This is a genomic window from Oribacterium sp. C9, assembly GCF_002007235.1.
Taxonomy (GTDB): domain Bacteria; phylum Bacillota; class Clostridia; order Lachnospirales; family Lachnospiraceae; genus Oribacterium.
Window position 1 is genome coordinate 115,343 of the sequence record NZ_MUHW01000002.1, and the last position, 57,671, is coordinate 173,013.

General features: G+C 45.1%; 47 protein-coding genes (2 of these 47 running past the window's edge). 7 read left to right on the forward strand and 40 right to left on the reverse strand.

Translation table 11 applies throughout. The features are described from left to right. The 16 genes from BXO88_RS01885 to BXO88_RS01960 form a co-directional block, all read right to left on the reverse strand. Positions 1 to 1,351, reverse strand: partial view of a sugar phosphate nucleotidyltransferase gene (locus BXO88_RS01885; protein WP_078036222.1) — the 5' portion only. 524 nt of this gene lie to the left of the window's left edge; 1,351 of the gene's 1,875 nt are visible here — the first part of the coding sequence; the start codon lies at positions 1,349 to 1,351; its stop codon lies beyond the left edge, outside the window. Between the two features lie 213 nt (positions 1,352 to 1,564). Next, the gene (locus BXO88_RS01890; protein WP_078036088.1) at positions 1,565 to 3,700 is read right to left on the reverse strand and encodes a glutamine synthetase III family protein; all 2,136 of its coding nucleotides are present in this window, start codon (positions 3,698 to 3,700) and stop codon (positions 1,565 to 1,567) included. A gap of 215 nt (positions 3,701 to 3,915) precedes the next feature. After that, on the reverse strand, positions 3,916 to 4,779 hold the full coding sequence (gene fba, locus BXO88_RS01895; protein WP_044996648.1) for a class II fructose-1,6-bisphosphate aldolase: 864 nt from the start codon (positions 4,777 to 4,779) through the stop codon (positions 3,916 to 3,918). A 360-nt stretch (positions 4,780 to 5,139) separates the two neighbouring features. Beyond that, positions 5,140 to 6,627: a threonine synthase gene (thrC, locus tag BXO88_RS01900; RefSeq protein ID WP_078036089.1), complete on the reverse strand. Its 1,488-nt coding sequence runs from the start codon at positions 6,625 to 6,627 to the stop codon at positions 5,140 to 5,142. Then, complete coding sequence (gene udk, locus BXO88_RS01905; RefSeq protein WP_078036090.1) at positions 6,611 to 7,246, reverse strand: uridine kinase; 636 nt, start codon at positions 7,244 to 7,246, stop codon at positions 6,611 to 6,613. Before udk ends, thrC begins: the two co-directional genes overlap by 17 nt. A gap of 137 nt (positions 7,247 to 7,383) precedes the next feature. Continuing rightward, the gene (locus tag BXO88_RS01910) at positions 7,384 to 7,899 is read right to left on the reverse strand and encodes a VanZ family protein (protein ID WP_078036091.1); all 516 of its coding nucleotides are present in this window, start codon (positions 7,897 to 7,899) and stop codon (positions 7,384 to 7,386) included. 111 nt (positions 7,900 to 8,010) lie between these two features. Next, positions 8,011 to 8,733: an ABC transporter permease subunit gene (locus BXO88_RS01915; protein WP_078036092.1), complete on the reverse strand. Its 723-nt coding sequence runs from the start codon at positions 8,731 to 8,733 to the stop codon at positions 8,011 to 8,013. Next, positions 8,702 to 9,673: an ABC transporter ATP-binding protein gene (locus BXO88_RS01920; RefSeq protein ID WP_078036093.1), complete on the reverse strand. Its 972-nt coding sequence runs from the start codon at positions 9,671 to 9,673 to the stop codon at positions 8,702 to 8,704. Before BXO88_RS01920 ends, BXO88_RS01915 begins: the two co-directional genes overlap by 32 nt. Next, entirely contained in the window at positions 9,660 to 12,287 is a 2,628-nt protein-coding gene (locus BXO88_RS01925) for a hypothetical protein (RefSeq protein ID WP_078036094.1), read from the reverse strand. Before BXO88_RS01925 ends, BXO88_RS01920 begins: the two co-directional genes overlap by 14 nt. Then, positions 12,250 to 13,470 (reverse strand): sensor histidine kinase, encoded by a 1,221-nt coding sequence (locus tag BXO88_RS01930; RefSeq protein ID WP_330395054.1) that lies wholly within the window; start codon positions 13,468 to 13,470, stop codon positions 12,250 to 12,252. Before BXO88_RS01930 ends, BXO88_RS01925 begins: the two co-directional genes overlap by 38 nt. Positions 13,471 to 13,542: 72 nt before the next feature. Continuing rightward, entirely contained in the window at positions 13,543 to 14,244 is a 702-nt protein-coding gene (locus BXO88_RS01935) for a response regulator transcription factor (RefSeq protein ID WP_036607019.1), read from the reverse strand. 83 nt (positions 14,245 to 14,327) lie between these two features. After that, entirely contained in the window at positions 14,328 to 16,547 is a 2,220-nt protein-coding gene (locus BXO88_RS01940; protein ID WP_078036095.1) for an RNA degradosome polyphosphate kinase, read from the reverse strand. A gap of 114 nt (positions 16,548 to 16,661) precedes the next feature. Further along, positions 16,662 to 17,804 carry a prephenate dehydratase gene (gene pheA, locus BXO88_RS01945; RefSeq protein WP_078036096.1) on the reverse strand — a complete coding sequence of 381 codons (1,143 nt, stop codon included), beginning with the start codon at positions 17,802 to 17,804 and terminating at the stop codon, positions 16,662 to 16,664. Positions 17,805 to 17,828: 24 nt separating this feature from the next. Then, positions 17,829 to 18,593 carry a lysophospholipid acyltransferase family protein gene (locus BXO88_RS01950; protein ID WP_078036097.1) on the reverse strand — a complete coding sequence of 255 codons (765 nt, stop codon included), beginning with the start codon at positions 18,591 to 18,593 and terminating at the stop codon, positions 17,829 to 17,831. An 18-nt stretch (positions 18,594 to 18,611) separates the two neighbouring features. Next, entirely contained in the window at positions 18,612 to 19,427 is an 816-nt protein-coding gene (locus BXO88_RS01955) for an ABC transporter permease (RefSeq protein WP_078036098.1), read from the reverse strand. A 140-nt stretch (positions 19,428 to 19,567) separates the two neighbouring features. Further along, positions 19,568 to 21,139, reverse strand: coding sequence for a DUF2142 domain-containing protein (locus BXO88_RS01960; protein ID WP_078036099.1), 1,572 nt, complete (start codon positions 21,137 to 21,139; stop codon positions 19,568 to 19,570). Positions 21,140 to 21,293: 154 nt separating this feature from the next. On the opposite strand from BXO88_RS01960, the gene BXO88_RS01965 reads away from it, so the two are divergent. Next, a complete protein-coding gene (locus BXO88_RS01965; RefSeq protein WP_078036100.1) occupies positions 21,294 to 22,499 on the forward strand; it encodes an acyltransferase family protein in 1,206 nt (401 codons plus the stop codon). Here the strand turns inward: BXO88_RS01965 and BXO88_RS01970 are convergent. The 7 genes from BXO88_RS01970 to BXO88_RS02000 are packed head-to-tail and all read right to left on the reverse strand — an operon-like array spanning position 22,477 to position 29,266. Continuing rightward, positions 22,477 to 23,616 carry an acyltransferase family protein gene (locus BXO88_RS01970; RefSeq protein WP_242945135.1) on the reverse strand — a complete coding sequence of 380 codons (1,140 nt, stop codon included), beginning with the start codon at positions 23,614 to 23,616 and terminating at the stop codon, positions 22,477 to 22,479. The genes BXO88_RS01965 and BXO88_RS01970 overlap by 23 nt on opposite strands. A gap of 1 nt (position 23,617) precedes the next feature. Next, complete coding sequence (locus BXO88_RS01975) at positions 23,618 to 24,052, reverse strand: DUF2304 domain-containing protein (protein WP_242945126.1); 435 nt, start codon at positions 24,050 to 24,052, stop codon at positions 23,618 to 23,620. 32 nt (positions 24,053 to 24,084) lie between these two features. Next, positions 24,085 to 25,095 (reverse strand): glycosyltransferase family 2 protein, encoded by a 1,011-nt coding sequence (locus tag BXO88_RS01980; protein ID WP_078036102.1) that lies wholly within the window; start codon positions 25,093 to 25,095, stop codon positions 24,085 to 24,087. Between the two features lie 32 nt (positions 25,096 to 25,127). Then, entirely contained in the window at positions 25,128 to 26,396 is a 1,269-nt protein-coding gene (locus BXO88_RS01985) for a lipopolysaccharide biosynthesis protein (RefSeq protein WP_078036103.1), read from the reverse strand. Between the two features lies 1 nt (position 26,397). Beyond that, positions 26,398 to 27,120 carry a glycosyltransferase family 2 protein gene (locus tag BXO88_RS01990; protein WP_078036104.1) on the reverse strand — a complete coding sequence of 241 codons (723 nt, stop codon included), beginning with the start codon at positions 27,118 to 27,120 and terminating at the stop codon, positions 26,398 to 26,400. A gap of 1 nt (position 27,121) precedes the next feature. Further along, positions 27,122 to 28,141 carry an ATP-grasp domain-containing protein gene (locus tag BXO88_RS01995; RefSeq protein ID WP_078036105.1) on the reverse strand — a complete coding sequence of 340 codons (1,020 nt, stop codon included), beginning with the start codon at positions 28,139 to 28,141 and terminating at the stop codon, positions 27,122 to 27,124. A gap of 12 nt (positions 28,142 to 28,153) precedes the next feature. Further along, positions 28,154 to 29,266, reverse strand: a complete 1,113-nt coding sequence (locus tag BXO88_RS02000) for a DegT/DnrJ/EryC1/StrS family aminotransferase (protein ID WP_078036106.1) — start codon at positions 29,264 to 29,266, stop codon at positions 28,154 to 28,156. Positions 29,267 to 29,427: 161 nt separating this feature from the next. Between BXO88_RS02000 and BXO88_RS02005 the strand changes: the two genes are divergently transcribed. From BXO88_RS02005 to BXO88_RS02015, 3 genes are all read left to right on the forward strand, one after another. Further along, positions 29,428 to 31,110 carry a L,D-transpeptidase gene (locus BXO88_RS02005; protein ID WP_078036107.1) on the forward strand — a complete coding sequence of 561 codons (1,683 nt, stop codon included), beginning with the start codon at positions 29,428 to 29,430 and terminating at the stop codon, positions 31,108 to 31,110. 175 nt (positions 31,111 to 31,285) lie between these two features. Beyond that, on the forward strand, positions 31,286 to 32,494 hold the full coding sequence (locus tag BXO88_RS02010; RefSeq protein ID WP_078036108.1) for an acyltransferase: 1,209 nt from the start codon (positions 31,286 to 31,288) through the stop codon (positions 32,492 to 32,494). A gap of 2 nt (positions 32,495 to 32,496) precedes the next feature. Beyond that, positions 32,497 to 33,606 carry a glycosyltransferase family 2 protein gene (locus BXO88_RS02015; RefSeq protein WP_242945127.1) on the forward strand — a complete coding sequence of 370 codons (1,110 nt, stop codon included), beginning with the start codon at positions 32,497 to 32,499 and terminating at the stop codon, positions 33,604 to 33,606. On the opposite strand, the gene BXO88_RS02020 is transcribed toward BXO88_RS02015, so the two are convergent. The 11 genes from BXO88_RS02020 to rfbA all read right to left on the reverse strand — a co-directional run bounded on the left by BXO88_RS02020 (position 33,548) and on the right by rfbA (position 46,482). After that, a complete protein-coding gene (locus BXO88_RS02020; RefSeq protein WP_078036109.1) occupies positions 33,548 to 34,996 on the reverse strand; it encodes a lipopolysaccharide biosynthesis protein in 1,449 nt (482 codons plus the stop codon). The two genes, BXO88_RS02015 and BXO88_RS02020, sit on opposite strands and share 59 nt — an antisense overlap. Continuing rightward, a complete protein-coding gene (locus BXO88_RS02025) occupies positions 34,983 to 35,984 on the reverse strand; it encodes a glycosyltransferase (protein ID WP_206099947.1) in 1,002 nt (333 codons plus the stop codon). Before BXO88_RS02025 ends, BXO88_RS02020 begins: the two co-directional genes overlap by 14 nt. A 93-nt stretch (positions 35,985 to 36,077) precedes the next feature. Next, positions 36,078 to 37,049 carry a glycosyltransferase family 2 protein gene (locus BXO88_RS02030; RefSeq protein ID WP_078036110.1) on the reverse strand — a complete coding sequence of 324 codons (972 nt, stop codon included), beginning with the start codon at positions 37,047 to 37,049 and terminating at the stop codon, positions 36,078 to 36,080. Then, positions 37,049 to 37,882 (reverse strand): NAD-dependent epimerase/dehydratase family protein, encoded by an 834-nt coding sequence (locus BXO88_RS02035; RefSeq protein ID WP_078036111.1) that lies wholly within the window; start codon positions 37,880 to 37,882, stop codon positions 37,049 to 37,051. Before BXO88_RS02035 ends, BXO88_RS02030 begins: the two co-directional genes overlap by 1 nt. 144 nt (positions 37,883 to 38,026) lie before the next feature. Beyond that, positions 38,027 to 39,013: a hypothetical protein gene (locus tag BXO88_RS02040; RefSeq protein WP_078036112.1), complete on the reverse strand. Its 987-nt coding sequence runs from the start codon at positions 39,011 to 39,013 to the stop codon at positions 38,027 to 38,029. After that, positions 38,994 to 39,968, reverse strand: a complete 975-nt coding sequence (locus tag BXO88_RS02045; protein ID WP_078036113.1) for a glycosyltransferase family 8 protein — start codon at positions 39,966 to 39,968, stop codon at positions 38,994 to 38,996. The genes BXO88_RS02040 and BXO88_RS02045 overlap by 20 nt, the downstream gene beginning before the upstream one ends. Positions 39,969 to 40,088: 120 nt before the next feature. Then, on the reverse strand, positions 40,089 to 41,840 hold the full coding sequence (leuA, locus tag BXO88_RS02050; protein WP_078036114.1) for a 2-isopropylmalate synthase: 1,752 nt from the start codon (positions 41,838 to 41,840) through the stop codon (positions 40,089 to 40,091). Between the two features lie 151 nt (positions 41,841 to 41,991). Beyond that, positions 41,992 to 43,356 carry a phosphoglucosamine mutase gene (glmM, locus tag BXO88_RS02055; RefSeq protein WP_078036115.1) on the reverse strand — a complete coding sequence of 455 codons (1,365 nt, stop codon included), beginning with the start codon at positions 43,354 to 43,356 and terminating at the stop codon, positions 41,992 to 41,994. 74 nt (positions 43,357 to 43,430) lie between these two features. After that, entirely contained in the window at positions 43,431 to 44,354 is a 924-nt protein-coding gene (gene rfbD / locus BXO88_RS02060; protein WP_078036116.1) for a dTDP-4-dehydrorhamnose reductase, read from the reverse strand. Positions 44,355 to 44,524: 170 nt separating this feature from the next. Then, positions 44,525 to 45,559, reverse strand: coding sequence for a dTDP-glucose 4,6-dehydratase (gene rfbB / locus BXO88_RS02065; RefSeq protein WP_078036117.1), 1,035 nt, complete (start codon positions 45,557 to 45,559; stop codon positions 44,525 to 44,527). Positions 45,560 to 45,591: 32 nt separating this feature from the next. Further along, positions 45,592 to 46,482 carry a glucose-1-phosphate thymidylyltransferase RfbA gene (rfbA, locus tag BXO88_RS02070; RefSeq protein WP_044994820.1) on the reverse strand — a complete coding sequence of 297 codons (891 nt, stop codon included), beginning with the start codon at positions 46,480 to 46,482 and terminating at the stop codon, positions 45,592 to 45,594. Between the two features lie 291 nt (positions 46,483 to 46,773). On the opposite strand from rfbA, the gene mnmA reads away from it, so the two are divergent. Further along, complete coding sequence (gene mnmA / locus BXO88_RS02075) at positions 46,774 to 47,916, forward strand: tRNA 2-thiouridine(34) synthase MnmA (RefSeq protein ID WP_442944898.1); 1,143 nt, start codon at positions 46,774 to 46,776, stop codon at positions 47,914 to 47,916. 129 nt (positions 47,917 to 48,045) lie between these two features. Here mnmA and BXO88_RS02080 read toward each other — a convergent pair whose 3' ends face one another. Both BXO88_RS02080 and BXO88_RS02085 read right to left on the reverse strand, forming a co-directional pair. Beyond that, complete coding sequence (locus BXO88_RS02080; protein WP_078036119.1) at positions 48,046 to 49,209, reverse strand: DUF4317 domain-containing protein; 1,164 nt, start codon at positions 49,207 to 49,209, stop codon at positions 48,046 to 48,048. 15 nt (positions 49,210 to 49,224) lie between these two features. Further along, positions 49,225 to 50,091, reverse strand: a complete 867-nt coding sequence (locus BXO88_RS02085) for a pseudouridine synthase (RefSeq protein WP_078036120.1) — start codon at positions 50,089 to 50,091, stop codon at positions 49,225 to 49,227. 189 nt (positions 50,092 to 50,280) lie between these two features. Here BXO88_RS02085 and BXO88_RS02090 point away from each other — a divergent pair, with 189 nt between their 5' ends. After that, positions 50,281 to 51,768: a polysaccharide deacetylase family protein gene (locus BXO88_RS02090; RefSeq protein ID WP_078036121.1), complete on the forward strand. Its 1,488-nt coding sequence runs from the start codon at positions 50,281 to 50,283 to the stop codon at positions 51,766 to 51,768. A 135-nt stretch (positions 51,769 to 51,903) separates the two neighbouring features. Further along, on the forward strand, positions 51,904 to 53,574 hold the full coding sequence (locus BXO88_RS02095) for a M3 family oligoendopeptidase (RefSeq protein ID WP_078036122.1): 1,671 nt from the start codon (positions 51,904 to 51,906) through the stop codon (positions 53,572 to 53,574). A 180-nt stretch (positions 53,575 to 53,754) separates the two neighbouring features. Here the strand turns inward: BXO88_RS02095 and BXO88_RS02100 are convergent, their stop codons facing one another. The 4 genes from BXO88_RS02100 to BXO88_RS02115 form a co-directional block, all read right to left on the reverse strand. Continuing rightward, positions 53,755 to 54,966 (reverse strand): DHHW family protein, encoded by a 1,212-nt coding sequence (locus BXO88_RS02100; protein WP_242945128.1) that lies wholly within the window; start codon positions 54,964 to 54,966, stop codon positions 53,755 to 53,757. A 10-nt stretch (positions 54,967 to 54,976) separates the two neighbouring features. Further along, a complete protein-coding gene (locus BXO88_RS02105; RefSeq protein ID WP_078036123.1) occupies positions 54,977 to 56,428 on the reverse strand; it encodes an MBOAT family O-acyltransferase in 1,452 nt (483 codons plus the stop codon). Between the two features lie 264 nt (positions 56,429 to 56,692). Continuing rightward, positions 56,693 to 57,409: a DUF4358 domain-containing protein gene (locus BXO88_RS02110; RefSeq protein WP_078036124.1), complete on the reverse strand. Its 717-nt coding sequence runs from the start codon at positions 57,407 to 57,409 to the stop codon at positions 56,693 to 56,695. A 99-nt stretch (positions 57,410 to 57,508) separates the two neighbouring features. Next, positions 57,509 to 57,671 carry the end of a GDSL-type esterase/lipase family protein gene (locus tag BXO88_RS02115; protein ID WP_078036125.1) on the reverse strand. The gene runs 749 nt beyond the window's last position, so only the last 163 of its 912 coding nucleotides appear in the window; its start codon lies beyond the right edge, outside the window — the gene reads right to left on this strand; it ends in the stop codon at positions 57,509 to 57,511.

Here is a 57,671-nt window from a genome sequence, read left to right on the forward strand (position 1 = left end):
GCTCTTTTCGGAAATCAAACTCGTGATCCAGCTTAAGCCCGGAATTGTGGAGCCTTTTCAGAAGTGACATACATGCCGAAAGCTCCTCCTGCTTTCCATAGTCAGCATTTCTTGCCCCATTATAGTATCTGGAGATCTTATAGCCGTTTTCAGCATTGAAATACATAAGCTCCTCGGTTATTCCAAGTCCTGTAACAGCCTTATATACATCTCCCTCCTGCTTTCTGTTTATGAGCTTTTCAGTACCGGGTCCCGGAATTCGGCAGATATATGCCTTTCCTCTGTACTGCTCCGGAGAATCCGCAGAATCGGAAACAGAGAAATACCATGACTTATTGGTCATGCCAGCCTTGAGGCATCTGATGTTAACTATCTCAGACTCAGGAATTCCGAAGACTCCTGACACAAGCTGCATAGCCTTAGAGCCGGAATCATTGACATACTTTTCATCAAAGCGTCGAAGCTCCTCCAGATTTTCGAACTCATAGACCTCTCCATCCGGGCGCTTATTCACATACATCTCAGGGAGATTTCTCAGATTTCTGATAAGCACATCCTCCCAGTAGAACTGCTCAGTTCCCGGCATCTTATAGTAAGCCTCTATAAGAGGCAGAAATTTCTCTGAGAACTCTCTTGTGAAATATACCGGACCGTACATGCACCATTTGTCAGTGCCTCCTACAGAAACACTCTTAATGGCACCGTTCTTGGCTGTTTCCATAGCCCACTCTCTTGTCTCCCCCTTCATGAAGGTGGCGGCATACCAGTTATCTGCTTCATAGGTATGATAAATATTATCTCTCATCCAGTTGTCCGAGGACAGGATGTAGCAATTCTTCCCCTTGAGAAAAGACCTGGCATGATGCATCGTAGCAAGAGTATTCTTTTCTGCAAATTCAGGATTATAAATTAGCTTCACATCGTACTTATCGATGAGATAATCGAACTTCTCCTTGAGATATCCCACCATGATGGTGATGTCCTTTATCCCCACCTCATGAAGCTGCCTTATCTGTCTCTCGATCATTCGCTCTCCGAAAACCTCCAGAAGTCCCTTCGGAGTCTCATAGGTAAGGGGAACGAATCTTGATCCGAAACCCGAAGCAAGTATAAGGGCTCCGTCCACACGGTACCTTTCAAGAAGTCTTCTTCCCTTCTCAGTCATCTCATATGACACATTACGTCCGCGCCCTTCGGCATTGTCAAGCTTTACAAGATAGCCTTCAGAAACTGTATCGGCTATCAACCTATTGGTCTTTCCCAGGGATACTCCCAGCTGAAGAGCTATATCCCTCTGGGTACTTTCTTTGTTTTCATGAAGTGTACGTAAAATAACAATTGATTCTTTCATCATATCCTTACCATCCACAGATCATTTATCCCCAAAATAATTCAAAGGAGATCTTTACTTGCTTTTATGTTCACATTTTAAATATTTTCTCATATTTTGAACATGATAACATTATTATTTCATGAATACAAGTTTAATATATAAAATGAGCACCTTCCTGCCGGAAGAGGCAGAAAAGTGCTCTGATGGTTTAATAAAATATGTTTTTTCGGCTTAGGGCTCGGAAACCTCGAAGATAAGATCGCCATAGCTCGGATATGGCCAAAGATCCTTATCTACTATCTGCTCAAGCTCATCTACAGGGGCACGTAAAGCCTTCATTGCAGGAACGATGACATCATGGTAGTCATGAGCCTTCTTCTCTGCATTCTTTTCCTTGCCGTACTTCTCAACATAATCAAAAAGCTCTGTACGTGCGCTGTCCATATCCGAAAGAAGCTTTGAAGCTCTTTCGAGGAGTCTCTGCTGAACGCTCACATCAGCCCCCGGACATGCAGTAAGCACCTTGTTGATAGAATCCGCAAGTCTGGTTGTGTAATGAATAACCGCTGGGATAATCTGCTTTCCTGAGATGTTGATCATGGCACGGGCTTCAATGTTTGTAACCTTAACGTAGTGCTCGTACTCAACCTCTGTACGACTCTCAAGCTCTGACTGAGTATAGATACCAAATTCCTTGAAAAGCTTTACAGCCTTTTCTGTTGTAAGAGCAGGGATTGCATCTACCATGGACGGAAGATTCGGAAGACCTCGTCTCTCAGCTTCCTTAACCCAATCCTCACTGTATCCGTTTCCATTGAAGATTATCCTCTGGTGCTCTGTAAGGAGTTTCTTTATGTAGTCATGACAGGCTGTCTTGAAATCCTCAGCCTTCTCAAGTACATCCGCAGCCTCTTTGAACTGTTCAGCCACTATTGAATCGAGAATGATATTGGCACTTGCTATGGAATCACTTGAACCGACCATACGGAACTCGAACTTGTTTCCTGTAAAGGCAAACGGTGATGTACGGTTACGATCCGTTACGTCCGCATAAAGATCCGGCATGGTGTTGACACCGGTAGGGAGTTTCTTGCCCTTCTTAGAGTTGGTAGCATATCCTGTACCGATAAGCTGCTGAACAACATCCTCAAGCTGTGTTCCTATAAATGCTGAAATAATGGCAGGTGGTGCCTCATCCGCTCCAAGTCTGTGCTCGTTTCCAACATCTGCCGCACTAAGTCTCAGAAGATCAGCGTGCTTGTCTATAGCCGCGAGAACACAGGCAAGAACCAGAAGGAACTGAATGTTGTCGTGAGGAGTATCTCCCGGGCTCATGAGGTTAATGCCATCGTCTGTCACAAGTGACCAGTTATTGTGCTTACCTGAACCGTTGATTCCCTCAAACGGCTTCTCATGGAGAAGACACTCGAGACCATGCTTTGGTGCGGTCTTCTTCATAACCTCCATAACAAGCTGGTTATGATCTACCGCAAGATTTGCCTCATCATAAACAGGAGCGAGCTCATGCTGAGCCGGAGCTACCTCATTGTGCTCTGTCTTGGCTGTTACACCCAGCTTCCAGAGCTGCACATCCACGTCTCTCATAAACTCAGCGATCCTGTGGCGGATGGAACCGAAATAATGATCGTCCAGTTCCTGTCCCTTTGCAGGCATAACACCGAACAGGGTACGACCGGTATATATGAGATCCTTACGCTTTAAATACTTGTTTCTGTCAACAAGGAAATACTCCTGCTCTGCACCTACAGACGGCTTTACAGACTTTGTGGTGGTATTTCCGAAAAGACGGAGAACTCTCAATGCCTGCTCATTTATGGCCTGCATTGAACGAAGAAGTGGTGTTTTTGTATCGAGAGCCTCACCTCCAAAGGAGCAGAAGGATGTGGGGATACACAGAGTCACGATATCATTATCGTCACCCTCATGACGGAGGAAAGCAGGGCTGGTACAATCCCAGATGGTATAGCCTCTTGCCTCAAATGTCGCACGAAGTCCTCCTGACGGGAAAGAGGAAGCGTCAGCTTCACTTCTTACAAGCTCTTTTCCGGAAAACTCCATGATAACCTTACCGTTCTGATCAGCGGCAGAAATGAAAGAGTCATGCTTCTCGGCAGTTATGCCTGTCAAAGGCTGGAACCAGTGAGTATAATGAGTCGCTCCATGCTCCAACGCCCACTCTTTCATCGCCTGTGCGACGGAATCAGCTATCGTTGGATCAAGTTCATAGCCCTCAGTGATAGTCTTCTTGAGCTTCTTATATACAGCCTTCGGAAGACGTTCCTGCATAACCTTGTCGTTGAAGACATCTTCGCCAAAGATCTCGGCGACGTTCAGAACACCATTCATTCGTTAATCTCCTTTTACTCCCTTATGAAAGGAAAAATTGCGTATTTAGTTTTACTTTGCAGATTGTAAACCACAGAATAAGTATGTGGCAAGGAAAAAATATTTTGCTTTCGCTTAAAGACATTGAGAAAATTGTACAATTTACGCTTTGGCACACTCGAAAACTTTATCGCGAAAAAAGGAGCCGCCTTTTGGCGACTCCTGAATAATTCACATTAAGCCTTATTAGCTGATCCGAATACTGCGATCTTGTTCTTGCACTCGTTGATGATAGCCTCTGTGCCCGGCTTAAGAAGCTTACGAGGGTCATAGCCCTTGCCTTCCTTATCCTTGCCAGCCTCAACATACTCTCTTGTTGCCTTGGCAAATACGAGCTGAAGCTCTGTATTAACATTGATCTTTGATACTCCGAGAGAAATAGCCTTCTTGATCTGATCCTCAGGAATACCTGAACCGCCGTGAAGAACCAGTGGAACCTCACCGATCTGCTCCTTGATAGCTGCAAGAACACTAAAGTCAAGGCCCTTCCAATCAGCAGGATATACACCGTGAATGTTACCGATACCTGCAGCAAGGAAATCAACACCGAGATCTGCTACCATCTTACACTCAGCAGGATCTGCCTTCTCGCCGTCAGATGCCACACCATCTTCAACGCCACCGATACCGCCAACTTCGGCCTCGATAGAAACTCCCTTATCATGTGCAAGCTTTACAAGCTCCTTTGTCTTTGCAACGTTCTCTTCGATATCATAGTGAGAACCGTCGAACATGATAGAAGTGAAACCAGCTTCGATACAAGCCTTTGAGCCTTCATATGTACCGTGATCAAGGTGAAGAGCTACAGGAACTGTGATTCCGAGTGTCTCGTCCATAGACTTAACCATAGCTGCAACTGTCTTGAATCCTGTCATGTACTTGCCTGCACCCTCAGATACACCGAGAATAACCGGAGACTTAACCTCTTCACAAGCGAGAAGAACTGACTTTGTCCACTCAAGATTGTTGATGTTGAACTGTGGAACTGCATAATGGCCTGCAAGAGCCTTATCCAGCATTTCCTTTGCGTTTACTAACATTTTATATCCTCCTAATGTGATAACTTATACGAAGTATGTGAATATATTAACATAGCTCGTATTGTATTTCTACAAGAACATGCAGAAACTGACGAATATTTCTCATGTCCCCATAAAATTCGAAGTTTAGAATGTCTATCTTGCAACATCCTCGTCTATCATAACATTTAAATAGCTGTAATGATACTTGGTTTGTAAAAAAATTCATTTAATACATCATATTAAGAGAAAGATTTCAAACGCAGCAGCAATCCGTCAGAAATATGTCCCCATTACAGTGTACGTATACGGATATCCACTCCTCAGAGCTCATAAAAAGCAAAAAAATCGGACTCCCTAAGGAATCCGATTAAATATGTATTATCCAAAAAGAAAACTTTCCACTGTCCTTTCCATCTCGGAAACTTCACATACAGTGTTGTGGCGGATCTCAGCACTGCGTACCTCTTTGATAGCCTTAGGCTCAGACACACCCGCTATCTTCTGGAGAGCATCGATGACCTTGAATACATCCTCGTCATCTCCGTTCTCGCCGAGAGCCTTCATAACATTAGGTGAGAACTTGAACGGGCTCGCTGTAGATGCGATAACTGTCTTTGTCTTATCCCCCGTCTTCTCAACATACTGCTCGTATACTGCCTTGGCAACGGCTGTATGGGGATCTATAACGTAACCTGTCTTATCCTTGAGCTCCCTGATGGTAGCAAAAACAGAGTCTTCATCAGCATAGCCGCCGAAGAAGTCAGTGATGAATGCTCTCATGTCATCAGTGATCTCATAAACACCGTTCTCCTTAAGCTCCTTCATAAGCTCAGCTGTCTTATCTGCGTTACAGCCTGTACTGAGATATATGAGTCTCTCAAGATTTGAGCTGATCAGGATATCCATGGAAGGACTTGATGTGAGAATGAACGGACGATTGCGATCGTACTTTCCGGTTCCGAAGAAATCAGTAAGTACACGATTCTCATTGGAAGCGCAGACAAGCTTTGCGATAGGAACGCCCATATGTTTTGCAAAATAAGCCGCAAGAATATTTCCGAAATTTCCTGTAGGAACACAGACATTGATCTTCTCGCCGTCCTTGATTTCCTTATTCGCGATGAGCTGGGCATAAGCGTAAACATAGTACGCAACCTGAGGAACCAGACGACCGATGTTGATGGAGTTGGCTGAACTTAAGATAACTCCCTTATTCTTAAGACCTGATGTGAACTCTCTGTCTCCAAAGATCTTCTTAACTCCGGTCTGAGCATCATCGAAGTTTCCGCGGATAGCTGCAGCATGAGTGTTCTTTCCGGGCTCTGTTCTCATCTGAAGCTCCTGGAATCTGGATACTCCACCGTATGGGTAGAACACTATGATCTCTGTTCCAGGTACATCCGCGAAGCCTGCCATGGCAGCCTTTCCTGTATCTCCGGATGTAGCTGTAAGGATAACGATCTTATCTGTAACAGCGTTCTTTCTTGCACTTGTCACCATAAAGTGAGGAAGGATAGAAAGTGCCATATCCTTGAACGCAATAGTCTTTCCATGGAAAAGCTCAAGGAAATATGCATCATCCTTCTTTACCAAAGGTGCTATGGCAGGAGTCTCAAACTTCTCGTCATAGGCAGAATTGATGCAGTGACGAAGCTCCTCCTCAGTGAAGTCTGTAAGGAATTCCTTTATTACTTCATAGCAGAGATCCTGATAGGACATCTTGCTAAGTTCTGTAAGTGAAGTCTTGAGAGTCGGAATAGACTCCGGCATAAAAAGACCACCATCATCCGCAAGTCCCTTGAGGATAGCTTCAGAAGCCTGTAAACCCTTTTCTCCGCCACGTGTGCTGTTATAAAGCATTGGTATTGTTTCCTCCGTTTTCTAAAAGACTTTTGATCTTCGTTTTCATAAGATCAAATGCTACATCATTCATTCCACTGTTGATAACGATATCAGCCTTGGCCTTTGTAGGTTCAACATAGAGATAATGCATAGGCTTTACGGTTGTAAGATACTGGGATGAAATATCCTCCACCTGTCTGCCTCTCTCCTTAACGTCACGGATGATTCGTCTGATGATACGCTCATCCGCATCTGCCTCAACATATATCTTGATATCAAAAAGTGAACGAAGTTCCGGATTCTCGAGGACCAGAATACCCTCGACTATAACGATCTTTGAAGGCTTAAGCTCTACTGTCTCAGTTGTGCGATTGTGCTGAGAGTAATCATATACAGGGCACTGTGCTGTCTCGCCTCTTCGGAGTGCCTTTAAATGAGTAATGAGAAGATCTGTCTCAAATGCATCAGGTGAGTCATAATTGCTCTTCTGGCGGATCTCAAATGGTACGCCATCATTGGACTTGTAGTAATTATCGTGATAAATAACAGTAACCTTATCACCAAACTCGTCCTTGAGTCGGTTGGTAAATGTAGACTTGCCGGAACCTGAACCGCCGGCGATACCAATCATAATACAGCTCATATTTCTTATACCTCTATTGAAAACGGGTCAAAATGACCCTTGAATTTACATTTACACCATTTAAGCATATTAACCTTGTGTTTTCAACCAAAGATAAAAGAAAAACCGGGTACAGCACCCGGTTTCATAAGTTGAGGTTATGCCACAGATAGTCTTTTCCGGCAGATCACCTTTTCTGTTATTTTTTTCAATACATAAACAGCAAGAACACCCGCAAGCACCCCTGCCGAGTCTATGAAAACATCCACAAGCATACAGGATCTTCCCGGAACGAACAACTGGTGTATCTCATCCGTTACCGCATAAAGAGTTCCCAGTATATAAGCCAGTCGATATCTCCTGAATTCCGGAAGTGTCAGAAACTCTCCCACCGTCATACATAAAAGAGCACCGAGTATAGCATATTCCGTTGCATGAGCAGTCTTTCTGACAACGAAATCTATGTCCTCAGCCATGACCCTTTTTTCTTCTGGCGAAAGATTCAAAAATCCGGGAACACATACAGCCTCCACCAGCTGTCCGATGAAAAGACTTGTTTCGGTTGACTTTTCGGCAGGCTGCGTCGAAAACAAAAATATCACCACCATCCAGATCACCGTCAGGATAAGTATACTTTTTCGTCCATCGGGCTTTATCATCTTAGATCTGAACATCCGCACATACTCCTTTAAAAAACATTATCCGGACCATTGTATCAGCTTATGCCGGATATTGGTAGCACTTTAGTCCATCGGCCCCCGGTACACTGCAGGCAAACACCACTATCAGCCCTCTCTCAATTTCCTTCTTCTATGTGGGGTAATATGCCTTTTACTGATATACAGTAAAAAGAATGAAAGTCCCCAGAAGGCAACAAAGATTCCCGGTATGATTCTGTCATCGGGTATTCCCAGCTGGGCTCTGAAGATCACAACCATGAACATAACTGTATAGCTGACGAAGATAATAACGTATGCCACAGCCGTTGCCGCTGCCGTTGTGTAAGAGAAGGAGCTCACCATGATCCCTATACTTGAACAGAAAACGGCTGAGGTCACGAGAAAAAAGATGAAAACCGTAAGCTGATACCATGTTATGCCACCGTATATGTAAACGGTTGCCAGTATAGGCGCCGAGGTAAATACAAGTAAAAGCAGGGATCCCAGAGCTCCCATCAGCTTTCCCGCCACTATATCCCATGGGTCCAGCTGTGTTGTGAGAAGCAGACCCAGGGTCTTTCGCTCCCTCTCACCGGAGATCGATGTGGCTGTAAGTGCAGGCGTTATGAGCAGGATGAGCAGTACCTCCGCTACTGCCGCAATATAATATATCCTCAAAAAATTCACATAAGATATTTCACCGGTCACTCTGGCGCTTCTGCTTACAAAAAAAAGATTGAACAGGACCAGCATGGACAGGCTTCCGTTCACCAGCGTCACAAGTGCCGGTAATGTAAAGCTTCTGGCACTGGTTATCTCATCCTTCCGAAAAATCGGATTCAGCCTCATAATAGGTCACTCTCCTTTCTTCTCTGGTTCCGGTCAGCTGAAGGAACAGAGCCTCCAGATTACCCTTCTCTCTGTGAAATCCCCTTACGGGCACTCCTGCCTCTACCAGCCTTTTCAAAAGATTGGATTCATCCTTTTTTGAACCGGTAAAGGTTATGAGAAGATCATTATTTCTGATACTTACAGAACGTACCATACGATCTGTTCTCAGGGCCTGCAATGCAGACCCCAGACTTCCGGCTATGGAGATAATGATGGGGTTTGAAGCATTGACATGATCGAGCACCTCATCTATCTTTCCCTCCATCACCATATTTCCATGATCTATGATGCCTATATCCGTACAGAGCTCGGATATTTCATTGAGCACATTAGATGATATGATTATGGTCTTACCTGAATCAGCCAGATTTGCTATCATCTGGCGAAATTCAAATCTCGTGTTTGGATCAAGTCCCGCTGTAGGCTCATCCATTATCAGTATCTTTGGATCATGTATCAGAGCTCTTGCCAGACTAAGCTTCTGCTGGGCTCCTGTGTTCAACGAATCCATAAACTGTGTCTGCCTTTCCTGAAGCCCCACCATATTCAGAAGATTCTGTATCCTCCTTTTGGTCTTCTGGTCATGCATATCATAGCATTCAGCAAAAAAATCCATGTACTCTATGATCCTGAGATTCGGGTAGCTTCCGGTATGATCGGGAACATAGCCTATCCTTTTTTTCAGTCGGCGTACATTGGAACCTGCCTCCATATCATCAACCATCACCGAGCCTTCATCAGGAAATTCCAGTCCGCACATCATCTGTATGGCAGTTGTCTTACCGGCTCCGTTTGGTCCGACAAAGCCGTAAATTGCTCCATCCTCAATATGCATCGTAAGACCGTCCAGAGCATTCACATGCCCATAGCTCTTTTTAACATTTTCAAGCGATATCATCCTGAGCCTCTCTTCCCTCTGCTTTTGATTCCGAAGTCACACTGCCCGCAGAAGGTGCCGTTTCTTCAACCACGACCGTTCCGTAGGATTCTGCGGAATATGGTCCCACCTCTTCCGAAGCGTCTGTTTCAGCCTGAGTTCCCTCATCATCCAGAAATCCAAGTATCTGATTTATGACCGCAACATTTTCCTTTACAGTGACTGTTATCATAGGAAGATATCTTCGCTCATCTATACCTGAGTTCTGCTCTGCCGGTGTGTACTTGACCACGAGAGTATTATCCTCACCAAGATAAGACGTAAGCTCCGTCCTGTTCAGCACACCGTCTCCTATATCTATAGCATCAAATCCTCCGGTCTGGTTGTTATAGAAACTTAGAGAACCTCTGAAGGCTCTGATGTTTCCTATCTTATCCTTTGAATCCGGCTCATCTGTGTTTATGCTTTCAATGCTTATGCTCTTTATGTTGTTGCCCTCTCCCAGATGATACTCCAGAACTGCAGGCACGACTCCCGACATGGTGTTGTCACTTACGCTATAATTGCCGGACTTCACTTCCGGATCCTTAGCCAGTGCACTGTAACTGTACTCATCCCCGACTCTGGTGTTCAGAAGAAGCGAGGAGACCACCATAGTTGCTCCGTAGTTCTCATAACCGGACTGATCTGTAAAGTCAAGTGAAGCTCCTGTTTCTTCATCCTGGACAAATCCCACAAGCTTCGCATCACTGTAGTAACCTGTCATATAATTTGAAATGTAATATTTAAGGAATCCCAGCTCTGAACCGGTAGTCACAGTTTCAGCTATCCTTTGACAATCTCCCACAGGAACATTGATCATTTCCTTACCCGAAAGATCCACAACTTCTCCGGCATCAAGCTTACCTATACGGATTACTTTTCCAAATATAAGGATTGCCGCATCCTTGAGAGAATACCGGGATGAATTTGTGAGGCTTCCCTTTATCTCCCCACCTGTATATACCATATCTGTGGTGAAATATCCTGAGGTATTGGGGGTTTTTGTGTTCAGCTCGAAATACCTCGCGGTAAAAGGAGAGGTGTTTGCTATAGTGATCTCTGTTTTATCGCGATAGTTACCAATGGTTGTATGTCCCTTTTCACCATCCATCGCGATCTCCTGTATATCACCGTTATAATCCGAGCCCTTGAGAACCGGATATACATAGTACTCCGACTTTACATCAAAGCTGTAGCTCTGGTTGTATGGGGAGCGGAGATTGATGTAATCCGTTTCGTTGATACTGTCTTCGGATACATCCATTATCCTTGCGTAAGTCAGGAACGGTCCTGTAAATCTGGTTCCTACTCCCATTACCCAGATAAGTAGTGTTGACAGGATGGTGATGACCATTACGGTTGAACGGTATACCCTGATCATCTCATGTGTTCTCAGGTAGAAATAGATCCCGGGTCCTATGAGAAGAACATATGCAAACAGGATGATCACATAGAACATGGGCTCGGGGATCTTTCTCACATCACTCATATTCATAAGAGACTGAATGTCCCAGTAAAGCCGCAGGCTTCTTTCCGACGCGGCTACAGATAATTTGTCCAGACGGCTCTGTCCCAATATGGCTGTAAAAAGTCTGTCCACATAGAACACCTGATCCGTGGCATATCTCTGTATATCACAGAAATCATAGCCGCATATGGCGATGATACCGGTTCCCTCCGTCACAGTTGACAGGATGGGAACATTGTTCGAGAACATCACCTCTCTTCCGCTGTTAAGGGAAATTGCTGAAGCGGTAAGCGTGATCTCATCTCCCTGTTTATCGTCGCCGTCAACCATCTTAACCTGCATAGATGAAGGTGACAGGGCATTTTTTAAATAGCTGTCAAAGTGTGGTGCCAGCGCCTGATTGCCTCTGGAGCCTGTGCCCAGTACCAGTACGCCTCCCTTTCTGACCCAGTCAAGTATGGTTCTCGCCTCACTGTTTTTCATAAACTCTGCAGGATAATCAGAGATCAGAAGAACGTCAAGCTGGTCAAGCTCGCTTTTGTCTCCCGGCAGATTCTTGATATCCAGTGCCACAGTTCTCGTACGGAGTATGCCGTTATTGATGCCGACACCACTGAGATATGAAAGTGCCTCCGGGCTTTGGGAAATGATGCCAACTATAAGCTCTGCATCAGAGCCTGCAACATCCAGTCCCACTCTTCTCGAGCCCATAACCGTCCCGTTATTGTCCTCAGCCGTTACCAGTATCTGATTGACTCCCGAACTCAGTGAAACGATAACCGAAAGATTGTCCTCGGATTCACCCTCCACAGTTTTCTTGTACTGATATTCATAAACGCTGTTCTCGGATTCCACCATATACACATGGATATAGCCCGAAAATGTCTGCTCACCGGTATTCTCTATATGCACGTTCAAAGGCAGATATCTTCCTGCCTTTGCGATATTCTGATAACCGTATGTGACCGACAGATCTATAGCATCTGCCCTTGCCGTCATGGAAAATCCTATGATGAAAAACAGACTCAGAAAAAGCATAAGGGCTTTCTCCGCCCTTATCCTGAAAAAAACACCTGATTTTTTTCCGTCATCCTCTTCTACCAGGATGCTTACGCTGTTCTTCATTTCTGGATTCAATATTTCTGGACTCAAAATTCTCTATTCCTTCCTCAAAATGAATCTTTAATTTCACTGAAAAAACAGTACCCGAAAGATCTGAAGATACTGAAACCACTCCATGATGCATGTCGGTAATGTTTTTAACTATAGCCAGTCCGAGTCCCGTTCCTCCAGGACCGTTCTGTGTGGTACGACTGTGATCCGTTCTGTAAAATCTGTCAAAAATAAGAGGCAGTTCCTTTTCAGGAATCACATAGCCGTAATTAACTATCTTTATTGTCACTATCTCCTTGTCAGCACGAAGGTTAACCTTGACCCTCTTACCTTCTTTGCCGTATTTGATGGCATTGTTTATCAGGTTGTCAAAAAGCCTTGCAAGAAGATCTCCGTCCGCATCTATGATCTGCGATTTTGTATTTGAAACATAGTCATAACTGAGCCCGTTGTTAACGAAGTTCGGATAGCTCTCCTCCAAAAGTTGCGCAAGGAGCTTGACGATATCAACCTTGGCGATGTTGAGATTTACCTTACCGTAGGAAAGCTTTGTGAACCCGAAAAGCTCCTCTATGAGCTTCTGAAGTCTTTCCGACTTGTTATATGCGATATCCAGATATTTCTGCTGCATCTCGGGTGACAGGTTTCGATTTTTCCTGAGAAGATCGAGATACCCGATAATAGACGTAAGTGGTGTTCTCAGGTCATGAGCGACATTAGTTATGAGATCAGTCTTTGACTGCTCCGAATTTCTCTCCTTTTCTATGAGCTCCTGGATGTCCTTCTCCATGCGGTTAATGTTTTCTGCGATCTCAGTCAGCTCACCTTCTCCAACTACATCAAGCTTTGTACTAAGGTCTCCCTCAGAGATCTGCTGAACTGCACTGGCGATGGTCTCTATATCTCTGGCTGTTTTTCTCTGGGTCATCAAAAAAATAAAAGAGAAAAGTATTATCCCCAGCAGAACAAAAAGAAGAACGCTTATGGTCGATCCAAAAGCAAATCTCTGGACAGCAGAGCTGTTATTACCGGTCTGATAGAGAAAGCTGGTGATCGCCGTAATGTTCGTGATCAGGAACACCTCCACCACCGAGGTAATGACCGCAGCTACAGCTATGTTTGCAATTAGCTGTAGCATATATCCGCGTCCGGTACTGTTTATCTGATTGTCATTCTGTTTCTTTTCGTTATCCAATGTTCTTAACCTTATATCAAAAATAGCCGGAAGAAACACTGCATTAACTGTAGCGCAACCTCCGGCATAATTTTATTTTTCAATCTTATATCCAACGCCCCAAACGGTTGTTATTATCTTGTTTTCTCTGCTGTCTTCCTTCATCTTTCCACGCAGACGACGTATGTGGACCATAACCGTGTTGTTGGCTTCGTACACCTTCTCGTTCCAGACCTTCTCGAAGATCTCATCTGTAGAGAATACCTTACCGGGATGTGAAGCCAAAAGGAACAGAATGTCAAACTCGATAGGTGTGAGCTTGATATCCTCACCATCTATAACGACCTTATGATTATCCTTGTTGATAGTCATGTTGCGGATGGTGATCTCATTGTTCGTAAACTGATTTGCAGCGTTCGGATTCAACTGTGTATAGCGGCGAAGCTGTGACTTCACACGTGCAGTAAGCTCCAAAGGATTAAACGGCTTTGTAACATAATCATCAGCTCCTCCGGTGAGGCCCACGATCTTATCGAGATCTGTGGACTTGGCAGAAAGCATGATCACAGGAATGTTAGACTTCTCACGGATCTTCTTACACATCTCAAGTCCGTTCATCCCGGGCATCATTATATCAAGGAGCACAAGATGGATCTCCTGCTCATCAAGGATCCTCAATCCATCCTCGGCATTGTAGGCTTTGAACACCTTATAGCCATCACTTACCAGATAGATCTCAACAAGCTCGGCAATCTCCTTTTCATCATCTACTACAAGAATATTAATCTGTGGCATAACTACTCCTTTTCACACTATTGTCTTTAACCCCGGAACGCTGAATGCTTCCTGAGCCCTTTGTTCAAACACGGAACAGGCTTTCAGTCACCTATATCCTTATGCCCCCTGGGTATGAACATCTTTTTTTCTGCATCCTTTGCCTTCGTAAGCTTTTTGGTCTGTTTCAATGCTTCTTCACACTGGATGATCTGAGAATTGATCTGCTTCCTGCCTCTCAGGTCAGCATGATGATACTCTCCGTTCTCATCCATCACAGAAGCCTTTACATTGTCCGCAAGCTCCAGATCCAGTATATGCTGGAGCCTCTTACGGATATCTGCATCATGTACCGGGAACACTATCTCTATACGGCGGTCCAGATTTCTGGGCATCCAGTCTGCACTTCCCAGATAATACTCCGGTTCTCCACCGTTTTCAAATCTGAATATGCGGGCATGCTCTAGGAAATATCCAACTATGGATCTCACCTGTATGTTCTCACTGAGCTTAGGTATGCCGGCTCTCAGACAGCATATACCTCTTACTATAAGATCGATCTGTACTCCAGCCTGACTGGCTTCATACAGGGTGCCTATGACCTCTGGATCGCATAATGAGTTCATCTTAGCTGTTATTTTAGCAGGTACGCCTTTCTTTGCGTTCTCTATTTCCTTACGGATTTTTTTCAAAACCCACTTTCTGAGCCATAACGGAGCCAGTATAAGCTCTTTCCAGTTCTCAGGCTCGGAATATCCGGAGATCATATTGAAGAAATTGGTCGCATCCTCACCGAACTCAGGTTCACAGGTAAAGATACCGAGATCGGTATACTGCTTGGCTGTGCTGTCATTGTAATTTCCGGTAGCGAGATGTACATATCTCCTGATACCGTCAGCCTCATTACGGATAACGAGCGCAATCTTACTGTGAGTCTTCAGACCCACAAGTCCGTATATCACATGGCAGCCCGCCTTCTCGAGACGCTCTGCCCACTGAATGTTGTTTTCCTCATCAAAACGCGCCTTCAGTTCCACAAGAACAGTAACGTCCTTACCGTTTATGGCCGCCTCCTCCAGCGCCTTTACTATAGGAGAATTACCGGAAACTCTATATAGAGTTATTTTTATGGCAAGAGTCTCAGGATCCCTCGAAGCGTCCTTTATCAGTCTCACAACCGGATCAAAGGTCTCATAAGGAACCGTTTCAAAGATATCCTTTCTGCGAATACATTCAAAGATGGAACCGCCATCATGAAGAGCCGGTACCGGCTGAGGCACATAATCAGGGGTTTTCAGATAATCAAAGCCCTCCATCTTATACATCTTCATGAGGAAGGTAAGATCCAAAGGACCGTTTATACGATAGACATCCTCCTTGTTCTCTATACCAAGCTCCTTACGAAGGACCTTCAGAAGCCGCTTATCCATGGTATCCTCAACCTCAAGTCTGACTACCTCTCCCCATCGGCGCTGTTTAAGCTGCTTCTTTATCTCTTCCAGAAGATCCGTTGCCTCTTCCTCATCTATACTAAGGTCAGCATTACGCATGATCCTGAAGATATGGGTGGAAACTATCTCATAGTTGGCAAACAGAAGCCCCATGTTCCGCTCTATGATCTCTTCAAGCAGAATGACCACTCTCTGGGTCTTTCCGCTTTCCAATGCTTCAGTCGGAAGCTCAACTATACGGGGAAGTGTGTTGGGAACCTGCACCATGGCAAATTCGATATTGCTCTGAGGCATATCCAGTCCGGCTGCCTTTTTATGTTTCTTGCTGACTATGCTTTTTCCCTTTATCTTTTTGGGTTTTACAAGCGCTGCTATGTTCAGCGTTCTGTTCAGAACCAGTGGAAACGGTCTTCCTGAATCGACCGCAAAGGGAGTGAGCACAGGATAAACATTGTTTTTGAAATACTCATCAACAAATTTCGCCTCTTCCTCTGTCAGCTTTTCATGTTCTGATATAACATATAATCCCTGATTCCTTAGGGATGGAAGTATTGATCTGTTGTAGGTGGAATACTGCAGATTCATGAAGCTGTGGGTCTTCTCCGATATGGCTGCAAGCTGCTGCTGAGGGGTCATGCCGGCTATATCCTTTTTCTGATATCCGGCATTTACCTGATCCTTCAGAGAGGCAACTCTTACGGTGAAAAACTCATCCAGGTTGGAGGCCGTAATACTCAGAAATTTAAGTCTCTCAAACAAGGGCTCGCTATGATCCCTCGCCTCGTAAAGGCAACGGGCATCAAAATCAAGCCAGCTGAGCTCCCGGTTTGTAAAATTCACCGGATCAAAAACATTCTTTATATTTACTGTCATAGCCTTCCTCCTGTAGAACGTCGTTCCATGCAAATCACGTGACATAAGAGATGACGCTACACGGTCATACCCTCACACGACCCAAGCAGTAAGATTTTTCTTCGACTATATAGTTCAATAATTCCCAAGGATTGAAAGTTCGGTCACCTGATCCCCCATGCCTGAAAGAGCATTGATGACATTTGGCATATCGAGTCTTCCCTCTATATCCACAAAGAAACGATACTCGAAGGGACGCTCCGGAACCGGCCGGGAAGAGATCATGGTCATATTTACATCATTAAAGATGAAGTTCCCCAGAATATTGTACAGAGCTCCGGGACGGTGGGCTGTTTCGAAGCAAAGACTTATCTTTTTTGCATTTTCCGTATAAGTCTTTTCCCTTCCGATGATGATGAATCTCGTGGTATTAGTCTTCTCCTTGTTCACAGATTTCTGAAGTATCTGAAGACCATACAGCTCTGCTGATTCCTCCGATGCAAGAGCCGCGATACTTCTGTCGCCTCTGTCCTTAACGAACTTAGCTGCAACTGCTGTGTTAGCCATGGCAACTGCTGTGATCTCAGGATGCTCCTCAAAGAAGCCACTGCACTGTCCAATGGCCTGAGGATGAGAGTAAACCGCTTTTATCCCATCAATTTCCGCACCCTCTACACTCATAAGTGCATGCTCCACCTTGAGATCCACTTCCTCTATTATAGCAAGTTCCGGATATTTTATCAGCAGGTCAAAGTTATCTGACACAACTCCATGGCTGGAATTCTCTATAGGAAGGACAGCGTAATCAGCCTTTCCCTCCTTCACCATATCTGCCGCATCCTTCCAGGTCTTTACATTGGTAAGATCTGCATCCTTTCCGAAGCACTGTCTGGCAGCAATATGAGCATAAGCCCCTTCCACGCCCTGATATACTGCACGTTTTCCAAGCTTGGTTCTCGCATCTATCTTCTCATAACCGGTATCATAGCTTTTTCCATGTTCTGACAGGATACGGAGCTGGAGTCTCCTGGAAATGGTCATCATCTGCCGGTACAGCTCTCTTATTGCCTTCTTGTCAAAGTCACTTTCAAGATATGATGCAACTGTATCCAGCTTCTCTTCTTCTCTTGCCGGATCGAAGACCGCCTTTCCGCTTTTGATCTTTGTTTCCGCAACCAAAGCACAAAGATCCATACGCTTCTTGTATAACGCGGTGATCTCCTTATCTATAACATCCAACTGGTCTCTTATTTCAAGTAAGGTCTGTGTGTTTTCCATCCTAAGGGGTCCTCTCTTTTAGGTTTATGCCTTCTTCTCTTCCTGCTCTTTTGCCTTGAGATCCTTGATATTTTCGATGACAATGTCTCTCACATAAGCGCCGACATGCTTCCTCATATCCTCCGGGATCTCACTTACTGTGATAGGCTTTCCGATCTTTACCTTTACATGCTGAGGCTTAACTATCGGGAAATGTGCCTCCAGGATATCTCTTGTATGAAGCATGGAAACAGGAACTATCTTACAGTTGCTCTTCTCGGCAATTTTAAAAGATCCCTCCTTGAATGGAAGCATATCCTCTTCAGATTCTCCATCGGAACGAGTTCCCTCCGGGTAGATCCACATGGAGATCCCCAGATTCACATACTTTATGGCAGTGATGATAACCTTAAGGGACTGCTTAAGATTATTACGCTCAATCATAAGGCAACTTACATACTCCATCCATCTTGCGAGAGGCTTTATCTTCCTCATCTCGCTCTTTGCGATGAAGCCTGTAGGACGGTCCACAAGAGAGTAGGCGATAAGTACGTCATAGTACGAACGGTGGTTTCCAACGAACATAACTCCCTCTTCCTTGGGAATAGAAGTGAGGTTCTCCATCCCCTCCACTTCATAGGTCACTCCGCTGACATTAAGTATCTTTCTCAGTATTCCCTGTACGAGAGGCACTGCAGCAGCAGATCTCTCCCTTCTGTCCTCGATCTTCTCTATCCTTCCGCGATACATCATATCGCCGATAGTTAAAAAGAAAATAATAAGTGAAATAACAGCTATTGTATGTAACATAAAAAATCTCCATTCAAATTAAAGTACATCCGAGAAATGCGGACGGAGGCGCTTGAAAAATCCAAGGCCAAGGAAGAATACCAGAAGAGTGAATACCCAGAAATAAATACTGAGCATAGGTCTCATCCAGAAAGGATCTCCGGTAAGCATCGAATCCCTGTATCCTGCAACTATGTAGTAAAACGGATTCAGCTTAAGGACTGTCGCTACCCATGGGGCTTTTCCTGTGAACAATGTTTCATCATACATGATAGGACACATCCATATGCCAAACTGAAGCATTATCCCGACGATCTGCTGCATGTCCTTAAAAAATACATTAACGGCACTTGTGAGATACCCGAGTCCAAGTGCAAGAACAGATGCTGCAAAGCTGTAATAAAAGATCTGTATCCAGCTCACTTCCGGCATCTTCCCGGAAACGAGATATGCTATGAGCATGATGAGGATAAAGCAGAGATGCACGAAAAAGCATGATGCAAGCTTTATGATAGGCAGCAGCTCCACCGGAAAAACCACCTTTTTGACGAGATAGTTATATTCATGAAGTATACCCGTTATGGTGTTCATTGCCTCACTGAAAAAAAACCAGGGAACCAGTCCCGGTATCAGCCAGATAACATAGCTTGTGTTGGGAACCGGAGGCGCAGACTTAAATCCGTAGGGTCCAAAGATAAACGCGTATATCACCACCGTAACGAGAGGCTGAACGAACATCCAGATGATCCCGAAATAGGATCCTACAAAACGTTTTCTGAAATCCGACTTAGCAAGATCGAAGATCATCCTCCTTCTCTCGATGATATCACTGAATAATTTCTTTAAATGTTTCATATCTATATAAAGGTCAGTCTCTGACCTGTATTTCACTCCTGTTGTTTTTACTTTGAAAATGTTTTATCCCGCAGCCTTAAGGACAATATATCCTGTTTACAGCACTGCGCGGTGAAAACACATTATATCATGTTCCTGCCTCATCCCACACGGGAAATAACCGTAAGATAACAGCCTGTAAGAACTGCGCCGTCCATCAGTATCTCCGCCGAAATCATAAGCCTCGTAAGAGCTTCTGTCCAGCTTATGCCTCTCATCTTTTTATCAAGTGTCCCTGATCGGAGTGCCATAAAAAGAACCGGCAGGTAAGGAAGGAAATATCGTCCCTGAATACCGAGGATATAGAAGGTATCATCAGGTGTATAGGAAAGCAGCATGCTGACCAGTAGTACGAATGTCAGCAGCACAGCTACAAACGCCATAAAGAACCTCTGCCAGAGCTTAGGAAGCGCTTCACCTTCATGTCCGAAAAGTGCTGTAAAGAAAGCGGCGCCCCAAAAACCATAGAGAAGAGGTGTAGCTGTGGACAGCCCTCTGTCGAAAGCTCCAAGCCACATCCCCACCGTTGTGCCGAGATACTCTGCTCCCAGGATCTGGAAAGTATTTCTGATTATACGGAACACAAGGGTCTTATCCTTTAAAAGCTCCTGCATATCGTGAAGCTTCACTGTGTTTATCTCTCCGGAGGATGTGAGTTCAGGTGCCTGTGTCACGCCGGAAGCATTGACATAACGGAGTACTTCACGGAGATTCACAAAGGCTATGGAGCCTGTGATGAGCATGCCTATGAAAAGCACAGTCGCAGTCCATCTAAGGGCACTTGGCTTCCTCCATCTTGCCACAGGTATCATGAGACACAGGGCAAAAAGTGTGGAATAGATCATCTTGCAGGGCGCAAGAAGTACAGCAAGAATCCCCATTTCCAGTATATCTCTCCAGCCTATCTTTTCCTCTGTTCCCTTGAATGCATGATCGAGGATGACTGCCAGCAGATAGAAGCTTAATGAAATGATGAAGCTGTCATAGCTGTAACTTCCCATAAGCTCCAGAGTCATGGGAAAAAGCGAAACAGAAAAGAACAGCTTCTTACCCACCGGAGTCCTTCTTACAGACATCGCTCCCAAAACACTGAAAAACAGAAGATTCATAAATCTTCCCAGAAACAGAAGTCCGAAAGCGCTCAGATCAAGCAACCGCGCGAGAGTTATGCCAAAAGCCGGCATAAAATACGCTGCCGGAGTAGTCGCAACAGGTTGCTGGAGCGTTATGCTCTCTCCCCTGTCTGCGCTTTCAAAAAGCGTGCTTCTGTGAATCTCTTCATATACCGGACGGCTAAGTACCTGACCAAGGACCGTAGCTTTATTCAGGTCATTGTCTCCCGGCCAGTTCACTATGAACTCATCTTCTTTTCTTATGATAATGTTTCCGTCCGCATCCCTAGGCGTCTTCAGCATCATTTTGTTGGAAAGCTCATACGCTCCGACGAAATGAAGCACCTCATCAGGGGCAGAAAGAGGCGGCAGTACAGCCATAAAAATGATCCCCATCCACAGAACTGCCACGAAATAAATCTGATATAGCCTCTGCCTTGACTTAAGCAAAAGAAAAGTTACCGCCAGAAAAACCACCGTAAGTGCTGCAATAAGCAAAAGGAACCATTGGATCAGGAACTGATCCTCCGTCCCTCGAAAGCTGTTTAAAATCTGAAGCATCACTAGCCTCACCTTCTGATATTATTCATGTCTAAATCTTTCCAATTTTACAATAGATTGATATGGGTGTCAAAATGATATGAGCGTTGCGCTTTACCTTCATATCTAGTAAAGTGTGAGGGTATATAACCAAACTATTTCAGGAGTATTTTTCATGTCACAAAACACAAAACCACGCCGGCTTCTATATCTTGATTCCCTCAAATATATATTCTGCCTCATCATTTTCTGGACCCACTTCACAGGCGTCTTCTGGACCATGTGTGAAATCAGACCCGACCTCCGCCCTGAGCTTCAGCTCCTGTTTTGTCCCCCTCTTTCCATACTGGTGGACTCGAACCTTGCGCTTTACGGCTTCTGCATCATATCCGGTTACCTCGCATCCTTTAAGAAGATAAGTTCCCTTAAGGAGCTTATTCTGCAGCTTGCAGGACGCTACATAAGGTTCGTCATACCTTTTTTCTTCATCAACACCATAGCCTTCCTGATCTACTACACCCTGGGCTTCCCCACTCTTATTTCCAGCGATCTGCTGCATAACAGCTGGGTAAGCACCTTCTATAACCATCCCTATGGTATAGACGAGCTCATAATGGCCTCACTCACCATGTCCGGCACACTTAACGGACCGCTCTGGATGATGAAATACATATTTGGCGGAACCTGTTTGATCTACATTTATAACTACATCAAACATATATGTACTTCAGGAAACATCGAAAAGACATCATTTGTCCTGGCTTTTGTCAATGCTTTTGCCGTGATTCTGATGGTCATAAGCTTTGTCTATCCGCCGGAACCTGATTTCTTCCACCTTGTACTGGTTCTCATTGGTGCAGTGATGATGTACATTGATAAGTTCATAAAAGGAAAGACAAAACCGGAGGAAAACGGTTCTCGGGTCTTTGACATCATTTTTCTGATAGTCGCTCTTATCCCCATCCTTCTGGATGCTGGAGGACTTGTGAAATTTATAAGCCCTTTTGTAAGCAAAAACTGCCCGGAATTGCTTCCATATTTCACCTGGAACATGTACTGGGTGATAGGCTTCAGTTTTTTCCTCATATTAGGCATCATGAACTGCCGGTTTTTACAAAAAATATTGGAGCTAAGCGTTATGAAACGCCTCGCTCCAACAAACTTCTCAGTATATCTTATTCATTTTCCTCTGATATGCTGTCTTTCCTTAAAGCTCTATGTTTTGATGGTAAACCGCATATCCTATACAAAGGAATTTATCATCATTACTGTAGTGACCTTCACTGCCCTTTTTATCGCAGCTTATATGTATGAGCTGACTGTAGGGAAGCTTCAGAACAGGATCATACGTTTTCTCGTCAATGCTTTAAACCGTATTTGACAACGGACTTTATCTTGTCTATCGCGAGCCCGACAACCAGAGGGATCAGAACCGCCACAAAAAGATACAATACCCACCACTCATTTGAAAGTGGTGAAGGATAAGCCGAAAGGCTCATTCCCGGGTCACGGTAATAAAATTTTCTGAGCATCATGTCAGTCATCTTAAATATGAAGATATGAAATGCCATGATATCAAAGCTGTATCGACCCGCAAGTGCCACAAGTCCTGCCAATGGATTTGTGGCATTTTTCATGAGGGGAATCTTCTTCATAACCTCTCCGAAAAACCTGATCTTCTCAAGTAATCCCGATATCAGGATCGTAAATATTATCCCCAGTATACCGCCCACATAGAACCACATTCCGAAGATAAGCTGACTGGCAAGATCAAACCATATTCCCGCTTCTATAAAGAGATTGAAAATATAAAAGATCACTGCCGCAAGAACCACCATCAGAGGAACCGGCAGCTTTTCATGAAAATCCGGAATATATCTTCTTACAAAGTATCCCAGTGCAAAGAAGGGCTCTATCACAAATGCCAGCTCCATATGATAAAGAACATTTATGCCTTCGTTCACAACATACTGCCCCACAACTATCGAAGCCACTGTCAGTATGATGATGAAAGCCGTCTTTACACGAGGTCTCGTCAAAAGCTCCGCAAGATTTCTCGACACATGTACAACCCCGGCAAAGAGAACCGCTCCCAGAAGCCATAACGGTACGAACCACATAGGACCTGAATACAGCTCCGGTCTTTCAAAGACCATACTGCCTATAACAGAATTAACGAATTGCGGAGTCTCATAGATCACAGAACCTTCCGTCATAAGTCCGTGCACAACTGCATAATTATGTGTCACGGCAAAGAACAAGCAGTAAAGAACGTATCTCGGCCATGCACCTGCAACGCGGTGCCCGAAATAGACAAAAGGTCTGTCTCCGTACTTGTCTTCATTGAAAAAGTACCCCGTCACAAAGAAGAAAAGAGCCAGATGAAAAAGATAGACTATAGCTCCACCCACCTTTCCGGTGTGACCAAATACTATGAAGATTATGCCAAAGCCCTTAAATATATCCCATAAAAGTGAACGCTGCCTGCCTTCTGCCATATCATTCACCCCGCCTCCCGGACTTATCCTGTGATATATCATCCCGACGGGAATCTTCTACCTTAGCTCTTCCGGAAACGGCTTTGCTCCTAACAGACTCCATCATTTCCCTGTCCCTGAGGGCAATCTCCTGCACCAGGCTTCTCACCTTATCCTCCAGTGAACTGATTCTCATGCTCATGGAAAAGAGCCTCATGATCAGTATGAATATCATAAAAAGGAAGAGGAAATTAGCCGTGCTGTAAATTCCGAGAAGACTTGCCAGAGTATCCGGCACTGAAGGAAATACAGCAAACACTACAAACATAAATACCAGCAGTATCCAGAAGATAGAATCCTCTATATTCAGTTTAGACTTACGTATCCTGCTGAGAACTATCCCCAGCGTTCCAACAGATGCTGCCACCAGAACAACTCTGAAAAGCGGTGTCATCATAATGATAAATCTCCTTCGATAAATATAAAAGCTCAGTCCCAGTAATGCTTATTCATGGTCAGTTTCATGACCATGCTTCGTGACAGCTTTTTATAGTCCTTTCCAAGACGATATCCTGTGTACTTACATGCTGATATCCATATAAGTCTTATGGTCGAGAATATCCTCCCCTCTTTCAAAAGCGAAAGAGCATTTCCCTTTACAAGCCGGATACCCTCTCCTTCAGATATTATGCCGCCGAATACATCGGGATTGTCCGCCTGCGACACACCAAGATCGAAATTACGGCGAAGCTGCTGGATCCCGTTATAATTGTGGGCATGATAGACCTCTGCCTCTGCACAGTAAGCACTTGCATATCCTGCTTTCAGCATTCTGGCGCAATAGATCATGTCCTCGTTAAAGATCGTATGAACCGGAAATCCCTTTAAACTGTCAAACACGTCTCTTCTGTAAAGACAGCATACATTTGACTCAAAATAGGTTTTTATACCCAACCTCGGAAGATCCTCTATGGTCTTTACAAAGGAGTGATCCGGATAGTTAAAGCTTCTTGAATACCTCTCATCCACAGAACTCTCATCTGTTGCGAGCTGTCTTCCGTAGACTGCGGCTATCTCGAATTTCTTTTTCTCCCCACCGTTCTCTTTACCTGCAGAACCGGTCTTTTCCTTCGAAGCTTCATCTAAACGCCCTGATGAGGGACCCACATTACAGTCATCACCTTCCATCATTCTGACGAGATTTTCCACCAGAAATTCATCCTTTGGCACCGCATCATCTGTCATAAGGAGGAAATAATCCGCAGTGGACATGGACACTCCCAGATTTCTGGTGGCGCCATGATCGAACTCGGAGGCAGAAATGTCTGTTACAGAAACATTGGCATAATCCTTAAATATATTCCTGTCGAGGAATGACGCTTCAGTGTTCACTATGATGATCCTGCTTATTGGATATGTCTGCTTCTGAAGCATACTCTGCTGTCTTATGAATTTTTTCCCGGGTTTATATGTGGGAATGATCACATCTACTGTTTTCATAAATCTTTGTCTCTTCCGAGAAACCTCTTCCTTTACTTCTTTTCTTCAAGCTCCATTTCCCGCACCGCCTGAAGGGCAAATACAGAAAAGAGGATGACCAGTATCCCCATGAGCATGAAATAGTTTATCGCTCCTCCGAGCATTCCCCTCATCTCCACCATACGCTCTGCGGAAAATACCGCCACCACCGCAGTCATGACGTACCCCGCGAAAATATGGAACTGCTTACGTACTGTAACCAGAATATAGTACATTACATTGGCGAAGGCATAAAGAGCTCCGCCTGCGATAAGCATAATAAAGGTCAGATACTCTGAAACAAGCTTTCCCTTCGCACCTGCTCCAAGGATAAGCTCGAAGATCCAGAGCCCCGGCCGTCCGAAGATAAGTGCCCCTAGGATAATGACTACACTGAGAACCAAAACCGCCTTCAGCATATAGACAGAAGTCTTTTTAAATGCCTCTGAATCCTTCACAGCGAACTGATCCGCAAGTCTGGTAAGCATGGGTCTGATAAGAAAATTCGCTATAAGATAGATAAAGGATGTCGGCATGAACAGTACATTGAAATATCCCGATACCGCATCGGTAAGCTTCGCATCTATAGCATATTTTGATGCGGAAAAAATGTAAAAATCCACGAATACGCTGAGGAACAGAAGTCCTGTGGAGCTCATCATGGTTTTTACGTTCTCTTTTCCGAAACTCCTGTCCACTCCGGGGACCCCGGACAGCACTCTTCCTGCAAAGAAATAGGTTCCTACCATCTGCATCACATCTGAAGCAGCCGCAGCCAGAAGAAGATTTTTTGTAAGCATCAGCACCAACAGAAGGGTGATAACCGAAATGCTCGTACGGAATGCCAGAGACTGCCCTGTTCTGTACAGAAGTCCCTGCCTCTGCAGCTCCGACTCATATACATCAGCATATCCGTCCACTATCTTGTACCCCGCAAGAAGCAACAGTATGATGGATTTATGGAGATCATAGCTTCCCATAAGCATCTGACCCCCTACAAACAAAAAGCTGGCAAATACTGCCAGTAATGATGTGAACTGTCTTACGCAAAGGTAATCGCCAAAGCTGAATTGCTTTTTCATATCAGTAATATGGAAGGGTCTGATACCAAAGTATGCGATGATGAACATCTGCTGCCCCAGTGTAGAAAATCCAAATCCAAATATACCGCCATCATCAGCTCCGACTATCCTGATGACTGCAAATGCCAGCACGATGGATGCCATGGCATAAATAAAGCTTCCTATGGCATTCCATAAAAAATCTCTTTTAGTATCTGTCACTTTATTCCTTCTTCCTGCTGCTCTGGATGACCAAAATGGATATGAGCATACGAGCCATATACTTCATGGCATTTATAGGACGGAGATATGACTCTCCCGATAGTCTTTCATCTATGGTCACAGGTGCCTCAACAACTTTTGCACCATTCTTCATAAGATATGAAACGGTATCCGGCTCGGGACCGTAGTTCATACGATTGGCAAATCCCGCTATTACCCTATGACTGTACATCCTGAGACCACAGGTAGGGTCAGTGATAGTCTTTCCGGTAGTGATCTTTATAGCGAGAGAAATAAGTCTCGAGCCTATCTCCCTCATGGATCCGCCCTTCTTTTTCTCGAGGAAACGTGAGCCGAGAACTATATCATAGTCCCCTTCTATCATCCTGTTATAAAGGACTTCCACATCCTCTGCTCTGTGCTGACCGTCTCCGTCAAACTGAACCGCGTAGCTGTATCCCCTTCTATGTGCATATTTCATACCTGTCTGAAAGCAGCCTGCAAGTCCCAGGTTCACCGGAAGCTCTATATAGTTATAATGCTCCTTCTCGCAAAGCTCATGAGTGCCGTCTGTTGATCCGTCTGAAACGATGACATAATCCATCGGGAAATCCTGAGAAAGGATGTCCGAAACCACCTTCGGAAGATTACCGGCTTCGTTGTAAGCAGGTATGATCAGTATCACTCTCCCCTTATTTGATTCTTTGTCAAAGCACTTTCTCATATCACATCCTGATTTCCTGATATTTTCTGGTCATGAATCCACACTTCTGTAAGGGCATATCCTCCATAGGCATGCCATCAAAAATATTCATATGGTTTTTTATCATAGGTACACCGGCAAGCTCCGTAAAGGCTATGCCACCGGAAAAACGCGGATTACATTCCACGAAATAATAAACTCCCGACCCCTCTCCATGTATGAATTCAAAGTTGACACATCCCTTTATCCCTGCAGCCTCAGCTATCTTACAGCAGGCTTCCTGAAGAAGCCTCTCCTCCATCACACGGATACTTAGTCCTGCACCGTTTGGAGTCCTTATAAGCTCCTCTCTCGGTACAGCCCTGCATCTGCCTTCACCATCTCTCAATATATCCACGGTAATGACATTGCCCTTTATCATAGGCTGAACTATATACTTCTCAAGAGCTGTATCATTAAGCTTGGTAGGATCCATGATACTCGAAAATGCAAAACCGAGCTGATCCTCCTGATAGATACGATAAAGCCCGTTGGAGCTTCGTCCGTCTACCGGCTTAATTATGACCGGAAATTCGATTTCCTCAAAGTCAACATCAGATGCCTTCTCGGAAGGTATGGTGCGTACTGCTGCCTTCAGCTCCTCATCATCCGAACTGTCGAGAACTCTCTTTACCAGCTCTGTCATACGGAGCTTGTCTCTCAGTATCTCTATGACCTCTTTGTCAGACATACATATCCTGACACCGTTTTTCTCGATCTCATCCCTGTGTCTGTTCAGGGCATCTACCTCGAGGTCTATGATCGGGAGTATACGTTCTACCTGCTCCTTCTCACATAAGTCCTTTATAAAAGAAATAAATGCCTCTTCATCACTCGCCAGTGGTGCCTGATAAAACACATCCACGTCGAGAGAATTGGCAACCCAGTTCTTATCATATATATCACTGCCGACCACTCTGTAGCCCATTTCACGAAGGCTCCTTATGACCGCATCTGCAGCAAAGGAACCTATAGCTGTGACCAGCGCCGTTCTTTTTTTCATTATTTCCACCTCTTAATTCAGTATCATCATAGAGATCCTGTCTACAGCCTCGAGGCTGAGATCCGGGAATATCGGAAGAGTCAGGATCTCAGTTGATGCAAGAAGCGCATTAGGAGTATCGTTGACATCATACTGATCTCTGTAACAGCTGTATGCATTGATACAAGGATAAAAATACTTTCTGGCATTCACATTGCCGGCCTTGAGAATAGCGAATATTTCATCTCTAGTTCTCTTATAATTATGGAAGCGAACCGGCATATAGGCATAGTTCGGCTTCACATCCGGATTAAGCTCCGGAAGGATGATCCCCTCGACTCCTCCGAGATTTTCCATGTAACGCTCAAACACCAGCTTACGTCTTTCTATGTAACTGTCCACATGGCGCAGATTACAAAGTCCCATAGCAGCGGCAAACTCATTCATCTTTCCGTTTCCGCCTACAGATGCCACCTCTTCCTGACCGAGGATTCCGAAGTTTTTAAGCTCATACAGCTTAGCCATAAGTTTTTCATCAGGTTCTCCGGTAGTTATGGCTCCACCCTCGATGGAATTGAACACCTTTGTGGCATGGAAAGAAAACATAGATGCATCACCAAAGCTTCCGACTCCTCTTCCCTTATACTCCTCTCCGAAAGTATGAGCCGCATCATAAAGCACCTTGAGATGGTGACGATCAGCGATCTCCTGTATCTTTTCCACATTGCAAATGTTTCCGTATACATGTACAGGAAGGATCGCAGAGGTCTTGTCTGTTATAAGTGACTCCAGCCTGTCAGGGTCCAGTGTATAGTCCTTCAGATTTATATCACAGAATACAGGCTTAAGTCCGTTCCTGACGATGGCATGGGTCGTAGACGAAAAAGAGAAAGGAGTGGTGATGACCTCTCCCGAAAGATCCATCGCCTGAATCAGGAACTCAAGTGCACTATGTCCGTTCACGAAAAGTTGAACGGATCCGACCTTCAGATAGTCTTTAAGCTTTGATCTTAATTCTTCATGGAACTTTCCCATATTGGTGAGCCATGCCGAATCCCATATCTCTCTGAGCATCTCTGTATACTCATCAAACGGGGGCAGACTCGCTTTTGTTACATTAATTATATTTCTATCTATATCTGACATTTTATCTCCAAAAATACGCAAAAATAGGCAGTTTATTGCCAATACTTTACGATTTTATAATATTGCCTATAAAAAGTAAATCCCGGGTGGAACTTTCAAATCCCATGTGATAAAGTGTATGCGTATATTTTTTGACAGATAAAGTCTTGGAGGATTAAAAAATGATAAGTATGAAACGTACTGTCGCACTCCTTGCAGCAGCCGCTATGATGGCTCAACCAGTAACTGCCTTTGCCGCTTCACCTGCCGATGCTATTCCGGGTCAGGCTACGGTAACTGAAGCTACAACCGGTTCTGCCCTTCAGACATCCGATGTTGTCATAGCCAACGATCCATCAGTAAGTTCTGATGCTACTGCAGGAAACGTTGCTGTAAACATAAACGATACAAATGCGCAGTCTTCTTCACAGGGTAATGTGTCCACATCAGATGTACCTGCATCTGCGACAGGCACAGAACAGAACACTGCTACAGGAACAACAGTATCAAAGGGAAGTCTGACTGCTTCAAGTTCAAAGACACTTCCAACTGTCGATCCGACAGATATCGATACTATCCGTTACAACTATATGACCACTCCTTCAGATGGAAATATGGAAGCCGATCCTGTTCTCGATATGGTACCGTTAGGTTCCTATTTCATTTATGATGGTGCCGGAAACAGCATCGACTGGGGTACAACTTCAAAGAATGATTCCTTTGCATATTCAGCTATGGGCTTCACAAGCTTCATGCTTGAGCATGCCAATGTCGGAAGATGGTACTACAGAACCTACTCCAACGGAACAGGCTGGGGTCCATGGGCTACCTCAAAGGAGTCCACTCCTAATCAGGGAATCGTTTCTGCCATGCAGATCCGAGTAAAGGGCTATACACATAATCTTGGTGATCTTTACTACAGAGCAGTTCTTAACGACGGTACAGTTACAGACTGGGCACCGGAAGGACAGGCTGTAGGTTCCATCGGAGATGACCGTTATATCATCGCCATTAAGCTCGCTCTCTGGAAGAAGGGCGTCGAGTTCTATGATTCAACAGAAAAGCCTATGGCTAACAGCAACAACGAAGGTGTTTTCTGGACAGAGAACGGTGCAAGCTACGTAACAGCCGATGGACGTTCATACACAGGCTGGGGCTTCGACGGCGACTCAAACCAGTACTACTTCAACAACGGTGTTGCAGTTACAGGCTGGAACGTCATCGACGGTTATAACATTTACTTTGACAACAGCGGTGTAGCTCTCAAGGATCTTTCAGGTGTAATGGGAACTCCGGGCGCATATGCCATAAAGGTAAACAAGGCAACAAGAACCATGTACATCCTCGCTCAGGATGCATCAGGAAACTTCACCATTCCATATAAGACCCTTATGGTAACAGTAGGTGATGACACTCCTATCGGTTCCTTCTCAATTTATGAGAAGTACAGATGGCACTTTATGCACACTGATTGCTACACTCAGTTCCTTTCAAGATTCAAGGGACACTTCCTGCTTCACTCACTGCTTTATACAAAACCTGATTACAACACCATGGATGCTATTTACTACAACTACATGGATGACTCTATGTCAGGCGGATGCGTAAGACTTCGCGCAGTTGACTGTGCATGGATCTACAACAACTGTCCTAACGGAACAACAGTTACAATCTACAACAACAAGTGGGACAAGGGACCTATAGAGAAGGATGCTATCCAGCAGGCCATCCCTAGAGACCAGACCTTCGATCCGACAGACCCTCTGGTTACAGCAGCCCAGGACGCAGCAGCTCAGCAGGCTGCGGCTCAGGCAGCAGCTCAGGCTGAATCAGCAGCAGCTGAAGGCGAGGGCGAGCCACAGTAATATCGATACCATTTAAACGGAACGGACTTATGTCTGTTCCGTTTTTTATTTGCCACAGAACAGCATCGTGATATAATGGTGCAGCATAATTTGTAAAAGGATGGCACTGTCCGGAGACCATCCTGTGATTTCCGCCAATGCAGTAAATAAATCATTTCAGGGAGGATGATCCAATATGCAGGTAGCCAAAAAGAAGCAGGACCTAAATGTTGAACTGCTCCGCATCATTGCCTGTCTCATGGTCATTATGATCCATGTTCGGCCTTTTCCTATTTCAGGTACAACACTCAGAGATGCAGTGGTACTTATCTATGTACTGAACGGTCCCGCCGTAGCCGCCTTCTTTATCATCAGCGGATTCTTCATAAATAAAAACCAGACTCTTTCCCACATACTTCGACGTTTCCTTACAGGGGTCATACTCCCTGCAGCAGCCTTCGTTTTTGTCCTTGGACTTATCCGTCTCTGGATAGACCATCCAGAAGTATCTATACTCGAAAGTATTTTAAGCTCTCACCCCGTAACCATTTTTACAGATATGCTTCAGGGCTTTCTCGCTTTCGACACAGTACGCTTCGGGCTTTACGCAGATCATCTCTGGTACATCTTCAGCTATGCAGGTGTGATGCTTTGGATGCCTGTGATGCTTGCTCTTATAAAGCACGATGAGCTTAAGGTTCTCAGGATAATGCTTCTGATCGCAGCCTTTCACTTCAGCCTTCAGAACCTGAGTGCCCTTGTCACTCTGCCTGTAGGAATATATATTCCCGAATCTGTCGGCAAGCCTGCCATGTACGCTATAGCCGGTTTCCTGTTCTATTCCCGGATAAAAAGAATCCGCATACACGGAAATCACACTTTAAAAGAAGCCTCTGAACCAGGTCGCGGTATTTACTTATATCAGCTTTCTTTTATAATACTTTTTGTCATTAGTTCGCTGATACTCTTCTTCCTTCAGAAGCATATATATCTTACCGGTATGCTCTCAGGGCGAACCGCTGTCGAACTAAGCACAGATTATTACTTTACAAGCTGGCACGGAATTTTCTGCGGTCTTCAGACTCTGGCTCTCAGCGGTTTCATACTCCTGATTCCGGCTGCATATTTCCCTGCTCCTGTATCGAAGCTCATTTCAACACTGGGAAGCTATACCTTCCCCATATATCTTCTGCACTACATTTTCACCAATCATTTCCGCGCTATAGGCGTGGAAGCATGGTTTAAAGCTCTGTTCGGCGAGAGTTCTGTAGGACTTATCCTCTACAGCCTTATCTATACGCTTTTTATATTTGCTGTAACAGCTGTACTTGTATTTTTCCTCACAGGTACTTGTAATGTGGTGAATAAGGGATCAAACATACTCAAAGCTAAAAGAAATAAATAATTATGAACATGAATACAACTTTAAACAAAACCCCGGCATCATTTGAGCCAAAGAAGTTCCATACAGAACAGAAGAGCAACTCTTCCTCCGTATTCAGGACCGTCATAGTCATACCTAATTACAACGGTCTCAGATTTTTAGACGACTGTATGGCTGCCATAGACACACAGACAGTCACCGATTTCATAACACTTGTGGTGGATAACGGATCGGGGGATGAAGATAAGAGCTGGCTTAAGCATTGGCAGGAAAAGGATCCTGCACGTAGACAGCTTATACTAAACCATGATAACCTCGGCTTCTCAGGAGCCGTAAATCAAGGCATAAACTGGGCTATCCGGCATGACATCCCTTACACTCTGCTTCTCAACAACGATACAAAGATAGCTGAAGACTTCGTGGAGTCTCTTGAGGATAAGATGGATGCGGATAAAGAGGAAATGATCTTTGCTCTTTCCAGTAAGATGGTAAAGATGCATGACAACTCCGTCATGGATGATGCAGGAGACCAGTACACCCTCCTCGGATGGCAATTCCAGAGGGGTCTGGATGAGCCTTCCTCACGTCCTCTTTGGAATCAGGAGTCTGCTGTCTTTTCTGCCTGCGCGGGTGCCGCCATGTACAGAACAAAAGCCTTTAAGGAAGTGGGGATATTTGATGAGAGCCATTTCGCTTACCTCGAGGACATAGATGTATGTTTCAGAGCCCAGCTGTACGGCTACAAAGTGCTTTACTTTCCAAAGGCTGTGGTTCAGCATGTGGGTTCGGGAACCAGCGGATCCAAGTACAACGAGTTCAAGGTGAGACTCAGCGCCAGAAATTCCGTGTATCTTATGTATAAAAATCTTCCCGCATTCATGGTGATACTGAACATCATCCCTATACTTGCAGGATATCTCATCAAGCAGCTTTTCTTCATTAAGAAAGGCTTCGGAAAAGCCTATTTCTCCGGTCTGATGGAGGGATTACGTAAGTCCGGAACCCTGAAAAGAGCAAAATTAAATGAGGTACCGCCTATGCGATACCTCACTCTGGAACTGAGACTTATTTCTGCTACCTTTGAGTACGCTTCGAAGCTAATGAGAAGATATACTGCAACGGCTCGCGGTTGAACAGCCAGGACAATACGGCATAAGAAACCGCACCGGTCATAACCTGTATTATTATAGTTATCAGTACTGACATACCGAGGAGCTGTATGCTCCAGACTCCTGCTCCCATAAGGACGGAGATAATAAGAGATGGAAATACTTCCTTCCACTGACTCATAGGCCCATAGCCTATGAGTTTTTTATTGGGCGCAGCATTGATGATGGTACAGAGATACTCATCAAAAACCTTCAGAATAAGCATAGGCCAGATACCGAGAGAAAGACTGAGCAGCAGTATCACTACACCTATAGCCTTTTTTATGATCTCCAGCTTCAGAAAAAGATCCGATCTTCCCATGGCATTCATGACCTGAAGGTTGATGATGTGAATAGGATATACGGCATAGCTCGCCGCCAAAAGAACCAGATATGGCGCTGCTACTATCCATTTTTCAGTCAAGAGCAGTATAACCAGAGGTTTAGCCACTGCCGCAAGCCCTGCCATCATCGGAAATATCACAAAGGAGCTGAGTCGTATGGATCTGCTTGCCATACGGCGAAGAGTCTCCGGATCATCCTGTTCCTTACTGTAGGCAGGAAGCATCACGGACTGGATAGCCGTGGAAAGATTCGTTGCGATTATCTTCGGGAACTGTTCACCTCGATTATAGGCACCAAGATCAGCGCTGGAATATTTTTTACCGATTATAAGTCCATATATGTTCTGCCACACCGCATCAATGAGTCCCGATACGAGTATCTTCCATCCAAAGGAAAACAGCTTCTTTAGCCTTCCTGTGCGAAAAACTATTCTCGGATACCACTTGAGATTTATGAGCATCACCACCATAAGAGAAAAGTAGTACACCATCTGCTGGGCTGCCATCGCCCAGACTCCGAAGCCTCTCATTGCCAGCACTATGGACACCAGACCGGAGATGATCACCGCTATCATGGTTGACTGAAACAACTGCCTGAACCTGAGATTTCTGGATACAAATGCAGTCTGTATGGAAACCACCGCTCCCGGAAAAAGCACCACTCCCATGACTCTCACGAGTGCCTTCAGTACCGGAGTACTGTAGTAATCCGCTATCCGGGGCGCCCCTATGAAAAGCACTCCATAGCAGAGAGCCGCAAGCAGCATGCTCACCCAGAACACTGAGCTGTAATCCTCTTCTTCAACATCCTTACCCTGTATAAGGGCTGTTGCGAAGCCTGACTGTACAAAGGTGTTGGCTATCGCGATAAATATGGTTATGAGGCTTATGGTTCCGTATTCAGCTGGAGTCATCAGTCTGGCAAGCACCAGCGCCACCACGAACTGTATTCCCTGTGAACCGCACTGCTCCAGTATCTTCCAGAACAGACCTTTGATCACCTTTAGTTTTAAATTATTATTTTCTGCCATTTTTTCTGTTTCGCAGCCAGCTATAAAGCCTCGGCATACGATATTCAAATCCTATAAAAAATCTGTCACGAAAATTGAGTTCATCATAAAACTCTTTATTCTCTGCCTTATATATCTCCTCAAAGTCTCTGATATTGACATTGGTGAGAAACTCATTTCGTTTTGCAGCTCTCATAGCCGCATCATGGAATCTTCCTCCCGTTTCCTCATCGAAGCTCCTGTACATCCTGAACAGATCTTCTGCGAACCTCTTCTGCTTTTTCACATAATCTCCGGTCATCTGGCTCTCCGTCCATGACCCTCCTATGGAGAATCTGTAAACGCTCATCGGCTCGTCGAAGTAATAGCTGTCACCGGCTGCTGCAGCCATGAGCTCCAGTGGCCTGTCGCCGACAGGACAATCCACATAGTAATCCGGCAGTTTTTCAACGATTTCACGTCTTAACAGGAAGCTCGCAAATGGTGAACCCACCGCTTTATCCACAAGCTCCTCCGGTTTAACCACACGAGACTGTTTATAAGGTCTCATGAGCTCTCCGTTGACTAAAGCTCCATCCTCTGTCACTACCTTTGCCGAATGAAAGGTAAAAACACAGCCGGGATTTGCTTCCATATATTCAACCTGTTTTTTCAGCTTGTCAGGGTCACACCAGAAATCATCTCCATCCGTAAGTGCCACATATTTTCCCTTTGCCCTGGGGAAATTGAAGGCACCGGAAATGTTGGTTATTCCCTTGCTGTACTGGTTCTCTGTTCTGAGAATCGGCTTTATGATATCCGGATATCTCTTCTGATAAGCTCTTATCACATCCTGGGCATCGTCAGTCGAAGCATCGTCATGGATCAGAACCTCTATCCTGAAATCCCTGTTCTGCTGAAGGATGTGGTCAAGACAGGCTCCGATGTACTTACCGTGATTATATGTAACCACACAGACGGACACCATGATATCCGTATCCCTGTCCTGGTCTATATTTATTTCATTCATATTTCACCTTTATGTTTCCTGTTTCGGTGTAATTAACTGATTTAAACGCCTTAACTCTTACTCAACTCTCTTACAGCTGTTTCAAATACCGTATCATGAAATGAACAGGCATTCACCAACGGTTCTGTGGAGCATATTGTAGGTAAATCCACCACTTAGTATAGTGATTATTTTACCCACTCTGTTCTTTTCCGGTATGCTTATAAAGCTGTCCAGCATCCTCTTCTGCTTATCTCCCAGTCTGTCACCGTACATTTCCCGGAAGCATTCAGCCTGCCGAAACAGCTCTGTGTATACCTTATGTGAATGTTCATCCATCTCCGCCCTGCTCTTACCGTCTTTTCTTCCGATACCGAATCTTCCCAGTACCTCCATGATGCGGGATCCCTTTTCGGCGCCGAGAACATTGTTGCCATGCTGCCTGTATTTATACAAAGATTCGGAAATGAATCTGATCTCACCGAAAGCTGCCGCCACAAGGGCTAACCACTGATCATGCATGACACAATGCTCAGGAACCTCTTTTATGAGCTCCGCAAGGGCACGGTTCACCATCATAGCTCCGCCAACAACATTGTTCTGTACCAGAAGCTGATTAAGTGCCTTTCTTTCCGGTGTCATCTTCTGATACTCCACATAGCTCGGGGAAATCGCCCTGAGCTCCTGATCCACCACCTCTGAATCGCAGTGAACGAGGAGAGGCTTCTCCTTACCGAAGATCACCTCCAGCGCCTGCATCTCACGAAGAGTTTTTTCCATCTTGTCAGGATTCCATACATCATCCTGATCTGAAAGCATGATGTAATCTCCGTCACCATACTGCCTGTCCGCGAAAAGCCTGAGAAAATGTCTCTCGGCACTTCCTGTTGGAGGCACCTGTTCTATGAGGCTTATCTTGCCGGGATGAGCCTCCATCAGCTCACGGACTATGTTCAATGTCTCGTCCTTTGATCCGTCATCCGACACAACTATGGAAAAATCCCTATAGCTCTGATCAAGTATTGACCTGATCTGCTCCCTCACATATTTTTCACCGTTATATGTGCATAAAAGTACAGTTACCATCACGCCTCTCTCTTTTCCATAACCTTACGTATCACTGAGTCATCACCCCATACAGCCTTACTGTCATAAGGTCTGTCAGGAAAGGCCCCATACTTAAGCACTATACTGTAGCCGTTTTCCTTTATGAAGTTCTCAACTCTTGTGGCAAGCTTCTCAGGATATCCTGAGCAGGCATTGATGATCCCTCTGTATTCCTTCTGCTCTATAACAGCCGCAAGCATCTCACAGAATCTGTCATAATCTATGAAATCCCACTGATTCTGCCCCATGGTAAAGGGGAATTCTCTGTCTCCACGCTTCTCTGCTGCGGTTATCTTTGAAAAAATGGAAGAACCGTACTCTGAGTGGCCAACTATATAGTAGCCTCTTACCCATTGAAAAATCGTGTCCCTGTTTTTGCACAAAAGCTCAACAGCCTGACGTAGAGCGTTCTTCGAAATGCCGTAAAGCGACTGTGGATTACATGGCGTATCAGGCTTTATGGAGCCCTCAAAGAATCCGATCTCATGCATGGAACCCATGACCGCAAGCTGCGGTATACCGGCTGTTATCAGCTTCTCGAGAAAAGCAAAATGTTTCGGCAGGTCCTCGATATGGGAAGCATCGTTATGCACAAAACCGTTTCTCCATGCAAGATGGAAGCAGGCGTCAGGCTTTCCGAAAAAAGCATATGGATCTTCCGGTGTAAAAAGATCCTGAGCCATCTTCTCTGCACGGGGATCAATGTTCTCTGTTCTGAAATCAGTGGCAACAACCTCATGACCATCCTCCAGAAGCTGTTTAACAAGCCCCTGTCCGATGTATCCGTTGGCGCCGGTTACAAGTACTTTCATGTATATAAAAATCTCCAATTAAAATTGACTTTAACCAAATATAAAGATGTCTCAGCTGAACCGGACTTTTCAGCTAATGTCTCAGCTGTGCATCATTTTGTCAGAATGAACATCCATTCAACAACTATATGTAAAAATGAATGCTCATCCCAATAATATATCACTCAGGAATCCCTCCAGGCTGTATCTCTCATATACAGATTCATCTATATCCCTGTAGGGCTCCTCTATAAATTCCACCGGAACAGAAAAGTTGTCCGGGTCGTAAATGTAGACATTGGCAGGATCATAAAAATTCGTATCCATCACATGCCGGTTGTTAGTTATGAGCTTGCATCTATGGCCTACAGACTCTATAGTCCTCATGCTGAGACCATTCTGCTGAGGGAAGGTATAATCCACAAAGCATCGGGTGTGATTATAGATATCATTTGTTTTATCCATGGAAAGGGAGTCAAAATGCAGTGATTTTGCCGCACCTCTATAGAGCGGATTTCTCTTCAGCACAGCTTCCTTTATATACTGAAGCCTGGGAACATAGATATATCCGAAAAGGCTTTTTCCGTACCTTTCGGCAAGTGCCTTCAGCGCTATGAGGATCTGCATCCTTCTGGTATGCATGGAGCAAAGGAAGATAAGATCATATCTCTTGTCCTCTGATCTCACACACTCCTCTTTCTTGAAAAACAGAGGTCTGTAAATCCACTTACGATTCTCAGAGTCCACAGGATCGAAGGTAAATATCCTGTCAAAATGAGGATTTATCCTCTCCTGATCCGGGAAGGTCGCTATACTGTCCCACTGATAAATTCTGAATTCAGCCCTGCTGAAGCTTTTCCTGAGCTTCTGAAGAACCTCATCCGTCATCCACTGTCCCTTGATGACAAATACCATATCTATGTCACCCGGAACTGCTGAGATCATTTTCTCATAATACTCCAGCACCAGCCTGTCTCTCAGCTTTTTTGTATAGAACATCAGAAGCTTGTTAAACAGGCTATGGGCATGAAGGTTCGTATCGAAAAGAAAAACCTCGGCGCCTGCTCTTTCCAGACAGGCCTTTATATCTTTCTCATAATTATAGAAATAGGGCATTATGAGAAGTATCTTTTTATTTCTTAATCTTGTCATTGTAATACTTATCCGAAATGAACTGACGTACCCTCGGGGCTACAAATGTAGCCACATTCATGAGATGGTAAGCCGCCATGTAGCATTCCTTTCCCTTTATCTTTTCTGCCTCCGCAAAAGGAGTGAGCCTCAGATATTTATCATAGGCACGTCTGTAATGGTTAATGTTTCCCCTGTTCCAAGGTCGCTCATCCGATGCAAAATGAACTATATGCGGATGGTGCTTCGCCAGATGGAAGCTTTCTCTGGATTCGCCCGCTGCATATGCAGAGGATTTCTCCACCAGGGTCGAATATCTGAAATAATAGTAGTTGGTTATGAAATCGTAGGTCTGACCCACTCTCTTTATCCTGTCCTTCAGAACATAATTCAGTACATCCTGATCGTTAAACGGAAGCTTACCGCCCATGGAGTTATAGTAGGCAAGACAATTCTCCTCCATATTCTCCAGTCTCCACGCCGAGAGATTGAACAGGATAACTCCGGCATTATAGTAATTATCCTCTTCTGTCAATCCTACCAACTCCTTTACCTCAGGATATATGGTGGGCTCCGCAGCCATGGCAGCTATGCAATCGTTAAGTCTTAAATTGTAGAACCCTTTCAGGTTTCGAAGGACCACTGTATCACAGTCAAGATAAAGAGCCTTGGTGACTGTCTCCGGAAGTATGGAACCCATCAGAAGTCGCGCCAGAGTTGTGATCCTGAATCTGCCGGTATCGAGACCGTAAATCCTGTCCTTAAGCTCCTTCATGAGATGATCTATGGGATAAAACGTGATCCTTCTTCCATACAGCTTCACCATCTCTGTGACCTTCCTCTTATTCTCCTCAGAGATAGCATCGGAAAGTATGTGGAAGTTAAGCTGTTCTTCCCTGTTATGTTCAATTAATGAAATAATGGAGACTGCCATATGCTGACAGTATCCATCATCCGAAGCATATACTATATTCATATCTAAACATTTATCCTCAAATTTTTAAAGGGCCCCATCCCCATAGCGGGGTGAGCCCTTTTAGATTATAAAACATTATCTGTATAAGTCCAGTGTATGCTGAGTTCTACACCTTCTCTGTCATGAATTTCCGAACAGTGCCTTGGGCTTCTCTGTGCCTCTCTGCATCTCCACACGCTTTGCTCCTGCAGCTTCAGCTTCTTCCTTGAAATAGAGTCTGTTGACAGCGCTGAATACAGCCCTGATGGAGGAACGGGTGATATTGGATGAAACACCTACGCCATAGCTTGTGTTTCCTGTTTCCACATCCAGAAGATGAATGTAGGAAATCGCCTTCACACCTGATCCCGAGCCAAGAGCGTGCTCCTGATAATCGATGACCTTTGACTTGATGCCGAGCTCCTGATTGAGGCCGGAAACAACAGAATCGATAGGTCCGTTACCCACACCGCCGAAGGTCTTCAGCTCTCCGCGGTTCATATAGGTAACATTTGCAAGAGTCGTGAAGCTGTCCTCTCCGTTCTCCGTATCTGTTGTACGAAGATTCTTGAAGTGCATAGGCTCCTTGGTCTGTATATATCTCGCATCGAAGATGTCGAAGATCTCCTGTGGTGATACCTCGCCTTCCTTCTCAGAAACAGCCTGAATATAGTCCGCGAACTCTCTCTGCATTCCCTTAGGAAGCTTGTAGCCGAACTGAGAATCCATAACGAAAGCGACTCCGCCCTTTCCGGACTGGGAATTGATACGTACGATAGGCTCATACATCCTTCCGATATCCGCAGGATCGATAGGAAGATAGGGCACCTCCCAGATCTTTGAATGACGATCCTTCATAGCCTGAACACCCTTGTTGATGGCATCCTGATGTGATCCGGAAAATGCGGTAAATACAAGCGCCCCGGCATATGGTGCTCTCGGAGGAATGGTCATCTTCGTGCATCTCTCATACACCTCCTTGATGGAGTTGATATCAGAAATGTCAAGCTTCGGATCCACTCCGTGGGAGAACATGTTGTAGGCAACTGTGAGAATGTCTACATTACCGGTTCTCTCTCCGTTTCCGAAAAGAGTACCCTCTACTCTGTCAGCTCCTGCCAGCATGGCAAGCTCTGTAGAAGCCACACCCTCACCACGATCGTTGTGAGGATGTACCGAAACTATAACATGCTCACGATGCTTTAAGTGGTTGCACATATACTCGATCTGATCTGCGTAAACATTAGGAGTGTTCATCTCCACAGTGGACGGAAGATTGATGATAACCTCCCTGCCCTCTCTGCAGTCCCAGGCATCGAGAACCGCGTTACAGATATCTGCAGCATAGTCCATCTCTGTTCCGGTAAAAGACTCCGGTGAGTACTCAAGACGGATCTTTCCCGGGAATTCCTGAGCATACTTCTTTACAAGGGCTGTACCTGTAAGGGCGATGTCGATGATCTCTTCTTTTGACTTGTTGAAGACAACATCTCTCTGTAGAACAGAAGTTGAATTATAAATATGAACGATAGCCTTGTCCAGACCCTCGAGACACTCAAAGGTCTTCTCAAGCTGCTCCGCACGGCACTGAACAAGAACCTGAACAGTAACATCAGAAGGAATCATCTTTCTTTCGATAAGCTGACGAAGAAAATCATACTCGATCTGTGATGCCGCCGGAAAACCAACCTCGATCTCCTTGAAGCCAAGCTTCACCAGCATCTGGAAAAACTCTATCTTCTCTTCAACACTCATAGGGTCTATGAGTGCCTGATTACCGTCACGAAGGTCAACAGAACACCAGACAGGCGCCTCTGTAATCTCATTGTCCACCCATGTTCTCTCCGGATACTTAAATGCCGGAAATCTCTTGTAACGCTTGTAATTCAACATATGCTATCTCCCTTCCCGGATCGCCGGCCTTTATGTTTTTATCAACGGCCGGACGACGCCACGTGCCAGATTCAAAAGCACTGACACTGACCATGTGAAGTCTCTGTATAAATTACCACCCTTAGGCTCCCCACATTCTTTTATTATATTATCATTGTACGCCGAGGACTAGTCCCCTCTCTTTCATAACATCTATAACCTGATCCACATACTTGTCACACTTTTCAACAGTGTCCGCCTCAACCATCACTCTCACAAGAGGCTCTGTACCGGAGGCTCTGAGAAGTATCCTTCCGTCAGCTCCAAGCTCTTCTGTGACCTTTTCAACGGCAGCAAGTACCGCCTCATCCTTCTGGGCATTCTCCTTGTCAAGAACCTTTACATTCTTGAGTACCTGAGGGAATACCGTGAATGGTGAAGCAAGCTCCTTGAGGGACTTCTTCTTAGCAAGCATAGTCTCCATTACCTTGATCGAAGTCAGGATTCCGTCACCTGTTGTGGCGTGGTTAAGAAAGATAATATGGCCTGACTGCTCCCCACCGAGAGAGAAGCCGTTCTGGGACATGTTCTCATAAACAAATCTGTCGCCAACCTTGGTCTTCTCATACTTTATGCCCACCTCGTCGAGAGCCTTGTAAAGACCGAAATTGGACATGACAGTAGTCACTATAGTGTCATCCTGAAGCTGCCCCTTTTCCTTCATGTAGCATCCGCAGACGTACATGATCTGGTCACCGTCGATCAGATTTCCGTCCTCGTCGATGGCGAGACATCTGTCAGCATCTCCATCGTAGGCAAAGCCCACATCGCATCCCTCTTCCTTAACGAACTTCTGAAGAGACTCGATATGTGTTGAACCGCACTTATCGTTAATGTTTAAGCCGTTTGGCTCGTTGTGAATAACATGTGTGTCTGCACCTAGAGCATCAAAAACAGACTTTGCTATGGATGAAGCCGAACCGTTTGAACAGTCAAGCGCCACCTTTTTGCCCTTAAAGCTCTTTGTCGCAAGAGAAATAAGATAACCGATATAGCGGTTTCTTCCTGCGGCAAAGTCAACTGTGCGTCCGATAGCATCTCTTGTTGCAAGAGGAACCTCAGGTGTCACACCATCGAGGTAAGCTTCGATCTTCTCGATAACATCCTCTCCGAGCTTCTCACCGTTTCCATTGATTACTTTAAGACCGTTATCATAGAAAGGATTATGAGATGCGGAGATCATGACACCACAATCAAAATCTTCAGATCTCGCAACATAAGCAACTGAAGGAGTTGTTGTAACATGAAGGAGATATGCATCTGCCCCCGTAGCAGTGATACCTGCGGCTATGGCATACTCAAACATGTAGCTTGAACGACGGGTATCCTTACCGATAACGATACGGCATCTCTCCCCTTCCTTCTTGCCCTGTCCATAATACCAGCCTAAAAATTTACCCACACGGAAAGCACTGTCTGCTGTGAGGTTTACATTAGCCTCACCACGGTATCCGTCTGTACCAAAATATTTACCCATAATTACACCTCTAATCCATAAATTTCCTTTTACAAAAAGGGACTGTCCTAAGACAGTCCCTGCTTTACTTTATCTCAGGCCTCAATGTCCTTTAAGGCATCAAGATATCTTGAAAGCGCGTCCTGCCATGTTGGAAGTGGCTTGAAGCCATTCTCTACAAGCTTCGACTTATCGAGTCTTGAATTGAACGGACGAGCCGCCTTACTGAGACCGTACTCTTCAGTTGTTACAGGCTGAACCTCTGTTGTGTAACCAGCCTGACGGTAGATCTCCTTTGTGAAATCATACCAGCTGATATATCCGCCTTCGTTTGTAGCGTGATAATATCCGTATTTCTCAGTCTCCAGCATATCAACAAGGAGCACTGAAAGATCAAGTGTATATGTAGGTGTTCCGATCTGATCGTTTACCACTCTAACTGTATCGTGAGTCTTTCCTACATTGAGCATGGTCTTTATGAAGTTCTTTCCGTTAAGACCGAATACCCATGCGATACGTACAATGAAATACTTCTCCAGAGTGTTGGCTACCGCGAGCTCACCGCCGAGCTTTGTCTCACCGTAATAGTTAAGCGGTGCATAATCCTTACAGTCCGGCTGCCATGGCTCTTCGCCCTGACCGTCAAATACGTAATCTGTTGAGATGTAGATCATCTTGGCATCAAGCTTTTTAGACACATCTGCGATATTCTGTACTCCATCGGTGTTGATAGACTTAACCTTTGCCTTCTTATCCTCATCCTCTGCGAGATCTACAGCAGTCCATGCTGCACAATGAACGATAACATCAGGAGCCGCCTCAGAAATAACCTTTTCCACCTGCTCACGATCTGTGATATCCATGGAAACATAAGGCATCTTTGTAACTGCGCTTTCATCCTGAATACCGCTGTAAACAGGAGCAAGATCAGAACCGATTCCCTCATAGCCTCTCTTTGCAAGTTCATTCATAACGTCATGGCCCAGCTGACCACCGACACCTGTAACAAATACTTTCACTTTATTCTCTCTTTCTGTTAAAAGATATGAGGAGCAAAATATCTACTCCTCACTCTGTCTGCGTCCCTGAAGTGGAGCGCATCTTCATATAATGATAAGGTGTTAAAACAACACCGGATCGTTCCGCTCTGCAGCCCCGAAAGGCATCATAGCGAAGTAAAGAACCAGCATCAGTCGCTGAGTCCCTTGCCCTTTACATACATCTTCTCGAAGTAGCTCTCATACTCACCTGAAATGATGTGCTCCCACCACTCCTTGTTGTTGAGATACCAGTCGATGGTAACAGGGATTCCTGTATCAAATGTGTACTCAGGCTTCCATCCGAGCTCTGTCTCCATCTTTGTAGGATCCATAGCATATCTCTGGTCATGACCAGGTCTGTCCTTAACGTACTCGATAAGTGACTCAGGCTTTCCGAGAGCCTTAAGGATGGTCTTTACTACCTCAAGGTTTGTTCTCTCATTGTGACCACCGATATTGTAAACCTCTCCTACCTTTCCGTTGCGAACGATAAGGTCGATGGCCTTACAATGATCTGTTACATAGAGCCAATCTCGAACATTGGCACCGTTTCCGTATACAGGGATCTTCTCATCGTTGAGAGCTCTTGAAATAACCAGCGGAATAAGCTTCTCCGGGAAATGGTATGGTCCGTAGTTGTTTGAGCATCTTGAAATAGTTGTAGGGATACCGAAGGTTCTGTGGTATGCCATAACGAAAAGATCAGCTGATGCCTTTGAAGCTGAATACGGTGAAGATGCCTTGATCTTGTTGTCTTCAGTAAAGAAAAGATCCGGGCGGTCAAGAGGAAGATCTCCGTAAACCTCATCAGTTGATACCTGATGATATCTCTTGATGCCGTACTCCTTACATGCATCAAGAAGAGCTACTGTTCCGCCGACGTTAGTCTTTAAGAAGATTCCCGGGTCTGATACAGAACGGTCTACGTGAGATTCTGCTGCGAAGTTAATGATGACATCCGGCTTCTCTGTTTCGAAAAGCTTGAATACGAACTCGCGGTCTGCGATGTCGCCCTTTACGAACTTGTAGTTTGGCTTGCCCTCAAGTGGTGCAAGTGTCTCGAGATTTCCTGCATATGTAAGTGCATCGAGGCAGATCCACTGATCATCAGGATATGTGTTTACTGCAAAATGCATGAAGTTGCCGCCGATGAATCCGGCGCCGCCTGTTACTATGTATTTCATGTTTAATTACCTTCCAATGTAAAGATTCAAAATCACTCAGTAAGCTTATCAACGTACTTTCCGTCCAGAATATCCTTCAGATATCTGCCGTACTCGTTCTTCTTGTACATCTCGTAGGCTTCCTTCACCTTATCTTCGTCGATCCATCCGTTAAGATATGCGATCTCCTCAAGGCAGGCGATCTTACGATGCTCATGAGTCTCGATAGTATATACGAAGTTGGTCGCGTCCACAAGAGAATCATGGGTTCCTGTATCAAGCCATGTGAAGCCCTGTCCAAGCAGCGTTACATCTAATTCACCGTTCTCAAGATAGATACGGTTGAGATCTGTGATCTCAAGCTCGCCTCTTGCTGATGGCTTAAGATTCTTTGCATACTCAACTACCTTGTTGTCATAGAAATAAAGACCTGTTACACAGTAGTTGGACTTAGGATGCTCCGGCTTCTCCTCGATGGATATAGCCTTTCCTGTCTTGTCGAACTCAACGATACCGAAACGCTCAGGATCGTCAACATAATATCCGAAAACTGTAGCGCCTGACTTCTTTGAAGCCGCGTTGCGAAGAAGCTTTTTGAATCCATGTCCTGAGAAAATGTTGTCTCCGAGGATCATGGCAACAGAATCATCACCTATGAAATCCGCTCCAAGGATAAATGCCTGAGCAAGTCCGTCCGGTGATGGCTGAACCTTGTATTCGAGATTTATACCGAACTGACTTCCGTCTCCCAGAAGCTCCTGGAATCTCGGTGTATCACTCGGTGTAGAAATAAGCAGGATGTCTCTGATTCCGGCATTCATAAGAACGCTCAACGGATAATAGATCATCGGTTTGTCATAAATAGGAAGTAACTGTTTGGAGGTTACTCTTGTAAGCGGATATAATCTTGTACCGGATCCACCGGCAAGTATAATTCCCTTCATAAATTCTCCTTTAGTTATCAGGCAATAATTTAAAACCTCACTCAAACGGGCATACTACACCTGATATGTCTACATACTTTCCAAATTCTAACACAATCACCTATCATATACAAATTGAAATATCCTTAATTTACGCATAAAAAGCATTAAAAATCGTACAAATTGCCAATTTTTGTCCACTTGCTAAGGCTGTCCGGTAATGTTATAGTCACATAAATCAAAAATAAATTATGCTTTCCGTTTCCCGTACTTCATACATTTCTGCAGTTCGCTATAGCGGGAGCATTGGTAATCAGTATAAGAATCAGGAAGAAAAAAATGAAAAATAAGAAAGCATTGATCGCCATGAGCGGCGGTGTAGACAGCTCCGTAGCGGCTGCACTTATGAATGAAGCGGGCTACGACTGCATCGGCGTCACCATGAAACTATACAACAACGAATCGGTGGGCTATTGCCGTGCCAACACCTGCTGCACATTGGAAGACACCGAGGATGCCCGTCAGGTAGCCACCAGTCTCGGTATGCCATACTACGTTTTCAACTTTACAGAAGATTTTGACAAACAGGTCATCGAACGTTTTATAAGTACCTATGAAAACGGCGGAACCCCGAACCCATGCATAGACTGCAACCGCTACATGAAGCACGAAAAACTGTATCACAGGGCGGAAGCCCTAGGCTGCGACCTCATAGTAACAGGGCACTACGCAAGGATAGAGCAGGATCCGGAAACCGGAAGATGGCTTCTTAAGAAGTCACGCAACCTGGCAAAGGATCAGAGCTATGTCCTCTACTTCATGAATCAGGACCAGCTCGCCCACACCATGTTCCCTCTGGGAAGCTTTGCCTCCAAGGACGAGGTGCGTGAAGAAGCCGAAAAGCACGGTTTTATCAACGCACACAAGCACGATTCTCAGGACATCTGTTTCGTTGTGAACGGGGATTACGGTGATTTCATCGAGCGATACACCGGGCATACCTTTGCACCGGGAAACTTCATCGACACAGAGGGCAATGTTTTGGGAACCCACAAGGGCATCATACGCTACACCGTCGGGCAAAGAAAGGGTCTCGGACTCGCCCTTAAGCAACCTATGTATGTCTGCGGCAAGGATATGGAAAAGAACGAGGTAATCCTAACCACAGGTCCCGAGCTCTACTCAAAGGCTCTTATTGCGGATCGCTTCAACTGGATCCCATTCGATGAACCGGATGGACCTGTACGTGTGACCGTAAAGACCCGATATAAGGCAAAGGAAGTTCCAGCTACTGCAGAAACTCTCAGGGATGAAAACGGTAAGCTCACCGGTCAGGTGAGAGTGACCTTTGATGAACCTGAGCGTGCCGTAGCCACCGGTCAGGCTGTGGTTCTCTATGACGGAGACCTGGTTGTGGGCGGAGGAACCATAGTGAAAGCCCTGAAGGAGCTTTGAGCCGTTTTCGGTCAGGAAAAGATATGTACACAAAGTGTGTCTGCACACGAACTTATTTCACAAAAAAGCCTGTGTGTCTTATGTACGCTGAGAAAGCGCCATAAGACACACAGGCTTTTTAAATTATCTTTACTCTTCCACCTTCACCGGTTTCAGGTTTTGCCTTATCTTTATTCCATTCACCTCGATATCATCCGCGATAGGTATGAGAAGATACTCTCTTCCGTCTATGACGCGGGTCTCCACAAGGTCAGCATTTTCAGATTTAACATCGAGCTTCATGGTAAGCGACTTAACCACCAGATGCTTCTGATCCTGGATGTTTTCAGCCACAAGAGGTGAATTATCATCTCCAACAGCCTCATCATATATCCTCTCAAACTGGGTGAGCTGCTCCTCTGTAGCTCCGTTTGAAGCGAGGAGCCTTCTCACATCTCCCTTTCCGAGCTCCACATGATCATCAGTTTCCTTATCGTTGCTGTTCTCCCTGATCATCTCATTTATCTCTTCGGAAATATTTCTGACTTTCTCAAAGGTACAGTCTCCAGAAAGAGTAGTCTCGATTATCTCTCTGAAAACATGCTGCTGATCCTTCTCTGTTCTGGAAAGCTCTGTTCCAAGCACATCAAGAGCTATCTCCTCATGGCGTTCCTCAGGATGTCTCGTAAAGTAGAGAGAACTGTGTATGTCCATGTTACGGAAATTGTAGGCCGGGAACAGGAACGCTGTCTCCGGGTTCTTTACAGCCCAGTCATCGGTACGGCTCATGAAGGTCTGAGCATTGACATCATAGCAGAGTCCCTCTCTGAGAAGCTCCACAGGGCAGATGGTACAGAGGATGAAGCTGTAGACATATTCACTCGCATCATCAAGTATGGTCTGATCCTTAAGCTTCATGGGGATATCGTAAACTCCATGGGTAAGGATGATGAGATACTTTCCGGGATAACTGTAGGAGCCTATGATCCTGTCGAATAGCTGCTCCACAAGAGCATCATCCTTGAGCTCGGACTTCTGAAGACGGTACAGGAACTCCTGATGGCCCCCCTCCATCTCCTCGGGAACAGGGAACTCAACATTGAATAGGTTCCTTCCGAACTTTCCCGACATGGAACGCTTGAAAAGCTCACAGTACTTGGCGCGCTCCTGCTCCTCAAGCTGCAGGAACATATCATGGAAAGTGGAGATCTTCTCCTTTTCCTCATTTACATAGCAGGCGCGCATACGATCGATGCGGCAGTCATTTTTATTAAAACACTTTGACTTTATCTCGCTGACTGACTTCTTATCCATTTATAAAATTCTCCTTTAGTCCTCGTTTCCACAGGACTTTGCCAATGTCTCCATCTCGTCCTCTGTGAGGCTTCTGTACTCTCCAGGTGCCAGACTCTCATCAAGCTCGATGTCTCCCATGGACATTCGCTTAAGATAAAGTACATCCTTATCTCCCGGAAGGGCTCTGATCATCTTCTTTATCTGATGGAACTTGCCCTCCTGTATGACCACCTTCACCTCAGAGCATACAGTCTCATCAGTTATATCCGCAGGTCCTTCCGCACCCACAAATCCGGCTCCCGAAAGTCTGACTCTCTCAAATCTTTCAGGATCAAAAGAAAGCTGAAGCTTATCCGCAAGCTCCTTTACAGTCTTCCCGGTGCTGAGGATCTCAAGCTTCGCCGGCATAGCTGTCAGGTGCTCATCAAAGCGGATACCTCTCTTAAACTTCTCTGCATCCTCTTCCAAAACCGTTCCAGTCACCACTGCATAGTATACCTTATCTATGTGATGTTTAGGTGCCAGAAGCCTGTGTGCCATCTGACCGTCATTTGTTATGAGGAGAAGCCCCTCTGTATCCTTATCGAGACGTCCCACAGGGAAAAGATCCCTTCTGGTCTGTCCCCCGAAAGCATCATCTCTTATTAGGTCCACCACTGTTTCCTGATGTCTGTCCTCGCTGGCGGATATGACCCCGGCAGGCTTGTTCATCATATAGTACTGATATTTCTGATAAACTATCTCTTCATCAAAGAAGGTGATGACAGCCCCTTCAGGAACATTCTCACCCGCATCACGTACAACCTCTCCGTTCACAGTGACCTTGCACTTACGGATAGCCTTTTTTATATCACTTCTGCTGCCGACTCCCATGTCGGCAAGATACTTGTCTAAACGCATACTTTCTCCTAATCAAAAAATCTCAGGTCCAGATGGGTACATTATCACATATTATATCCTCTTCCAAGTCCCATGTTCGTATTTCACGAATAAATAATTTTTTGATAAAATAGTATTCATATAGGGCATGATGCCTTATAATTCAAGCTTAGAAAATAAAAAATATTACTATTATAAAGAGTTTACATAATGGCAAGAAACTATTATTCAGATCAAAATAACAGAAATCGCGGTAGTTCCGGTCGCCAGTATTCTTCCCATGCCTCAGGCTCGAGATATTCATCCAACAGCAACTCCTCTAACGGCAGAAGTCATACCGGCAGAAATCATGTCATGACTAACGCCGAAAAGCAGGAAAGAGCAGAAAGGCATAGAAGAGCCATGCGCAAAAAGAAGGCTCGCCAGCGTGCCTACACCTATCGCATGATAGCCCTCTGCAGCGTCCTCGCTGCGGTATTTATCGTATGGAAGGTTGTCACGGGAATCACCGGATATATAACAGACAGCAGGCAGCAGAAGGTCGATGCCATGCAGGATATCGAGATAAACAAGGGCAATGACTCCATAGACGTAGCGGGTCAGACATTTGCAGCTGAGACCTACTCCGTGGAAACTACGGTTTCTCCTGTTGAGACAACAGCCGCCAACGATCCAACCCACGTTTTTTCCAACGGAAGATATGTCGATACCACAAAGCCTATGATAGCTCTCACCTGGGATGACGGTCCAAACGGAACGACCGGTGAGAAGATCATGGATGCCCTGGAGGCCAACAACGGCAGAGGTACCTTCTTCCTGGTAGGAAACCGCATAGACAATTACGCTTCAGAAGTAAAACGTATGGCCGAAAATGGACATGAGGTGGCAAATCACAGCTGGGATCATGACACATCTCTTTCCAAGAAGTCAGCAGACTATATAAGAGAGGAGTTTGAAAAGACCAATGCCAAGATCCTCGAAGTCACCGGCGTATCGCCTGCCCTTGTACGTCTGCCGGGAGGCATCATTACAGACGCAGTAAGGTCAGCTGTCACACAGCCCATGATCTTCTGGTCCATCGACACAGTAGACTGGAAAACAAAGGACGCGCAGAAAACCATCGATTCAATAGAATCTCAGGTCAAGGACGGAGACATCGTTCTCATGCATGAGCTCTATACTTCTACACAGGCAGCCTCAGAGGCAGTTATACCATGGCTCGCTCAGCAGGGTTATCAGCTCGTAACAGTATCTGAGCTTATCGCCTTTAGAAATGCAGATGTGGCAGGAGGAAACGGAAAGCAGTACTCTTCATTCCCTTACGTCGCTCCGCCTGAAACAACTGTCGAGGAGACCGCCGCCGTCTCTAGCACGACCTCTGAAAAAGCGTCAGAAACAAGCGAAAAGCTTCAGTCAAAGGGAAACACCTCTGAAACAAAGAAGGCTGAAAAGAGCACAGAAAATGCCACAACCGCTTCTGAGACCTCCGCTACAGAATCTGCTGCCGCTTCAACGGAGGCAAACGCAGATAATGATGTGATAGAAGCACCTGTTCAGGATGACGACACCTATGTTCCTACCAGCGCTCAGGAGGCACAAAAGGTTTCAGAGACCGCCGCATGGATGGCAGTAGGACAGAACCCGGTATCATCGGATGATATCCAGACAGACGCCATACAGGCTGCCGCGCCGAATTGATATCTGCATCTGTTCTTATAGCCTCAGGAATGTGTTGCACACAACATAAAAACATATATAATATTCTTATTGATTGCCTCGCCCTATGGACGAGGCAATATTGTTCTTAAATAAAGGACCGAAAGGAGATACCCTATGAAATTTTCAGAAATGCCTTATGAGCGTATAGATTTCACCAAGTTATCAAAAGACTTTAAAGAGCTTGAGGAACGCTTCGAGAAAGCAGCTTCCGGCGAAGAGCAGTATGCTGTTCATGAAGATTTTTACAAAATATATAACCATGTGATGACTGAATCACAGATCGCCATGATACGTTCAGACATAGATATGTCTGATGAAGCGCTTCTGGAGGAACAGCAGTATTTCGACGAGAACATGCCTGTTTTCCAGAATCTGGTGGTTTCCTACAGAAAGAAGCTTTTTAACTCTAAGTTCAGACCTTATCTTGAAGAGAGGATCGGAAAGGTTGCCTTCAGGAACATCGAGCTCGCCATGAAGTCGGTTGATGAAAAGCTGATTCCCCTTATGCAGGAGGAAAACAAGCTTCAGACTGAATACAACAAGCTTCTTGCAAGCGCGCGCATCCCATGGAACGGTGAGGAACTGAACCTCAGTCTCATGAATCCATACCTCCACAATCAGGACAGAACTATCCGTAAGGAGGCATGGGAAAAATACAGTGCCTTTTTCGTTGCCCATCAGGAAGAGCTGGATGATTTCTATGATAAGCTGGTAAAGAATCGCACAAAGCAGGGTGAGCTCATGGGGCATGAGAACTATCTGCCTCTCGGCTACGCAAGGATGAACCGAAACAGCTTCGGGCGTTCCGATGTCGAAGAGTTCCGAAAGCAGGTAAAAAAGGATTTTGTTCCTTTCGCAGAGAAGCTACACGATATACGTCGTCAGCAGCTCGGATTAAGCCGCCTAAGCTACATAGACGAGGGCGTTTATTTCACAAACGGAAACCCTGCTCCTACAGGCACACCTGAGGAGATCCTCGCAGCCGGTCGTAAGATGTATAATGAGCTCTCACCTGAAACCGGTCGCTTTATCAACTTCATGTGCGACTCCGAGCTCTTCGATGTCCTCGGGAGAAAAAACAAGAAGACCGGCGGCTATATGACCATGATCCCTGACTATCAGGCACCTTTTGTCTTCGCCAACTTCAACGGAACATCGGGAGATGCGGATGTCATCACCCACGAGTGCGGTCACGCTTTCCAGGGCTATATCACTGCAGGCGATCCTGTCATCGAGCATAACGACATCACCATGGAAGTCGCAGAGACCCATTCCATGTCCATGGAGTTCTTCACTGAGCCATGGATGCCGCTTATCTTCGGAAACCGTGCAGAGGATTATGTAAAGATGCATTTCATGGATTCTGTTATCTTCATCCCTTACGGAACCATGGTGGACGAGTATCAGGATATCGTATATTCAAACCCTGGTCTGACACCAAAGGCACGAAACGAGGTATGGCGTGATTTGGAGCGTCAGTACAAGCCTCACCTTGACTATACAGGAAACGAGTACTTCGAAAAGGGCGGCTACTGGCAGCGCCAGCACCATATCTATGACAGCCCTCTCTACTACATCGACTACTGTATAGCGGGTGCCAATGCTCTCCAGTACAAGGTCTGGATGGACCAAGACTATAAGGCTGCCTGGAAGAGCTATCTCGAGCTATGCAGGCTCTCTGCTTCCGATTTCTTCGATGGTCTGGTAAAGAAATCCGGTCTCAACAACGTCTTCGAAGACGGATGCCTGAGATATGTCGTAAAGCAGCTTGAGGAGAAAATGTAATATAACTTCCGGCTTGTCAGGTTTTGAAAAGACATTCACGGAAATTAACTTATTTGTAATAGAACAAAAAAGCGGAATCCCGAGACAACGTCTCAGGAATTCCGCTTTTTTTAGCATCCAACAGAAATCGAATCCGCTGAATGAAATTTATTCTTTAATTCTTATCGCCGGATCTCGAAATCAGAATATACCACCTATACCGAGATCTGTATCTATGGTGTTCATATTATAAAGAATCAGAACATCCGTCACCTCAGGGTGCTGATTGATAAATGAAGCAGGTCCGAAACGGTAGTAACGGGTATCGAACACATAGATCTTTTTGTAGTGATTTACAAGGAACGGAACTATAGAGTTTGCATAGCTGTCCTTTACAAGCACCATGACCTTGTCTGAATCCGCTGTCTCATTAGTTATCTCGATGAGGGGATGCAGATTATTCAGGAACATGGAATATTTATCCTTCCTGGAAAGATAATCCTTGTTGTAAAGACTGTCTGTTACTTCCTCAGAATCCTGATAGTTCACTGTGAGCCTGTTTTCAGGATTCTCATAAATCGTGATCTCTTCCCCCGGAACCGTTGTGTCATTGAGCTTTGAGTAAACGGTTCCTCTGAAGCTGTCTGTAACTACTGTTTTTGTAAATGCAGACTCTTCAAGGGGAGTGATACCCATTGCTTCACAATACTGACGGTATGCTATGTATGCACCGAAGGTAGTCCAGTGATGGTCAGTGTGGTAGTAGAGGGGAGAAACATTGGCATCCTCCTTCTCTGTCTGAGCCTGAGCCAAAAGCCCAGGGTAGCAGTCGATACGTTTTATTTCCGGCAATGCTTTATAAATCGCATCCATAGTTTCAAGCTGCTTCAAATCTCCCTTGTCAGGAGCCGCCGCAGGAAGTTTGTCGTTATAGACAGTCACTGCTGTAGGCACCAGCATGAGGGACATGTTGTTCTTCGCATCGGTCGTGATGTCCTGATAGAGCTTCCCGAACTGGTTAATGATCTTCGCTGTCTGCCTGGGTTGTTTGTAAGCTTCAATGAGATAGCCGTCCTTCGCTATGTAGATATCGTTTATCTCCTCTTTTCCGGCAAGTATCTCTGTTTTCGTCTTGAAAGTCATGAACTCATCACGTATAGGAAAGTGGTCCGAAAGATACTTCTGTATGGCTGTCATATACGAGCCATCCTTAAGCGCCTGGAAGGTATATACCGGGGCGAGCGCCAGCTGTCGGTTCTCACTCTCACTGAATTCTTTTTTGGGCGAAATCAGGAACCAGATTCCGAAAACGATGATCATTATTGTTATCATCACGACGGTGATGATGCTTCTTAACTTCATCAGTTCTGATCCGAAGGAAGCATCGTATCTGTTTAATTCTCTGTTTTGCATATCTCCCTCCTTAGAAACGGAAATAAAGGAACGGGTTGTAGGTGTCATTTACAAGGTAAGCTGTGGCAAGGAAGAAAAGTCCCATGTAGCCGAAGATGAGCATAACCGAAAGGACGAACGCTGATGTCCTTGATCTCATCAGTCCTGAACATGTTGCGGTCCAGTGCTCGAGCTTTCCTTTTATCCATGGATAAACAGGGAATGCGATGACACATCCAAGTATAAGCAGGAGGAAGTTGTTCCTTAAGTACCAGATGAGGTTCTCGTTCATGAGAGGAACGCCTCCAAATCCAAACATTATCTGAAGATAATGCTTAAGTTCAGCCATATCATCAAAAACAAAGATAACGAAACCGACAACATAGATGAACATGGCGTAAATGTGCTGAAGTATCCTTGGGAGCTTTTGGAGAGCCTTTCCCCAAATATGCTTTTCCATGGCAAGCAGCACTCCGTAGAAAACACCCCAGAGAATGAAATTCCATGCCGCGCCGTGCCAGAGACCTGTAAGGAACCAAACGATGAACATATTCCTGAGCTGCATCAGAGTACCCTGTCGGTTTCCTCCAAGAGGAATATATACGTAATCTCTGAACCAGGTACTGAGGGAGATGTGCCAACGTCTCCAGAAATCGGTTACTGAAACTGAACTCAGAGGATAGTTAAAGTTCTCAAGATAGTGGAAACCAAGCATTCTGCCCATACCGATTGCCATGTCACTGTATGCACTGAAATCATAGTAAAGCTGGAGAGTGAAGCACACAGCCCCAAGCCATGCGCTTGCAACTGATATCCCTGAATCTCCCGCAAAGGCACTTGCCTTTATGATCTCCCACAAAGAACCTATGGTATTGGCAAGCAGCACCTTTTTGAAAAGTCCCTTAAGGAAGCGAAGTCCTCCTGTTATGAAACCGTCGAAGTCGATATTACGTTCATGAAGCTCCTCGTTAACGGTGGAAAATCTTACGATAGGACCCGCGATCAGCTGAGGGAACATGGAAACGTATGTAAGATAATAGAAGTAGTTCTTCTCTACAGAAACCTCTTTCTTGTAGAGATCGATGGTGTAGCTCATGGTCTGGAAGGTAAAAAAGCTTATTCCTATAGGAAGTCCGAGACCAAAAGGTGTGATGGCTGTGCCAAAAGCGGCATTGACAGACTCGATGATGAAATCTGCATATTTGAAAAATCCGAGAACCGAAAGGTCGATGATCACAGACATCGCGAGAAAAAGCCTGCGAAGGCCCTTTTTATCCCCGGCCTTATCCATAAATCTTCCGAGTGTATAGTCAGACAATGTCTCGAAAAGCATAAGCAGGATGTAGATCGGCTCCCCCCATGCATAGAAAACCAGCGAAAAGGCCAGAAGCACATAGTTCTTCACTTTGAATGGCACCAGATAATATAGTATCAGGCACAGCGGAAGGAAAAAAAACAAAAATGGAATACTACTGAAAACCATAAATAAACTCCGTTTGTGTAGACTTGCTGCGGAACAGAAAACCTCATCATTTGTAGGATAATGTCACTGCCCGCAACTCTCATATATTACAATTAAATGCCTTTAAATAGCAATATGTATAGGGGAAATATAGGTATTCCTGAACTTATACGGGTCAAAAAAGAAAAACGGCAGGTGCCGTCATCACACCTGCCGTTAAAAACACTTATTTTATTGTTCCGCATCCGGATTGTTCAGAAAATCGAATCCGGAAGATCCATAACATCAGCCTACGCTTGATGCGATTGTCTGCTCAATTGCTGCCCCGTTTGATGACATTACAAGGTATACATAATTACCGATAGTCTTTACGGTGCTTGCTGCAACGATCTGATACTGCTCAGGCATATAGTCCTGAAGCTCCTGAGCCTTCTGCTGCTGAACGGCACTGAGCTGTCCTGCAAGTGCTGCAACAGAAGCTGCATCCTTTGCCTTAAGGATAGCTACTGTATCAGCCTTTGTTACATCCTCAGCCATGGCAAATACATAGCCCTCAAGCTGTGAAGCATCGATTCCGTAGTAGTTAGAGATGTAGTTTGCATCAACTGTGATCATACCCGGAAGAAGTCCTGTAACCTTGCTGTAAATAGCACTTGGGTCAGCACCTGTTGACTGGGCTGCAGTGGTCTCCGCAACAGTTGTTTCCTCAGCAGTTGTAGTCTCTTCCTTAGACTCCTTTGTAGTCTCCTCTTCCTTGGTTGTCTCTTCCTCTGTAGTCTCTTCTGCAGCTGCAGTGGTCTCCTCAGCAGCAGTTGTAGTCTCTTCAGTGGCTGTAGTGGTTTCTACTTCAGTTGTTTCAGCGGCTGTTGTTTCAGGTGCAGCTGTTGTTTCCACTGCGGCTGTAGTAACGATCTCTGCTGTAGAAGTGCTTCCACAACCGTTAAGGATCAAAGCGGATGCTGCAAGTACAGCTGCTGTTGTTGCGATAATGTTCTTTCTCATAACCATTCTCCCTCTAGTTTATGTTTTGCACGACCCTTTAAGGGTATAACTTTGTTTGAACTCTTGCATCATTATATAGATTTATTACCGTTTTCTCAATTAAAACTTTAAATGCTCCTCAGCATACTGCTCAAATGTCTGCTGCCATACCGCATAGGCAGAGTTCGTCTGATGAACATACTTGTCACTGCAATACTTAGGTGCCAGGCATCCGGTAGCATCAGTCAGTGGAGTGGCGACATCTATGTATCCCCAGCCGTTT

Coding starts and splice junctions, on each gene's coding strand:
- BXO88_RS02035 (WP_078036111.1), bottom strand. CDS start 37,882: ATGAAAGTACTTGTAACCGGCGCCAACGGATACATCGGACAGGGGCTT.
- BXO88_RS01935 (WP_036607019.1), bottom strand. CDS start 14,244: ATGCCACAGATTAATATTCTTGTAGTAGATGATGAAAAGGAGATTGCC.
- rfbB (WP_078036117.1), bottom strand. CDS start 45,559: ATGAAATACATAGTAACAGGCGGCGCCGGATTCATCGGCGGCAACTTC.
- BXO88_RS02005 (WP_078036107.1), top strand. CDS start 29,428: ATGATAAGTATGAAACGTACTGTCGCACTCCTTGCAGCAGCCGCTATG.
- BXO88_RS02000 (WP_078036106.1), bottom strand. CDS start 29,266: ATGTCAGATATAGATAGAAATATAATTAATGTAACAAAAGCGAGTCTG.
- BXO88_RS01915 (WP_078036092.1), bottom strand. CDS start 8,733: ATGAGGCTGAATCCGATTTTTCGGAAGGATGAGATAACCAGTGCCAGA.
- BXO88_RS01890 (WP_078036088.1), bottom strand. CDS start 3,700: ATGAATGGTGTTCTGAACGTCGCCGAGATCTTTGGCGAAGATGTCTTC.
- leuA (WP_078036114.1), bottom strand. CDS start 41,840: ATGTTGAATTACAAGCGTTACAAGAGATTTCCGGCATTTAAGTATCCG.
- pheA (WP_078036096.1), bottom strand. CDS start 17,804: ATGGAAAACACACAGACCTTACTTGAAATAAGAGACCAGTTGGATGTT.
- udk (WP_078036090.1), bottom strand. CDS start 7,246: ATGAGCTGTATTATGATTGGTATCGCCGGCGGTTCAGGTTCCGGCAAG.
- glmM (WP_078036115.1), bottom strand. CDS start 43,356: ATGGGTAAATATTTTGGTACAGACGGATACCGTGGTGAGGCTAATGTA.
- BXO88_RS01955 (WP_078036098.1), bottom strand. CDS start 19,427: ATGAAACATTTAAAGAAATTATTCAGTGATATCATCGAGAGAAGGAGG.
- BXO88_RS01960 (WP_078036099.1), bottom strand. CDS start 21,139: ATGCTTCAGATTTTAAACAGCTTTCGAGGGACGGAGGATCAGTTCCTG.
- BXO88_RS02040 (WP_078036112.1), bottom strand. CDS start 39,013: ATGACAAGATTAAGAAATAAAAAGATACTTCTCATAATGCCCTATTTC.
- rfbA (WP_044994820.1), bottom strand. CDS start 46,482: ATGAAGGGAATTATACTTGCCGGTGGATCCGGTACAAGATTATATCCG.
- BXO88_RS02015 (WP_242945127.1), top strand. CDS start 32,497: ATGAACATGAATACAACTTTAAACAAAACCCCGGCATCATTTGAGCCA.
- BXO88_RS01920 (WP_078036093.1), bottom strand. CDS start 9,673: ATGATATCGCTTGAAAATGTTAAAAAGAGCTATGGGCATGTGAATGCT.
- BXO88_RS02100 (WP_242945128.1), bottom strand. CDS start 54,966: ATGCAAAACAGAGAATTAAACAGATACGATGCTTCCTTCGGATCAGAA.
- BXO88_RS01965 (WP_078036100.1), top strand. CDS start 21,294: ATGTCACAAAACACAAAACCACGCCGGCTTCTATATCTTGATTCCCTC.
- fba (WP_044996648.1), bottom strand. CDS start 4,779: ATGTTAGTAAACGCAAAGGAAATGCTGGATAAGGCTCTTGCAGGCCAT.
- BXO88_RS01910 (WP_078036091.1), bottom strand. CDS start 7,899: ATGTTCAGATCTAAGATGATAAAGCCCGATGGACGAAAAAGTATACTT.
- BXO88_RS02085 (WP_078036120.1), bottom strand. CDS start 50,091: ATGCGTTTAGACAAGTATCTTGCCGACATGGGAGTCGGCAGCAGAAGT.
- BXO88_RS02020 (WP_078036109.1), bottom strand. CDS start 34,996: ATGGCAGAAAATAATAATTTAAAACTAAAGGTGATCAAAGGTCTGTTC.
- BXO88_RS01975 (WP_242945126.1), bottom strand. CDS start 24,052: ATGATGACACCGCTTTTCAGAGTTGTTCTGGTGGCAGCATCTGTTGGA.
- BXO88_RS01970 (WP_242945135.1), bottom strand. CDS start 23,616: ATGGCAGAAGGCAGGCAGCGTTCACTTTTATGGGATATATTTAAGGGC.
- BXO88_RS02030 (WP_078036110.1), bottom strand. CDS start 37,049: ATGGTAACTGTACTTTTATGCACATATAACGGTGAAAAATATGTGAGG.
- BXO88_RS02080 (WP_078036119.1), bottom strand. CDS start 49,209: ATGGATAAGAAGTCAGTCAGCGAGATAAAGTCAAAGTGTTTTAATAAA.
- BXO88_RS02095 (WP_078036122.1), top strand. CDS start 51,904: ATGAAATTTTCAGAAATGCCTTATGAGCGTATAGATTTCACCAAGTTA.
- BXO88_RS01940 (WP_078036095.1), bottom strand. CDS start 16,547: ATGACAGTAAATATAAAGAATGTTTTTGATCCGGTGAATTTTACAAAC.
- BXO88_RS01990 (WP_078036104.1), bottom strand. CDS start 27,120: ATGAGAAAGTGCTTTGACAAAGAATCAAATAAGGGGAGAGTGATACTG.
- BXO88_RS02025 (WP_206099947.1), bottom strand. CDS start 35,984: ATGAATGAAATAAATATAGACCAGGACAGGGATACGGATATCATGGTG.
- BXO88_RS02090 (WP_078036121.1), top strand. CDS start 50,281: ATGGCAAGAAACTATTATTCAGATCAAAATAACAGAAATCGCGGTAGT.
- BXO88_RS02110 (WP_078036124.1), bottom strand. CDS start 57,409: ATGAGAAAGAACATTATCGCAACAACAGCAGCTGTACTTGCAGCATCC.
- BXO88_RS02010 (WP_078036108.1), top strand. CDS start 31,286: ATGCAGGTAGCCAAAAAGAAGCAGGACCTAAATGTTGAACTGCTCCGC.
- BXO88_RS02105 (WP_078036123.1), bottom strand. CDS start 56,428: ATGGTTTTCAGTAGTATTCCATTTTTGTTTTTTTTCCTTCCGCTGTGC.
- BXO88_RS01980 (WP_078036102.1), bottom strand. CDS start 25,095: ATGAAAACAGTAGATGTGATCATTCCCACATATAAACCCGGGAAAAAA.
- BXO88_RS01925 (WP_078036094.1), bottom strand. CDS start 12,287: ATGAAGAACAGCGTAAGCATCCTGGTAGAAGAGGATGACGGAAAAAAA.
- BXO88_RS01950 (WP_078036097.1), bottom strand. CDS start 18,593: ATGTTACATACAATAGCTGTTATTTCACTTATTATTTTCTTTTTAACT.
- BXO88_RS02045 (WP_078036113.1), bottom strand. CDS start 39,968: ATGAATATAGTATATGCTTCGGATGATGGATACTGTCAGCATATGGCA.
- BXO88_RS01995 (WP_078036105.1), bottom strand. CDS start 28,141: ATGAAAAAAAGAACGGCGCTGGTCACAGCTATAGGTTCCTTTGCTGCA.